51 protein-coding genes and 1 other annotated feature (1 of these 52 cut by a window edge) are annotated in these 57,671 nt (G+C 35.8%); of the genes, 44 read left to right on the top strand and 7 right to left on the bottom strand.

The genetic code is table 11. The features are described from left to right. On the top strand, positions 1–1,200 hold the 3' portion of the coding sequence (locus C231_RS0101585; protein WP_018658910.1) for a phospho-sugar mutase. It extends 501 nt beyond the left edge of the window; only the last 1,200 of its 1,701 coding nucleotides appear in the window; its start codon lies beyond the left edge, outside the window; the stop codon is at positions 1,198–1,200. Between the two features lie 63 nt (positions 1,201–1,263). On the opposite strand, the gene C231_RS0101580 is transcribed toward C231_RS0101585, so the two are convergent. Both C231_RS0101580 and C231_RS0101575 read right to left on the bottom strand, forming a co-directional pair. Then, entirely contained in the window at positions 1,264–2,628 is a 1,365-nt protein-coding gene (locus C231_RS0101580) for a tripartite tricarboxylate transporter permease (protein WP_018658909.1), read from the bottom strand. After that, positions 2,625–2,894 carry a hypothetical protein gene (locus C231_RS0101575; RefSeq protein ID WP_018658908.1) on the bottom strand — a complete coding sequence of 90 codons (270 nt, stop codon included), beginning with the start codon at positions 2,892–2,894 and terminating at the stop codon, positions 2,625–2,627. The genes C231_RS0101580 and C231_RS0101575 overlap by 4 nt, the downstream gene beginning before the upstream one ends. A gap of 357 nt (positions 2,895–3,251) precedes the next feature. Between C231_RS0101575 and C231_RS0101570 the strand changes: the two genes are divergently transcribed. From C231_RS0101570 to rnjA, 4 genes are all read left to right on the top strand, one after another. Then, a complete protein-coding gene (locus C231_RS0101570; RefSeq protein WP_018658907.1) occupies positions 3,252–4,052 on the top strand; it encodes a hypothetical protein in 801 nt (266 codons plus the stop codon). 9 nt (positions 4,053–4,061) lie between these two features. Next, positions 4,062–9,191, top strand: a complete 5,130-nt coding sequence (locus C231_RS08150; protein WP_018658906.1) for a S8 family serine peptidase — start codon at positions 4,062–4,064, stop codon at positions 9,189–9,191. Positions 9,192–9,485: 294 nt separating this feature from the next. Beyond that, on the top strand, positions 9,486–9,920 hold the full coding sequence (locus tag C231_RS0101560; RefSeq protein WP_018658905.1) for a MarR family winged helix-turn-helix transcriptional regulator: 435 nt from the start codon (positions 9,486–9,488) through the stop codon (positions 9,918–9,920). Between the two features lie 291 nt (positions 9,921–10,211). Continuing rightward, positions 10,212–11,891, top strand: a complete 1,680-nt coding sequence (gene rnjA / locus C231_RS0101555) for a ribonuclease J1 (RefSeq protein ID WP_018658904.1) — start codon at positions 10,212–10,214, stop codon at positions 11,889–11,891. Between the two features lie 46 nt (positions 11,892–11,937). Here rnjA and def read toward each other — a convergent pair whose 3' ends face one another. Next, positions 11,938–12,489, bottom strand: coding sequence for a peptide deformylase (gene def, locus C231_RS0101550; RefSeq protein WP_018658903.1), 552 nt, complete (start codon positions 12,487–12,489; stop codon positions 11,938–11,940). A 166-nt stretch (positions 12,490–12,655) separates the two neighbouring features. Here def and C231_RS0101545 point away from each other — a divergent pair, with 166 nt between their 5' ends. The 16 genes from C231_RS0101545 (at position 12,656) to cls (ending at position 29,817) form a co-directional block, all read left to right on the top strand. Further along, positions 12,656–13,471 carry an inositol monophosphatase family protein gene (locus C231_RS0101545; RefSeq protein WP_018658902.1) on the top strand — a complete coding sequence of 272 codons (816 nt, stop codon included), beginning with the start codon at positions 12,656–12,658 and terminating at the stop codon, positions 13,469–13,471. A 15-nt stretch (positions 13,472–13,486) separates the two neighbouring features. Then, positions 13,487–13,816: a DUF2129 domain-containing protein gene (locus tag C231_RS0101540; protein ID WP_018658901.1), complete on the top strand. Its 330-nt coding sequence runs from the start codon at positions 13,487–13,489 to the stop codon at positions 13,814–13,816. Between the two features lie 15 nt (positions 13,817–13,831). Further along, positions 13,832–14,383 carry a 16S rRNA (guanine(966)-N(2))-methyltransferase RsmD gene (gene rsmD / locus C231_RS0101535; RefSeq protein ID WP_018658900.1) on the top strand — a complete coding sequence of 184 codons (552 nt, stop codon included), beginning with the start codon at positions 13,832–13,834 and terminating at the stop codon, positions 14,381–14,383. Continuing rightward, entirely contained in the window at positions 14,380–14,865 is a 486-nt protein-coding gene (coaD, locus tag C231_RS0101530; protein WP_018658899.1) for a pantetheine-phosphate adenylyltransferase, read from the top strand. Before rsmD ends, coaD begins: the two co-directional genes overlap by 4 nt. 15 nt (positions 14,866–14,880) lie before the next feature. Further along, a complete protein-coding gene (locus tag C231_RS0101525) occupies positions 14,881–15,915 on the top strand; it encodes a SepM family pheromone-processing serine protease (RefSeq protein WP_018658898.1) in 1,035 nt (344 codons plus the stop codon). Positions 15,916–16,000: 85 nt separating this feature from the next. Further along, positions 16,001–16,672, top strand: coding sequence for a helix-hairpin-helix domain-containing protein (locus C231_RS0101520; RefSeq protein WP_018658897.1), 672 nt, complete (start codon positions 16,001–16,003; stop codon positions 16,670–16,672). Between the two features lie 61 nt (positions 16,673–16,733). Beyond that, entirely contained in the window at positions 16,734–17,228 is a 495-nt protein-coding gene (locus C231_RS0101515) for a ComE operon protein 2 (RefSeq protein ID WP_018658896.1), read from the top strand. Further along, complete coding sequence (locus tag C231_RS0101510; RefSeq protein WP_018658895.1) at positions 17,228–19,516, top strand: DNA internalization-related competence protein ComEC/Rec2; 2,289 nt, start codon at positions 17,228–17,230, stop codon at positions 19,514–19,516. The genes C231_RS0101515 and C231_RS0101510 overlap by 1 nt, the downstream gene beginning before the upstream one ends. A 14-nt stretch (positions 19,517–19,530) precedes the next feature. Further along, positions 19,531–20,574: a DNA polymerase III subunit delta gene (gene holA, locus C231_RS07550; RefSeq protein ID WP_018658894.1), complete on the top strand. Its 1,044-nt coding sequence runs from the start codon at positions 19,531–19,533 to the stop codon at positions 20,572–20,574. A 97-nt stretch (positions 20,575–20,671) separates the two neighbouring features. Continuing rightward, positions 20,672–20,920 carry a 30S ribosomal protein S20 gene (gene rpsT, locus C231_RS0101500; protein WP_018658893.1) on the top strand — a complete coding sequence of 83 codons (249 nt, stop codon included), beginning with the start codon at positions 20,672–20,674 and terminating at the stop codon, positions 20,918–20,920. Positions 20,921–21,015: 95 nt separating this feature from the next. After that, positions 21,016–21,702 carry a DUF554 domain-containing protein gene (locus C231_RS0101495; protein ID WP_018658892.1) on the top strand — a complete coding sequence of 229 codons (687 nt, stop codon included), beginning with the start codon at positions 21,016–21,018 and terminating at the stop codon, positions 21,700–21,702. 96 nt (positions 21,703–21,798) lie between these two features. Continuing rightward, positions 21,799–23,781 (top strand): excinuclease ABC subunit UvrB, encoded by a 1,983-nt coding sequence (gene uvrB, locus C231_RS0101490; RefSeq protein WP_018658891.1) that lies wholly within the window; start codon positions 21,799–21,801, stop codon positions 23,779–23,781. Positions 23,782–23,922: 141 nt separating this feature from the next. Then, positions 23,923–24,192: a 30S ribosomal protein S15 gene (gene rpsO, locus C231_RS0101485; protein WP_018658890.1), complete on the top strand. Its 270-nt coding sequence runs from the start codon at positions 23,923–23,925 to the stop codon at positions 24,190–24,192. A 174-nt stretch (positions 24,193–24,366) separates the two neighbouring features. Continuing rightward, positions 24,367–26,481 (top strand): polyribonucleotide nucleotidyltransferase, encoded by a 2,115-nt coding sequence (pnp, locus tag C231_RS0101480; protein ID WP_018658889.1) that lies wholly within the window; start codon positions 24,367–24,369, stop codon positions 26,479–26,481. Positions 26,482–26,611: 130 nt separating this feature from the next. Beyond that, positions 26,612–28,291: a ribonuclease J gene (locus C231_RS0101475; RefSeq protein ID WP_018658888.1), complete on the top strand. Its 1,680-nt coding sequence runs from the start codon at positions 26,612–26,614 to the stop codon at positions 28,289–28,291. A 65-nt stretch (positions 28,292–28,356) separates the two neighbouring features. Beyond that, positions 28,357–29,817, top strand: a complete 1,461-nt coding sequence (gene cls, locus C231_RS0101470) for a cardiolipin synthase (protein WP_018658887.1) — start codon at positions 28,357–28,359, stop codon at positions 29,815–29,817. Positions 29,818–29,853: 36 nt separating this feature from the next. Here cls and C231_RS0101465 read toward each other — a convergent pair whose 3' ends face one another. Continuing rightward, positions 29,854–30,168, bottom strand: a complete 315-nt coding sequence (locus C231_RS0101465; protein ID WP_018658886.1) for a hypothetical protein — start codon at positions 30,166–30,168, stop codon at positions 29,854–29,856. A 144-nt stretch (positions 30,169–30,312) separates the two neighbouring features. On the opposite strand from C231_RS0101465, the gene gmk reads away from it, so the two are divergent. From gmk to C231_RS0101380, 17 genes are all read left to right on the top strand, one after another. Next, the gene (gene gmk / locus C231_RS0101460) at positions 30,313–30,930 is read left to right on the top strand and encodes a guanylate kinase (protein WP_018658885.1); all 618 of its coding nucleotides are present in this window, start codon (positions 30,313–30,315) and stop codon (positions 30,928–30,930) included. Further along, a complete protein-coding gene (rpoZ, locus tag C231_RS0101455; protein ID WP_018658884.1) occupies positions 30,930–31,145 on the top strand; it encodes a DNA-directed RNA polymerase subunit omega in 216 nt (71 codons plus the stop codon). The genes gmk and rpoZ overlap by 1 nt, the downstream gene beginning before the upstream one ends. A gap of 135 nt (positions 31,146–31,280) precedes the next feature. Continuing rightward, positions 31,281–32,486 (top strand): bifunctional phosphopantothenoylcysteine decarboxylase/phosphopantothenate--cysteine ligase CoaBC, encoded by a 1,206-nt coding sequence (coaBC, locus tag C231_RS0101450; protein WP_018658883.1) that lies wholly within the window; start codon positions 31,281–31,283, stop codon positions 32,484–32,486. A gap of 12 nt (positions 32,487–32,498) precedes the next feature. Continuing rightward, a complete protein-coding gene (gene priA / locus C231_RS0101445; protein ID WP_018658882.1) occupies positions 32,499–34,907 on the top strand; it encodes a primosomal protein N' in 2,409 nt (802 codons plus the stop codon). Between the two features lie 12 nt (positions 34,908–34,919). Beyond that, the gene (fmt, locus tag C231_RS0101440) at positions 34,920–35,858 is read left to right on the top strand and encodes a methionyl-tRNA formyltransferase (protein ID WP_018658881.1); all 939 of its coding nucleotides are present in this window, start codon (positions 34,920–34,922) and stop codon (positions 35,856–35,858) included. Further along, positions 35,851–37,209, top strand: coding sequence for a 16S rRNA (cytosine(967)-C(5))-methyltransferase RsmB (gene rsmB, locus C231_RS0101435; RefSeq protein ID WP_018658880.1), 1,359 nt, complete (start codon positions 35,851–35,853; stop codon positions 37,207–37,209). Before fmt ends, rsmB begins: the two co-directional genes overlap by 8 nt. 19 nt (positions 37,210–37,228) lie before the next feature. Then, positions 37,229–37,975: a Stp1/IreP family PP2C-type Ser/Thr phosphatase gene (locus C231_RS0101430; protein WP_018658879.1), complete on the top strand. Its 747-nt coding sequence runs from the start codon at positions 37,229–37,231 to the stop codon at positions 37,973–37,975. Further along, positions 37,972–39,876: a Stk1 family PASTA domain-containing Ser/Thr kinase gene (gene pknB, locus C231_RS0101425; RefSeq protein WP_018658878.1), complete on the top strand. Its 1,905-nt coding sequence runs from the start codon at positions 37,972–37,974 to the stop codon at positions 39,874–39,876. Before C231_RS0101430 ends, pknB begins: the two co-directional genes overlap by 4 nt. Positions 39,877–39,892: 16 nt before the next feature. Further along, positions 39,893–40,789, top strand: a complete 897-nt coding sequence (gene rsgA / locus C231_RS0101420; protein ID WP_018658877.1) for a ribosome small subunit-dependent GTPase A — start codon at positions 39,893–39,895, stop codon at positions 40,787–40,789. Between the two features lie 13 nt (positions 40,790–40,802). Further along, positions 40,803–41,456, top strand: coding sequence for a ribulose-phosphate 3-epimerase (gene rpe / locus C231_RS0101415; RefSeq protein ID WP_018658876.1), 654 nt, complete (start codon positions 40,803–40,805; stop codon positions 41,454–41,456). A gap of 3 nt (positions 41,457–41,459) precedes the next feature. Then, positions 41,460–42,113, top strand: coding sequence for a thiamine diphosphokinase (locus C231_RS0101410; RefSeq protein ID WP_018658875.1), 654 nt, complete (start codon positions 41,460–41,462; stop codon positions 42,111–42,113). A 119-nt stretch (positions 42,114–42,232) separates the two neighbouring features. Beyond that, positions 42,233–42,421, top strand: coding sequence for a 50S ribosomal protein L28 (gene rpmB, locus C231_RS0101405; protein WP_018658874.1), 189 nt, complete (start codon positions 42,233–42,235; stop codon positions 42,419–42,421). Positions 42,422–42,543: 122 nt separating this feature from the next. Beyond that, positions 42,544–42,618 (top strand) — a sequence feature (ribosomal protein L21 leader region). 39 nt (positions 42,619–42,657) lie between these two features. After that, positions 42,658–42,966, top strand: a complete 309-nt coding sequence (gene rplU / locus C231_RS0101400) for a 50S ribosomal protein L21 (RefSeq protein WP_018658873.1) — start codon at positions 42,658–42,660, stop codon at positions 42,964–42,966. Between the two features lie 15 nt (positions 42,967–42,981). Further along, the gene (locus C231_RS0101395) at positions 42,982–43,347 is read left to right on the top strand and encodes a ribosomal-processing cysteine protease Prp (RefSeq protein ID WP_018658872.1); all 366 of its coding nucleotides are present in this window, start codon (positions 42,982–42,984) and stop codon (positions 43,345–43,347) included. A gap of 16 nt (positions 43,348–43,363) precedes the next feature. After that, on the top strand, positions 43,364–43,654 hold the full coding sequence (gene rpmA, locus C231_RS0101390) for a 50S ribosomal protein L27 (protein WP_018658871.1): 291 nt from the start codon (positions 43,364–43,366) through the stop codon (positions 43,652–43,654). Positions 43,655–43,770: 116 nt separating this feature from the next. Beyond that, positions 43,771–44,763, top strand: coding sequence for a class I SAM-dependent methyltransferase (locus C231_RS0101385; protein WP_018658870.1), 993 nt, complete (start codon positions 43,771–43,773; stop codon positions 44,761–44,763). A gap of 18 nt (positions 44,764–44,781) precedes the next feature. Beyond that, positions 44,782–45,981: an acetate/propionate family kinase gene (locus C231_RS0101380; RefSeq protein WP_018658869.1), complete on the top strand. Its 1,200-nt coding sequence runs from the start codon at positions 44,782–44,784 to the stop codon at positions 45,979–45,981. Between the two features lie 258 nt (positions 45,982–46,239). On the opposite strand, the gene yidC is transcribed toward C231_RS0101380, so the two are convergent. Further along, positions 46,240–47,190 (bottom strand): membrane protein insertase YidC, encoded by a 951-nt coding sequence (gene yidC, locus C231_RS07545; protein WP_018658868.1) that lies wholly within the window; start codon positions 47,188–47,190, stop codon positions 46,240–46,242. A gap of 69 nt (positions 47,191–47,259) precedes the next feature. Further along, positions 47,260–47,631: an acylphosphatase gene (locus C231_RS0101370; protein ID WP_018658867.1), complete on the bottom strand. Its 372-nt coding sequence runs from the start codon at positions 47,629–47,631 to the stop codon at positions 47,260–47,262. Positions 47,632–47,770: 139 nt separating this feature from the next. Between C231_RS0101370 and C231_RS0101365 the strand changes: the two genes are divergently transcribed. From C231_RS0101365 to C231_RS0101345, 5 genes are all read left to right on the top strand, one after another. Further along, the gene (locus C231_RS0101365) at positions 47,771–50,065 is read left to right on the top strand and encodes an FtsK/SpoIIIE family DNA translocase (RefSeq protein WP_018658866.1); all 2,295 of its coding nucleotides are present in this window, start codon (positions 47,771–47,773) and stop codon (positions 50,063–50,065) included. 236 nt (positions 50,066–50,301) lie between these two features. After that, positions 50,302–51,360: a BMP family lipoprotein gene (locus tag C231_RS0101360; RefSeq protein WP_018658865.1), complete on the top strand. Its 1,059-nt coding sequence runs from the start codon at positions 50,302–50,304 to the stop codon at positions 51,358–51,360. A gap of 127 nt (positions 51,361–51,487) precedes the next feature. Beyond that, the gene (locus C231_RS0101355) at positions 51,488–53,068 is read left to right on the top strand and encodes an ABC transporter ATP-binding protein (RefSeq protein ID WP_026314286.1); all 1,581 of its coding nucleotides are present in this window, start codon (positions 51,488–51,490) and stop codon (positions 53,066–53,068) included. Further along, entirely contained in the window at positions 53,055–54,113 is a 1,059-nt protein-coding gene (locus tag C231_RS0101350) for an ABC transporter permease (RefSeq protein WP_018658863.1), read from the top strand. The genes C231_RS0101355 and C231_RS0101350 overlap by 14 nt, the downstream gene beginning before the upstream one ends. An 11-nt stretch (positions 54,114–54,124) precedes the next feature. Continuing rightward, the gene (locus C231_RS0101345; protein WP_018658862.1) at positions 54,125–55,081 is read left to right on the top strand and encodes an ABC transporter permease; all 957 of its coding nucleotides are present in this window, start codon (positions 54,125–54,127) and stop codon (positions 55,079–55,081) included. Positions 55,082–55,153: 72 nt separating this feature from the next. Here C231_RS0101345 and mnmM read toward each other — a convergent pair whose 3' ends face one another. Next, positions 55,154–55,717 (bottom strand): tRNA 5-(aminomethyl)-2-thiouridylate-methyltransferase MnmM, encoded by a 564-nt coding sequence (gene mnmM / locus C231_RS0101340; protein WP_018658861.1) that lies wholly within the window; start codon positions 55,715–55,717, stop codon positions 55,154–55,156. 274 nt (positions 55,718–55,991) lie between these two features. On the opposite strand from mnmM, the gene C231_RS08765 reads away from it, so the two are divergent. After that, positions 55,992–57,671, top strand: a 1,680-nt coding sequence (locus tag C231_RS08765; protein ID WP_018658860.1) for a glucosaminidase domain-containing protein, incomplete at its 3' end; no start/stop codon positions are given.

The raw sequence follows: 57,671 nt of genomic DNA, 5'->3' as shown, positions 1-57,671 counted from the left end.
GATCGATTAGCTTCATATATTGACAAAATTGATAGTCCATTTGATGTAGAAGTTGCTGATAAAGAAACATTAATTGAACAAGGTGTGCTGAAACTTTTAGGCGAAGAAACAATTCAAGCATACTTAAAAGAAGTTGAGAAAGTAACTGTCAACCGCGATGTCTTGAAAGAAGCAAGTGACAAAATTCAATTTGTCTATTCAGGAATGCATGGTACAGGTACACGCCTTGTGAAGCGAGTATTCGAGCAGCTAGAATCTCCAAAAGTCGCATATGTAACCGAACAATGCGTGGAAGATCCAGATTTTTCAACGGTTGAATCGCCAAACCCAGAAACAGAACCAGCATTTGACTTGAGTAAGAAATTAGCTGAAGAAGTAAATGCGGACGTCTTATTCGCGACTGATCCGGACTCTGACCGCTTGGGTGTCTGCGTACGCATGGGTAAAGGAAAATATCATCTATTATCTGGAAATCAGACCGCAAGTTTGATGTTAGACTATCTTGTCAATCATTGTCCACTTCCTAATAACCCAGCATTAATTCGTTCAATCGTATCCAGTCATCTACCAGATAAAATTGTCAAGCCACATGGTGTTGATGTTTTTGAAGTGTTAACAGGATTTAAATTTGTCGGTAATCAAATTAAAGAATTTGAAGCGACACATTCACATGAAATGATTTTAGGCTATGAAGAAGCGATTGGTTACCTAATCAAACCATTTGTACGTGATAAAGATGGCTTCCAAGCATTGACATTAATGACAGAAGTCGCAAGTTACCATTTCTTGCAAGGACGTAATTTAATGGAAGCACTTGAGTTAATTTATAAAACACATGGATATTTCAGCGAAAATACTATTTCTGTACAATATCCAGGACTTGAAGGAAAAGAAAAAATGGCAGCGATCATGGATCGTGTCCGCAAAACTGATCTTGATGAAATTGCAGGATATCCAGTAAAAAGACGTGAAGATTTCCTCACTTTACAAAGTGTCGAAGATGGTGTTGTTACACCGCTTAATTACACTTCTTCAAATGTTTTACGTTACTTATTTGCAGATGAGAGTTTCATTGCGCTTCGTCCAAGTGGTACTGAGCCAAAAATTAAATTGTATATGAGTGCTGTGGGAGAAACGAGAGCAAAAGCGGACGAAAAATTAAAAGCATTTGAGCATGTGATGTTACAAATGATTAAATAAACAAATTAAAAAAGCTGTGAGAGCAATGCTCTCACAGCTTTTTTTCATTGTAAGTAATGACAATTATTGACTAATAAGACTAAGCTGCTGAACAATCCATGGGGCAGCATATAATGTCATAAATTGTATACCATAATTTACACCCATTTCATTCAATGAGCCACAGATGATTCCAATTAATAATACGCCAAAGATGTTAATCCATCCAGCATCCATATAAGCTAAAAGTACAACAAATGCCACAAATAATCCTAATACTGCTTCATGTGGAATTTTTTTTAGGACAAATTTTGAAATACTTTCCGCAAAGCGATTAATAATAAAATAACTGATGAATGCCGCAACTGCAACACCGATAAAAATGGCAATCATTTTTTGATTCGTTGAAAGTACATGATAGATATTATGATCTACCGAAAAAATAGGTGGTGCATTAAATAAAGCACTACCTGGTCCAATTGAAGCGGGGGAGAGTGGGATCCCTAATGCTAGAATTGGAATAATAAGTCCTGATAAATAAGTGGCTTGAGCAAGAGCACTCATAACAGTGATAGTAGTCAACGCTTGTTCATCGCGTTCTTTAATGCGGCTGGCTACTAAATCACCAAAAAGAATAATTAATCCCACTGGACTAAGCACAAATAAAAAATTGACAAGAAAGGCTGGAATAGCAGCAGCAAGACCTTCTTTTTTAGTGATAATTTTAAAAGGGCTCATTGTTCTCGCAAGGGAGGGATCTGTTGAAATTTTAATTTCATTTCTTTGGTGCGTGAGTTTTTTTGCTTTAATGATTGGATTGAGCAAGGATAGGAGTGATACAATGAGCGGTCCACTTGTAATCCCTAAGAAAAATGATGTTGTAATATTCACGCCTTCTGCTACGACACCTGTTCCCCAATATAAATGGCGTAATCCCATAAATAAAAGAGCGAGGGGCAAGATACTAAGAAGTGCTAATATTTTATTTTTCCCTATAAGTGCTAAAAAGATTGCACCACCGACAAAAAGAAGTGGTGCATAGGGCTGAATGACAGAAGCAAAAGGAATTAATAAATTAGCTAAAATCATTGAAGCTGGAAAAGCAATACAAATTCCTAATAGTGAACCGACGGCCATTTTTTTAACGGTAAGTGCCGAAAGTCCTTTATTTTTTAGATGGATAGCGTGAGGAATCATCGGACTGGACAAGACCCCACCAGGTAGTCCTACGAGTGCAGTGGGCATTAAGTTCGTTAATTTCAAATTCACAACGGCTGCCATAAAAAATGTCAGCACAATCATAGGATGAGCGCCAGTCATAATAAGTGCGAGCGAAATAGGCATCAAAACAGCAGTCTCATCTGTTCCAGGTATAAAGCCGATAATCGTATAAATAACAACGGCTACAACGGCAGCTAAAATCATCTGAATTATTAAGGTTGTCGTCATTTATTCTCCTCCTGATAATGAATGGAGTTTGAAGAATCTTGCTGTTGTGTAAGAATTCTTTTGGGTTTAATCCAAACGGTCGCCAGCAAAAATCCCACCAAAGCTCCACCTAGTCCAAAAAATAATTGAAGCGATGTCTGATTGTCAGGCGCTAAAAAATAACCACCCATAGTAGTGGTAACTGTAAGAACAATTGCTTTTATTAGATCATTAATTTCGACCATATCGCCCCATATTTCAACAAGCGATGATTTATTTGAATTCATATGATTCCCTCCTATTAAGGTATTAAAAGTCTACATATGATAGATTTTTCTATTTTATCGAAGATTTCTTAAAAAATATTAAAACTTTCAAAAATAATCCTAAAGACTTCTGCTCAATAAGTGATTATTCTGCCATAATGATTAAAATCTGTTAATTTTGAATGAGTAGCTGACAACTGAATGAATATTATAGTAAACACTATGCAATTTAGTAACATTAAAAAGTTTAGCGTAAGCGAAATATTATATTAAACTTGCAAAAACTATAGATTTTTCTATTTTGAAAATATATAATAAATTATGTTTCCATTAGTAAATGTCGTTCGATTATAAATAAGTTTAGAAATGAGGAAAATTATGGAATGGCTTAAAAATAAAAAAAGCTGGTTGGTACTTGCATTGCTTTTATTACTGGTGATAAGCATTTCACTCTATTCATATAAAAAGCATCCAGCAAGTGATGAATCACATCAATCTGTGGTCGAAAATAGTGACAATAAAGGCTCACGTGAAGATGGTAGGTCATCACAAGAAATGGATGATAAGGAGACTATTTCTGGAATGCAAAATAGCTCTTCTGGAGAAAGAGCAACTGTAACAGAAGATTCTGATCAAGATGGAAATAGCCATTCGCTCAATCTATCCCATTCAAAAACAATGATCGAAATAGAAAAACAAAAGACTTCAGATGAAAAAGATAAAAAAACAAAGTCGAAAAAGAAAAATACGGAACATAATACAAAAACACCAGGAAAAATATCTGAACATTCCAATATGCCAGATAAAGATCCTCACCACGATACAAATAAACCTGACAAAAAACCTGATCTGACAGAAGCTGAAAAACAAAAATTAAAAGAAAAAGAACTCGAGGGTGTGTCATCAGATTTTGTATTATTTCATTCTTCCACTAATCGTCTTGGGCATTTAAATGTTAAGAATGCCTCTGATTTGCCAAGCAAGGCACTTATTGGACTGAAACGAAATGGAGAATCGACGGAAGAAGCGGTTGAAATAGAGTATAGTGGCCAAGACTTTGAAGAAATGAAAAAAGGAAAGCAAGGCAACTATGGTCTAATTGTGACAACTAAGAATAAAGTAGTCATTAATGGCCATGATTATGGCATTGTGAAATTATTTGTTGTGGTTCATCAATAAGGAGGCTTTATGAATAAAAAACGATTGCTTGCAACAGTGTTGGCATCTTCTTTGATACTGTCTGCAACAGGTATGAGTACATTAACATTTGCAGTGGCTGATGCCATTCATTCAAATGAACAAGTTGAAAAAAATATCTCTGAAAAAGATGTCACAATTCCTGAAGCAAAAGAAAAAATGGCACCAGATTTTTTGGAAGCATCTGAAAAAAGTCAGCGTGTCATTGTGGAATTGTCGGAAGATTCGGTACTTGATAAGGCAGTATCGTCTGGAAAACTTTATGATGAATTGGAAAAAGAAGAAATAAATGAAACTAAGGCCGCTGTTTCAAAAGAACAAGCGGAGATGTTAGAAACAATTAAAGCATCTCAGGATATTTCTGCCGATTTACGTGATGTGACATCATATGATACATCGGTCAATGCTATTTCTTTCAATGTAAAACAAAAAGATATTGAAAAAATAGAAAAATTGCAAGATGTTAAAAATGTTTATTTATCTCAAGAATTTGAGCGCCCTGTTTTTGAAGAACCCGCTGCTTTAAATACGGAAGCACTTGCTATTGCAACAGGAAATAATCAATACAAAGGTGAAGGAACAGTTGTTGCAGTTATTGACTCTGGGATTGACTATACACATGAAGCGCTGAAATTGGATGAGGGAACTCCTAAAAAATTAGATAAGGAAAAAATTACTGAATTGTCTAAACAATACCAATTAAAAGGGAATTGGTTAAATGAGAAGGTCCCATATGGCTATAATTATTTTGATCATAGTCCCCATCTATTTGACCGCTATGGCATGATGCATGGGATGCATGTGTCAGGAATTGTCGGATCTAACAATGAGATCGTAACAGGTGTCGCCTCAAAAGCACAAATTTTGTCCATGAAAGTTTTTTCAGATGATGTAAAATATCCAACGACCTTTACAGATGTCTGGTTAAAAGCGTTAGACGATGCGATCCGTCTGGGTGCTGATGTGGTTAATATGAGTTTGGGAGCGCCAGCTGGTTTTTCCTATGGGGAACAATATCATCCTGAAAAAGAAATATTTGAAAAAGCTCGCAAAGCGGGAATTGTAATTGCAGTTGCTGCTGGAAATGAAGGAAATATCATGGAAGGGTATGCCAACCTTAAATATGCCTATCAAGGTAATTATGATACAGGGGTTATTGCCAACCCTGCGTTGAATGAAGCTTCCTTTGCTGTAGCTGCAATGGAAAGTGAAGCTAGACATATTTATACTGTTGACTTTGGTGTTCCACGTTTGAATGCAACGGATGCTGAAAAACTTTCTAGAGAAGTGTCTATTTATTTGCCAAGACATATAAAAGATAAAAATCTTAAACAAATTGATGGACCTGTTTATTTTTATAATAAAAATGAAACGCTAGAAAATGAAGGAAAAGATCCAGCAAAAATGGCAGATGCCAATGTATTTATTGAATCTGAAGATGACTTTTATTCTGCAACATTTAAAAAAGAGTTAGAATATATTGCAGCGGCACATCCTAAATCAATTGTCATTTATAATAATCAAGCATATGGCGATGACATTAAAGGGCGTTTGTCTCCTAGTGGTAAAGTGAGTGAATATCCTGTAATTCGTATGAAACGTTCAACGTTCCAAGCGTTGAAAAAATTGAGCAGAAAACGATTAGATGCTTCATTTAAAGTGAATTTAGAAACTGAAAAAGTTGCCAATGCAAAACAAGGACAAGTCAACATATTCTCTTCATGGGGCCCAACACCGGATTTACGTATTAAGCCAGAAATTACATCAGCTGGTGGAAATGTCTATTCACTTGCTGAAAATAATCAATATCAAAACATGAGTGGAACTTCAATGGCTTCTCCACAAGTGGCAGGAGCTTCCGCTGTTATTAAGCAATATTTAAATGAGAATTCAATCAATTATCAGTCCTATGGTTTTGAGAATGTGGCCGATTTTATTAAGAATATTTTGATGAATGCTGCCAATCCTATTGAAAAAGATGGCACATATGATTTTGTCAGAAGACAAGGTGCAGGTGCACTTGATTTAGAAAAAGCACTGAATATGGATGTTATAGCGACTATTACAGGTGGTAACGATACGATTGAAGATGGAAAGTTAGAACTCAAACAAATCAACGAAAAAGTTTTCACCTTCAAATTAAAATTACAAAATTTTGGTAAACAGACAAAAACTTATATTATCAAACCGTATGGTATATATGAAGAAATTAATGGCGATGGTAATCGTACTGGTGAGCCGAAAGCAGCACGCTTTACTCCAAACGTTGAATTGTTAACACCTATCACCATTGCACCAAATGAAACTTTTGAAAAAGAATATACGCTTGATTTCTCCAATGCAGCTAAACCAGAGCGAAATGATTATTTGGAAGGCTTTATTACGTTGGAAGATCAAGATGACCATTCAAAAGAAGATGTATCTTTGCCATTCTTAGCTTTTTATGGTGACTGGACCAGTCAAAAAGCGCTAGATGCCTTTGTCTTGCCAGAGATTGGTCAAGAAAAAAGAACGCCACAATTTTATACGAGTATCAATTGTGAAAATCAATTGGATCAGCGTTCATCAGCATTTGTGACACGTTATATGATTCCATTACCAATTATTAATAACACAATCTATTTCTCTCCTGATGCAACATATGAGAATGAAATTGCTGCAAAATTTGCCCTACTTCGAAATATGGAAAGTATTGAATATTCTATCTTGGATGGAGACACAAAAGAAGAATTGCGCACGATTGGAAAATCTTATAATGTTCGCAAATTAAATCGCTTAGCATATAAAAAACCTTATATGACACTCCGTCAATCGATTTGGGACGGAAAAATCCATTATCAAAAAGCGCAGGAAGATAAAGATTATATTTATCAAATGAAAGTGAAATTGAATAATAATGGTGTTGGTGGATCGGGTGAGCAAATATATCAATATCCTGTAAAAGTGGATAGCAGTGCACCAGAATTCATTGACCCTGTAAAAATCACTGATCTTAAAGATGAAGATGATGCAGCAAAAGGAAAAGATTATAAGAAAATAACATTTTCAGCGATTGATAAAGGGACAGGCATTCAACATATTTATCTTCAATCCATAAAATATGTTGATATTATTTCAGATAAACAGCTAGAACCCCCTGTTTCTAAAAAAGATGAAGATGACAAAGAAAAAGATAAAAATAAGGATGAATTTATAGAAAATCCTATCGATGATATCATTGATCATTCTGCAAGCCATGAAATTTCTACAAATGCACAAGCACCAGAAGAAAAAGAGAGCGCAACAGAAAATGTAACAGGAAGTCAAAAAATTCGTCTGAAAAAATATTTGAAACATATTAAAATTACACTTCTAGATTCAAAAGCTGGGCTACCCGCAGATGCACCACAAATTGAAGATGGAAAATTAGTGCTGGACGTCAAGGATGTCCCAGACAATCCAGTGGAAAGTGGAGAAATATTTGTCTACCGTAATGGTTTCAGAAATAAAGAGTTAAAGGTAGAGATGCCATTTTTAGCAACATCTGAAAGTCTGGAAGTAACGGTCTTGGATTATTTGAGTTTTAGTCGCTATCAAGCTGCTGATACGGGAGCAAAGGTAGAATTTAATACGTTGAATTTCATCAATTATAAAAACCAAATTCAAAAAAATAATGCAACTGTTAAAGTAAATGATGAAGAAATAACAAAAGCCATTGTAGGCATTTTAGGCAATAAAGCAAAAGTTGAAATTAAAATGCCAGATGATACAAAACACCTAGATTCTTTATACTTGAAAAATGGTAAAGACATTATTCATCTGATTTACAATGATTCATATGATGGTAATAATATTGAAAAATATCATGTGAAATATGATGAAGAAAATAAAGTGTTCAGTTTCATTATTGATCCATTAGTGAAAAATTATGAAATCATCACAACCTTTAAGCCAGGCAAAATGCCGAAATTTGATGCAGAAGAAAGCCATCAACTTCATCTATCAAAAGAATTAGCAGGACTATTTAGAAAAGTTCGCTTGGAAAATAAAACAGTTGAAGATCCTGAAAATATTACTATTACGCAAGGTTCAAAATATTTAATGTTCTTTATCAATAAAGAACAAGCAGCAATTAAAGATAAAGAACTAAAAAATGTTTATTTAAAAACCAATGATCGTTATATTCGCTTACCGAAAAAAGAAAGTTTCGACATTGAATACAATTCAAAAATTGGTTATAAATTCACGCCAAACTTTGCACTGGCCATGCGTATTGATTTGGATGCTGATGCAGAATTAATTCTTGAATTCAGCGATCAACCGCTTGATATTCCACAAGATGAAATTGACGAACTTGAAAAACCAGGTCTGGGAACAATACCGATGCTGGATCATTTGGGTGAATTATTAACAAAAGAAAGCGATTATCAAGAAGTTAATAATACTAAAGAAGATTATCCAATTATTATGATTCATCGACCAGATTTATTATCTTTGGCGAAAGAATTCGATATTCCTGAAGATATTGATGAGCAATTCGTGGCCGTTGAAGGATATATTGGTCATGTGAAAGAAGACGATAAGATTAAACAAATCAAAGTGGCACCAATTGATGAAGATGGAAATCCATTAGGTGATGAAATCATCGTTCAAGATAAATTTATTGAACCAATTAAAGATTTCTCCTATACCATCAATGAAATGAATACGTACCATGGCGATGCCTATCGTTTCACAGCACTTGTCGAAGCTAAAACTTTCAATTTGGATATTCGTGTAGAAGTCGAAACTGAAAAAGGATATAAAGCAGCTGTTGTAAGAAGTACATTCTTTGATAATATTTCACCTGAGTTGCAATTTGAGGTGCAAGATCGTGCCTTAGATTCAGACTATGCGAGTGTTATTTTAAAATCAAGTGATAATTCACTGAAAGTTGAACTCTATCATGACGATTCTCTCGTTGAATCGATTGATAAGACACAAATCGCATTGAAAAAACCAGGTGTTACCATTCAAAAACAAGTCGATGTAAAATTACAAGATGGTTTGAATAAATTGAAATTTTCATCTACTGATTTTGCACGCAATACAACTGAAAAAATAGTTTATATTTATAAAGTTCCGCTGATACCACATCCTTAATTACTCAAAAAAATATCATAAATGAAAACCCTCTAAAGTTGAGTAAAACTTTAGAGGGTTTTTGAATTCACATAAAACAATTTAAACCTACCTAAAAATAAAAAATAGTATATAATATAAGTATATCCCTATTTAAAAGAAATAGTGAAGCAAAAAATAATATTTAAAGCATGATGATTTAAAGACGGTTACTTTATATTTTATTCATTTTTGAATTTAAAATAATGCATAAGATTGAAATATAAACCAAAATCATCAACAGATTGCAAGTAAAGTGTATAAGGAGTTGTAGAAATGAATTTTATTTGCCACATTAATATATTGTACAGATTCGGGAAAAATTTGTTGGACGATATGCTGAAAGATCAACAGCTCGATATGCAGCAGTTGATTACCATCCTAGTCGTTCATGATGTTCCTGGTATATTTCAAAGTCAGCTGAATCATTACTTATCCATGGATAAGGGAAATCTTTCAAAATTTTTGAAAAAATTAGAAGACAAAAAAATACTACGTCGTGCAAAAAGTGGCGATAAATTCGGACATAATGAATGCTATTTGACTGAAATTGGCGAAAAATTAGTACCCACACTTAAAGAAACTTTAAAAGATTGGGAGATGCTTTGTACACGTAACATTTCCCCTGAACATTTAGCATTATTTGGATGTGTTAGTCAGAAAGTGTCTGATAATTTAACACAAAAGACAAATCAGAAGTTGTCTGATTAGTAGGAAAGGAATTACAATGCGGAATATAGGGCGCGTTGTGATGGACGTTATATGAGTTACCAGTTGATATATGTGGCAGCTTAATTGGCCGCAAATCAATATATTAATAGATAAAAATATAAAACCTCTATCCTTTTGATAGAGGTTTTTAGTTTGGATAACTGCACTGCGCTTTTCTATACATAATGTGGGAATCATGTTAAAATGTGAGAGTACATGGGAGTCGTATAAAAAATTAGAAATGTTGTGGTTGTAGACATGAGTGCCACATCAACGATAAAGGAGAATGATATGAAACCGAATATTAAAAACAATGAGGTGGCCGTCTTTGCATTAGGCGGCCTAGATGAAATTGGCAAGAATATGTATGCTGTTCAATTTCAAGATGAATTAATTATTATTGATGCGGGAATTATGTTCCCAGAAGATTATTTACTAGGAATTGATTATGTGATTCCTAACTATTCATACTTGGTAGAAAACCAGGAGAAAATTAAAGGATTATTTATTACGCATAATCACGAGGATCACATTGGTGGAATTCCTTATTTATTAAAAGAGGTAAATGTTCCAATCTATGCGAATGAAATTTCAATCGAAATGATAAAAAGCAAACTGCGTGAGCATCGTCTATTAAAAACGACAAAGCTACATGTAGTAAAAGAAGATACCATCGTGAAATTCAGAAAATTATCGATTGAATTTTTCCGAACGACTCACTCTGTTGCGGATGCTTTTGGAATTTGTGTCAAGACGCCATATGGCAATATTGTACAAACTGGCGACTTTAAATTTGACTTTACACCCGTTGGAAAGCCAGCAAACCTACAAAAAATGGCTCGAATTGGTGAAGAAGGAGTGTTGCTTCTTTTATCTGATAGCACAAATGCGGAAGTGCCTGGATTTACGCAGTCGGAAAAAGTAGTCGGTGAGTCTATTAATAATTTGGTTGGCAATATTAAAGGACGCATTATCTTTGCTTCCTTTGCTTCGAACTTATCGCGCGTACAACAAGCGATTCAGGCCGCTAAAAATGCGGGACGAAAAATTGCAGTGTTTGGGCGCAGTATGGTAAATGCCATTGAAGTTGCTCAAAAATTAGGCTATATTGATAAAAAAGATAGTGACATTTTCATCAATCCGAATCATTTAGATCGTTATAAAGCAGAGGAATTGATGATGCTCTGTACAGGTTCTCAAGGCGAGCCGATGGCGGCATTAAGTCGAATCGCTAATGGCACGCACCGCCAAATTTCAATTCAGCCTGGCGATACTGTAATCTTTTCAAGTTCACCCATTCCTGGAAATACGACAAGTGTAAATCGTTTAATCAACCAGTTGATGGAAGCGGGAGCAGAAGTGATTCATGGCTCGGTGAATAATATTCACACTTCGGGTCATGGGGCACAAGAAGAGATGAAATTAATGTTGCGCTTGATGAAGCCGAATTATTTTATGCCAATTCATGGAGAATATCGAATGCTAAAAATTCATGCCGAATTAGCAGAAAAAACTGGTGTGAAAAAAGATCATATCTTTGTCTTGGATAATGGTAAAATTATTGCCTTTGACGGACAAGGTGCACGTTTTGCTGGCGAATTTGATGCGGATGATGTCTATGTGGACGGATCGGGAATTGGTGACATTGGCAATATCGTTTTAAAAGATCGTAAAATACTATCAGATAGTGGTCTGGTTACGATTGTAGCAACCATTGATCCGAAGAATAGAAAATTATTAGCAGGACCAGATATCATCTCACGTGGATTCGTTTATATGAGAGAGTCTGAAGACCTGATTAAAGAAGCACAAAAAGTTGCCTATGAAAGCATCCAACACTCATTTAGCTATAAACAAGTGAATGAATATAAAATGCGCAGCGATTTGATTGAAGATTTACGCAACTTTTTCTTTGAAGAAACAGAACGGCGCCCAATGATATTACCCGTTGTACTAACCGCAGAAGAATAAAAAATAAAGGTGAAAAGCTTCAGTGCTTTTCACCTTTTTGATTAAGTTAGATAAGCTCCATATTATCAGTCACCGTAAATGGATTGTCTGCATTAATATGATCATAGAATAAAATACCATTGATATGGTCAATCTCATGTTGAATAACGATCGCTTCGTAGTCTTTAAATTTTTCAAGATGTTTTGTTCCATTAAGATCGTAATATTCAACGGTAATTCGTTTGGGACGTGGAACATATCCTTCAACTACTCGATCCACGGACAAACAACCTTCACCTGTTTTTAAGGCAACTAATTTTGCGGAATGACGCGTGATTTTAGGATTAATCATAACCATTGACAATGATTTTTCTTCCTCTTCATCAGGGACATGGAGCGCAATCATACGTTTTGAAATATCAAGTTGCGGTGCTGCAAGCCCTACACCCGCCCGTAAGTTATACTTTTCAGCAATTTCTTCATCTTGACTATTAATTAGAAATTCAATCATATCTTTTGCTAATTTTTGATATGTTTCATCTAAAGGAAAAGACAAAGGCTCTGCTTGCGCGGTAAGCGTTGGATTACCTTCACGAATTATATCTTTCATTAGTATCAAATTTTCTCGCCTCCTTATTTAAGATTATATTAATATCTTAACACTTCATAAATAATTTAAAAGAATAAATTCTTATTTTTTGTGAAAATATAAAATCAAAAGGTTTACTGTTAAAAGTATACAAAATCATTTATAATGAATAGAAATATAAAAGAGGAGGGGTCCTGTGAATACTCTGATAAGAAAACGTCATGAAGCGATTTTAACATGGTTAGATGTAGCAGCCGAAAAAATAAAAAAGGCATTGCATGATGAATTAGAAGTCGAACAAAAGACAAACCCCAGCGATCTTGTAACAAATGTTGATAAAGACATTGAACAATTTTTAATTAATCAAATTAAAATGACTTTTCCTAAAAGTCAAATTTTGGGAGAAGAAGGATATGGCGACCGAACGATTGATTTAAATCATGGAACGGTCTGGATTATTGATCCTATTGATGGCACGCTAAATTTCGTTAAACAAAAAGAAAATTTTGCAATTATGATTGCGGTCTATGATGAAGGACAGGCAATACAAAGCTATATATACAATGTAATGAACTCAGAGTTGGTCTATGCAATTAAAGGAGAAGGTGCTTATTGCAATAACCAACTAATTAAAACTCCTGATAATTTAGATATGCATGAAGGGTTGTATGCATCAAGTAGTATTTTTTATATTGGTTCCGAACCATTAAATGAATTCCATCATAATCTTTCAAAACTAGCGCTTGGAGTGCGCTTAAAAGGCTCTGCAGGTCTTGAAGCAATTGAATTAGCGAAAGGAAATACCGTAGGCTATACAGCACATACTTTAATGCCTTGGGATGTGGCAGCTGGGAAATTAATAATTGAGGAAGTTGGATGTGTAATTACAACTTTTGCTGGAGATGAGCCATCATTGAATGGCAAAGAATCCATTATCATGGGCACACCAAAAGCCCATCGAACTTTGCTTAGCACTTTGGAACAGTTACATATGAATCATAATATTTGTTAGTAAAGGATGGTTAGATTGAGCGAACTTTTATATGAGGATTTCAATGATCGTATTGGAATAATCGTTGATATAAAAAACAAAAAATTTGTAAGTCGATTAAAAAAATATGGAGATATTCACTATATTTCTAAACACATGAATTATGCAGTCATCTATGTAAATAAAGAAGATGCTGATGCCAAAGTTGCTCAAATTGAGAAGGAAAAATTTGTGCGAAAAGCGACAATCAGCCCTAAAGGAAGTCTTGCTTTGGAATATGATGGCTTATTGGAAGAGATGCAACGAGAAATTGATGCGAAAAAAAGTGCAGAAGAAAAAGAAACATCTTCGAAGCTATTTCTTTAGTTATAAGGAGAAAATATGCGAGTAATTGCCGGAAATTATAAAGGACTACCATTAAAAAGCTTGCCGAACAATCACACTCGCCCTACAGGAGATAAAGTAAAAGAATCTTTGTTTCAGATGTTAGGGCCTTTTTTCCCAGGGGGATTGATGCTTGATTTATATGGTGGAAGTGGCTCAATCGCGATTGAAGCAATTTCCAGAGGGATGAAACATGCAGTCATTGTTGAAAATTATCCGTCTGCACAAAAAATCATAGAAGAAAATATAAAAAAAACAGGAAGTGCTGATAATTTTACATTGCTTAAGATGGATGCCAAGATGGCGATATATCAGCTTGATGATATTTTTGACCTTATTTTTTTGGATCCGCCCTATGCACAGCAAGACATCTTAGCGGATATGGCAGCTCTTGCAACACATCACTTGGTTGGAAAAGGACGCTTGGTTGTCTGTGAAACAGTGCAATCAGTTGAGTTACCAAATGTTATCCATTCTTTCAAAAAAATTACCAAAAAAAACTATGGTGTTACAGCACTGCATTTTTATCGAAATGAGGAAAAAGAATGAAAAAAGCAATCTATGTTGGAAGTTTCGACCCTTTCACATATGGGCACTTAAATATTCTGAAAAGAGCAGTCTCATTATTTGATGAAATTATTATTGCCATTGGCACAAATCCTTCCAAACAGTCTCTATTCAGGGCGGATGAAAAATATGATATAATCTTGAAAATCATACAACAAGAAGACTTAAATAACGTGAAAGTCATCCAATATGAAGATGAATTGACAGCGCATTTAGTTGAACGATTAGGTGTTCAATATTTAATTCGCGGATTGCGCTCAACGAAAGATTTCGAATATGAGATGGATATGGCTGCAGTGAATCGCGCATTGAATTCATCATTGGAGTCTATATTTTTAATGAGTGATAGTCGCTATCGTTCATTAAGTTCTTCCGTTGTAAAAGAAATTGCAAAATTTAACGGAGATATTTCTTCTTTTGTGCCAGAAATTGTAGCACAGGCAATGAAAAAGAAATATTCATAAGAAAGTAGTGAATAAATGGAAATAAAACGAGCAAAACGGTGGCTAAAATGGGTGTTGGCAGCAGTAGGAGTTGTTATTTTGGGGTTTTATCCTTTGCCTTATTATATTGAACAACCTGGAAGTTTGTTTGCTTTAGATGAAATGGTTGAAATTAAAGGAATAGAGTCGAATCCTAATTTTACGATGACGACCATTGAAATAGTGCAAGCTAGTGCTTTCACAGCAGTAGGATCATTCTTATCTCCTTTTGAAGATTTACTATCGGAGAATGAACTTTTTGATGGGGCAGAAGATTTTGATTCTTATGATTTTATTCAATTTTTATATATCCAAAATGCTGCAGATACTGCCACGAGAGTAGCTTATGAAGCAGCGGGTGCTAAATATGACATCAATTATAATGGCTCATATATTTTTGAAGTTGCGGAAGAGTCTGATTTTTATCAAACATTGAAACCGGGTGATTTAGTGACGGCTATCAATGACCATACGATAGAAAATAGCGAAGCTTTCACAACATTTATTCAACAACTAGATGAAAAGACTCCTCTTGAAATTACTTATACTCGAAACGATAAAACCTTTGTTGCCAAAGGGAAGCTAACGGAAATGGATGGAAATTTTCTTGTGGGAGTATCACTAATTGATGCTGTCGATCTTCAAACGGATCCCAAAATTGCGATTGATTTTGGCGATGTAGGTGGTCCTTCTGGTGGTTTGATGTATACATTATATATTTATAATCTTCTCACGGGAAAAAATTTAGACCATGGATATAAAATTGCAGGTACAGGTACTATTTCGCTGGATGGTACGGTCGGAGCAATCGGCGGCGCAGGGAAGAAAGTCGTTGCAGCAAGTGAAGCAGGCAGTGATATTTTCTTTGTGCCTCGGGATGAGATATCAAAAGAAGTTCAGGAAAAATATCCCGACCTCATCTCGAACTATGATGAAGCAAAAGCAGCTGCTGAAAAAATAAAAACATCTATGAAAATTGTACCAGTTGATACATTTGAAGAAGCTGTTGCCTATTTAGAAAATTTAAAATAATAAATTATTTAAAAAACTTCGAAATTTTTCGAAGTTTTTTTATTATTTTGACAATATAAAGATAGAAGAAATAGGAGGTGGGCATGTGTATGATTTATATGAAAAGTGGGAGCAACTAAAGCATTGGCCGCTAAAAAATAAACTAATTGTAGGAGGAATGATTGGACTGATCATTCTTTTCATAGGTGGGGGATTTATGCGAAATCATCTAGAAAATAAAAGAAAGCAAGAAGTACTATTACAAATGGAACAGCTGGAGACTGAAAACGAAAAAGAAATAACCCCCGACAGTGTAAAAACAAAAGAAAGTGAATCGATTTTTATTGATATTAAAGGGGCAATTAAAAATCCTGGAGTCTATGAAATGAAAACTACTGATCGTATGCTTGATGCACTTGACGTTGCGGGAGGATTACTTGCCGATGCTGATCAAGAGCAGATTAATCAAGCACAAAAGCTTCAAGATGAGATGGTGATTTATATCCCTAAAAAAGGGGAAGAAATTCCAGAGTATATCAAACAGTCGGCACATCCTGCTTCTGAGAATGAATCTTCAGAAAAGAAGCAAGTTAATATTAATATAGCAGATGCACAAGAGTTGATGCAGCTTTCTGGTATAGGTGAGGCAAAGGCACATAATATTATCCAATATCGTGAAGAGCATGGTAGCTTTAAAACCATTGAAGATATCAAAAATGTTTCGGGAATTGGTGAACGCATTTTTGAGCAATTGAAAGACAAAATTTGTGTTAATTAATTGTCTTGAAATGAAAAAAGAGAAAATTTTACGTATACTATAAAAAATAGGAGGTGGCGTGATGGAACGCATGAACTGGGACGAATATTTTATGGCTCAAAGTGTATTATTAGCGACACGTAGTACATGCGAACGACTATCAGTGGGAGCCGTATTAGTTCGTGATAAACGAGTGATTGCCGGAGGATATAATGGATCAGTGAGTGGAGATGTTCATTGTATAGATGATGGCTGTTATGTTGTTAATGGTCACTGCTTACGAACGATTCATGCAGAGATGAATGCGTTACTTCAATGTGCAAAATTCGGAATTCGCGCAGAGGGTGCAGAAATTTATGTAACACATTTTCCATGCTTGGACTGTACAAAAGCAATGATTCAAGCAGGCATCACTAAAATTCACTACTTGAATAATTATCGTAATGATGACTATGCAATGGAATTGTTGAAGAAAAGCAATGTACAAGTTCAAAAAGTCAAGTTATCTCCAGCAATTTTTCAAGAAGTGGCAGAAGAAATGATCACGATTCAAAAAACAAAGCGGTGCAATGACTGATGTTGGAGAGTGCAATTTATATTGCGCTCTTTTGTTTTTTATTAGTATGCAGTGTGGTAAGCTCTTACCCTATCTTTTTTCTCTTTTTATTATGTTTATGGACGATTCGCTTATGGAAGATAAATGTTCCCGGATTGCTGTCAACTCTTGCTGTTGTTGCTTTAATTTTTGGCGCTAGATTGTGGCATTTTACTTCATATACTAGCCAATTTACAGGGAATGAAACGCAGTGGGTAGGTACTGTAGAAATGGACACATTAAAAATAGATGGCGATTTTTTAAAAGCTACTATTTTAGATGAAAGTGGTGAAAAGCTGTTAGTCTTTTATTATCTTAAATCAAAAGATGAGAAAATAGCGTGGCAACAGCTAAAAACAAAACCTACAGTACAAATGGCTGGAACAATGGAACGTCCTCAAAATGGTGGCAATTTTTTTAGCTTTGATTATGTACGCTATTTGAACCAGAAACATATTTTTTGGCAAGCACATGCGGATCAACTACAAATTGTGGGGGAGTCTTTTGATTTATGGACTTTTTTGCGGTACAAAGTCAAAAAGCACATACAAAAATTTCCAGCAGTACTCCAAAATTATTTAAGTGCATTTATTTTGGGAGAATATGAATTTGAACAGGACATATTATTTGCTTATAAAACACTTGGTATGATGCATTTATTAAGCGTTTCGGGTCTTCATTTTAGTTTCTGCCAAAAAGCTATCAAGCGCATTTTATTACGACTGTCATTGACACATGAGACAGTTGACAATGTATTAATAGGCTTCTTTATTGGGTATGGTTTTTTAACATGTTGGACAACCAGTGTATTTCGGGCAGGGTGCCAATTTTTATTTAAAACCATTGGCAAAAAGACAAATACCTCTCTGACCACTTTAGATGCGTGGGCACTTACATTTATTTTGTTTTTATTTTTATTTCCATATCGCATTTATTCAGTTGGCTTTCAACTAAGTTTTTCACTGAGTTTTGTATTGATTATCGCTGGTCGAGTACAATGGTTGAAGAAATTGCCACTGTATCAGCAGACAATTGTGGCAACCATTTGTTGCGGTATTTGTAGTATCCCCATTTTAAGTTATCACTTTTTTGAATTTTCATATTTTACATTAATTGCAAGTTTTATATTTGTACCCTTTTTTTCTTGGATACTTTTCCCATTATTAATTCTTTTATTTTTAACGAGTTTTGTTGTGCCCTTAAGTTATCATCCTTTGTTCTACTTTTTGAAATATGTTATTGCGATGTACAACAAATTACTAGTATCAGTGAGTACATGGAATCTTTTTACTATTGTAACAGGTCGCTTGCCATTCATTTTTTATTGTATGCTCGCTTTATTGGTGGTGTATTATTTTTTCTGTTTGGAGAAACGCAGATTTCCTCATGGTGTAACATTAATACTTTTTGTCTTTTTACTTTTATTTCATCGGTGGAATCCCATAGGAATTGTAGGAATGATTGATGTGGGGCAAGGGGACTCATTATTCATTAAAGAACCTTTTCAGCGCTCTGTTGTGTTAATTGATACAGGTGGGCGTATAGCTTTTCCGAAGGAACCATGGCAAATAAGAAAGCATCAGGCGGCATTAAGCGATAAGACGGTTATTCCCGCATTAAAAGCACAAGGTATCAAAAGGATTGATCATATTTTATTGACGCATCCTGATATTGATCATGTGGGAGAATTGGACAATATTGCAAATCATTTTAGTCTTAAAATGATTTATACAACGCATTCATCGCTACAACATGAACATTTTTATCGCACGCTACGCAATATTAAATTTGAGACACTCCATTTTATGCATGTAGGTAAAAAGTTAATGCTAGGCGAGACAGACTTACTTGTAGTTCATCCAGATGAAGCATTTGTTGCTGAAGATGCAAATGAGAATTCTATTGTGCTTTATGGAACAATTGGTGGCAAAAATTGGTTGTTAACAGGAGATGCTGGAATTGAAAGTGAAAAAAGATGGCTGTCTACTTATCCTCATTTAATTGTTGATATTTTAAAAGTGGGGCATCATGGTAGCAAATATTCAACGTCTGATGCACTACTTACACAAGCTAATCCCAAAGTTGCATTTATATCAGTTGGATCAAACAACCACTATCAGCATCCAACAGCAGAAGTGCTTGAGAAATTAAATGAACGGGATATTGTAATTTATCGGACAGATGAACAAGGAGCAGTTTATTTTTATTATTTAAAAGTCCCATTTGCAAATGAAAGCTGGAACCAGATAAAATACAAGGTGTCAGAATAAAGGATGATATTAAAATGAAAGATTTCCAACAGATACTTCAAGAAATTAATAATAAAAAAGTAGCGCCTCTTTATCTGGTGCAAGGCAGTGAAGCGTATTTTATTCGTCAATTTGAAAAAGCGATCATTAAAAATTGTCTAGCGCCAGAAGATATCGCAATGAACTTTGTACAGATTGATTTAACTGAGCAAACATTGGATGATTTCTTATTTGAAGCGACAAGTTATCCATTTTTGGGTGAGCGAAAAGTTATCTTTGTACGCGAGCCTAGATTTCTAACGGGACAAAAGGGTCAAGTGATCGACCAAATGTTACAAGAGAAATTCATAGATTATTTAAAAGATCCTGCATCATTCACTGTGGCTATATTTTTTGCACCTTATGAAAAGTTGGATAGACGAAAGAAATTAACAAAGCAATTGCTTAAAATGTGTCAATTAGTGGATGTAACCTCCCCTAAACCGCATGAAGCGGAAAAGTATTTTGCACAATATTTGGAAAATAGTGGCTACCGCATGGAAGATAAGGCATGGCATTTATTTATGCAACTGACAGCGGGAAATCTATCAAAAATGATTCATGAATTGAATAAGATAAGTGTCTATCAAGCACAAACAGAAGTGATTACATTAGAGACAGTGGAGCAGTTAGTGCCTAAGAACTTAGAATATAATGTATTTGAATTAAATCGTCTAGTGATGGCGGGCGACATTCAAAATGCTTTACAATTCTATCAAGAGTTACTAATGAAAAAAGAAGATCCAATAAAAATTATTGCACTTTTAATTAGCGAATTTCGTTTGTTACTTCAAGTAAAAATTTTGCAAGAGCAACATTCAGGACAGCGACAAATCAGCGATCAGCTAGGAATTCATTGGTATCGTATAAAATTAGCACTTGAAAAATGTTCACATTTTTCTCTTGAGCAACTAGCGGACGCGCTGGAATCGTTGATAGATGTAGATTATCAGATAAAAACAGGCCAAATGGATGCCACAACCAGTTTTGATTTCTTTGTGTTAAGCTTTTGTGAACGGACTCAAATGATATCAAATTGAAGTTATAATGGTATTGCAATTTAAAAAGTAATTTTGTATAATTTAAAAATGAGTGATTCATCAATTGGTGGATCAATAGTTTAAAGGAGTGTAAAAAATGGCAAACTCACCACAAGCAATTAAACGCGTTCGTCAAATTGATGCGCGCCGTGACCGTCAAAGAGGTCAAGAAACTGCTGTTCGTACAGCTGTCAAAAAAGCAAAATTAGCAGTAGCCGAAGGTTCAGAAAATGCTGAAGAATTAGTGAAAAATGCAGCACGTCTTTTGGATAAAGCGGTCAGCAAAGATCTTATTCACAAAAATAAAGCAGCACGTATGAAATCTCGTCTGCAATCAAATCTATAATCGAATAAAAAAGCCATTCGTTATGATCGTCTGGCTTTTTTGATGAGAAGAAATGAAAGCGTAATCTTTTTTAATTTTTTGAGACGAGGTGGAAGATGGCGGCTGTTATAAATGCAGTGGTGATTGCTTTTTGCAGTTTCATTGGTATGCGATTAAAACAAGGAATTCCAAAACAAGTCAATGAAAGAATAATGGAAGCGATTGGCTTGGCAATCATTGCAATTGGAATTGCAGGAGCAGTTCGTGGTGAAGATACAATAGTATTCATACTATCTGTTGTTATGGGGACTTTTGTGGGTGAGACGATTGATATTGATGCTCATGTAAAAAAAGGGATTATAACGATACAGAGTAGAGTGCACCGATTAAGCCAAGATGAAACATTTATTCAAGGATTTATTAGTGGAACATTATTCTTTTGTGTAGGTTCTATGGCAATATTTGGCGCATTAGAGAGTGGTCTGACAGGGAATAATACTACTTTATATATTAAAGCTTTAATTGATGGAATTACTGCCGTACTTTTGGCCTCTTCATTTGGTATTGGAGTGGCAGCTTCTAGCTTACCCGTTCTAGCATTGGAAGGTGGTATCATCTTACTTTCAGGATTACTATCACCACTGCTTGGCAATCATGTTATTTTAGAAATCGTGAGCGTCGGGTCTACTTTATTAATTGGGCTCGGACTGAATATGTTGAAAATTACAGATTTGAAAATTTTGAATTTTACCCCTTCATTATTTATGCCGATGATTATCTATCCAATTATATCTTTATTTTAAGAGTTGAGCTTATTGCAATAGTGCAGTAAGCTTTTTTTAATTGTGAGGATAAAGTACAATAGAATGCAAAGAAACTTAAAAGGGGGAGTTGTGTGCATGAAGGATCAACAATTTAAAATAGTTTCAAAATATAAGCCAGCAGGAGACCAACCAGAAGCCATTGAAAAAATCGTTGCTGGTGTCAAGGCAGGAATGAAAGAACAAGTGCTTTTAGGTGCGACGGGAACTGGTAAGACATTTACAATGTCTAATGTGATCGAAAAAGTACAAAAACCGACCCTTATTATTGCTCATAATAAAACATTAGCGGGACAATTATATTCTGAATTTAAGAGTTTTTTTCCTGACAATGCGGTTGAATATTTTGTCAGTTATTATGATTACTATCAGCCTGAAGCATATGTCCCCTCAACAGATACTTTTATTGAAAAGGATGCTAGCATCAATGATGAAATTGATAAATTACGCCACTCTGCAACAAGTGCTTTAGTAGAACGACGAGATGTTATTGTGGTTGCTTCGGTTTCATGTATTTATGGTTTGGTAAATCCGCTCGACTATGAAAAACATGTTTTGTCTTTGCGCGAGGGAATGGAGATAAGTCGCGATGCTTTGCTCAAAAAATTAGTCGACATGCAATTTGAACGGAATGATATTGATTTTCAGCGGGGACGCTTCCGTGTTCGTGGAGATAGTGTTGAAATTTTTCTTCCATCGCGAGAATCCGATACTATTCGTGTTGAATTTTTTGGCGATGAGATTGATCGCATTCGAGAGATTGATGTAATAACTGGTGAAATAAAATCTGATCTAAGTCATGTTGCAATTTTCCCAGCAACGCACTTTGTATCGACTCAGGAACAGACGCGCAACGCTATCGATAATATTCGCAAAGAGTTAGAGGAACGACTACGCATTCTCCGTCAAGAAAATAAATTACTTGAAGCCCAGCGCCTAGAACAACGCACCAACTATGATTTAGAGATGTTACTAGAAATGGGATATGTTTCGGGTATTGAAAATTATTCACGTCATATTGATGGGCGTGGCCCCGGCGAACCGCCATATACTTTGCTTGATTTCTTCCCAAAAGATTCTTTATTTATTATTGATGAGTCGCATATGACTATGCCGCAAATTCGTGGGATGCATAATGGCGACCGTTCAAGAAAAGAAATGTTGGTAGAACATGGTTTTCGTCTTCCGAGTGCCTTGGATAATCGACCTTTGCGATTGGATGAATTTGAAGCACATGTTCCACAAATTATTTATACTTCAGCGACACCTGGCGATTATGAAATGGAACGTGCTGAACAAGTTGTTGAACAAGTGATCCGACCGACTGGTTTGTTGGATCCAGAAATTGAAGTACGACCAATTGAAGGACAAATTGATGACCTACTAGCAGAAATTCAAAAAAGAATCGATAAAAATGAACGGGTGTTTATTACAACATTAACGAAGAAGATGGCAGAAGATTTAACGAGCTATTTTAAAGAAATTGGGATCAAGGTGCGCTATTTGCATAGTGATGTTAAAACATTAGAGCGTACAGAGATTATTCGCGATTTACGACTGGGAGAATTTGATGTATTAATTGGTATCAACCTTTTGCGCGAAGGATTAGATGTTCCTGAAGTTTCTTTAGTTGCAATCTTAGATGCTGATAAGGAAGGGTTCTTACGCGGCGAGCGTGCACTCATTCAGACCATTGGACGTGCCGCCCGCAATGCAAGTGGTAAAGTATTGATGTATGCGGATCATATTACTGATTCGATGCGCACAGCGATTGATGAAACAAAACGCCGCCGCGAAATTCAAAATGCTTACAATGAAGCACATGGTATTATTCCAAAAACCATCCAAAAAGATGTTCGCGACTTAATTTCTATTTCATCTATTGTAGAAGATATGGATGAAGATTTATCGATTACTAATATCAAAAAATTGACACAAGCTGAGCGAAGAGAGTTAATTGAAACGCTTGAGCTTGAAATGAAACATGCTGCGAAGAACTTAGAATTTGAAAAAGCAGCATCGTTACGTGATGCACTATTAGAAGTCCAAAGTTTAAAATAAAATAAGCGGGAAATACTTGATTTTTCTCTTGTTTTCCTATAATGTATCAGTTGTGCATTGCACACCTTATTCGGGGATTTTCGCGAACCCAACGAATTTCTCGGTATAAGGATTAAAATAGAAAGAGAAAGGGTGAATACCATGTCATTAGCACATGAAGTAAAAGAACAAATCGTTAAAGAATATGCACGTCACGAAGGAGATACTGGTTCTCCTGAAGTACAAATTGCATTATTAACGCATGAAATTAATAGCTTAAACGAGCATATGAAATCTCATAAAAAAGATTATCATTCTCAACGTGGACTTATGAAAAAAATTGGTCACCGTCGTAATTTGCTTGCTTACTTACGCAACAAAGATATCGCTCGTTATCGTGACTTAATTCAAAAATTAGGACTTCGTCGTTAATCAGCGAAGTTTAAGAGGTATGCGAGGTTCGATTGAATCTCGCATATTTTATAGTAAATAAAAATGTAAACTGAGGTGAGCTACTAACCAATTGTGAGCTTTTTAGTTTTATCCATGAAAAGTTGACACTTGATTAGTAGTCCGCCTTTAAAAAAAGCAAAGAAGGAGCAAAACATGTCAGAAAAACAAGTTTTTGAAACGGAATTTGCTGGTCGCAAACTTTCTGTAGAAGTAGGACAACTAGCAAAACAAGCCACAAAATCTGCGCTCATTCGTTATGGCGAGACAGCAGTTTTAACAACCGTTGTGGCAGGCGATGAACCAAGTACATTACCATTTTTCCCATTGACGGTGAACTATGAAGAAAAAATGTATGCCGTTGGAAAAATTCCAGGGGGTTTCATTAAACGAGAAGGAAGACCAAGTGAGCATGCGACACTGACTGCACGCTTAATTGACCGACCAATTCGTCCAATGTTTCCTGAAGGATTTAAAAATGATATTCAACTAGTGAACACTGTCTTATCGGTAAATCCAGATCATACACCTGAGATGTCGGCGCTACTTGGCTCAAGTTTAGTATTATGTGCTTCAAAATTGCCATTTAATGGCCCCGTTGCTGGTGTAAATGTAGCACGACTTGATGGCGAATTGATCGTTAACCCAACAGAAGAACAGACGGATAATGCAGACTTATTCTTAACTGTTGCTGGCTCAAAACAAGCTATAAATATGGTAGAAAGTGCAGCAAAAGAAGTATCAGAAGCAGATGTCTTGGAAGCTTTATTATTTGCACATGAGCAGATTAAAGTGTTGTGCGAATTTCAAGAATCTATTGTAGAAGTGATCGGCGATGAAAAAATTGAAGTGGAATTAGTTCTTCCAGATGAAGCACTTGCAGCTGAAATTAAAGCCGCTTTCAATGACCGAATGAAGGCAGTTGTTCAAAATCCTGATAAATTAGAACGTGCTGAAGAAACGCAAGCACTTAAAGATGAAATTCATGCACAATATGAAGAAAGATATGCAGAAGAATTGGAAGCAGAAGCTTTAGAAAAATTATTGAGCGATGTCAATATTGTGGCGGATAATTTGGAAAAAGAAGAAGTACGCAGACTCATTACTGAGGAAAAAATTCGTCCAGATGGTAGACATATTGATGAAGTCCGCTCCCTTAATTCTGAAGTCGGTTTATTACCACGTGTGCATGGTTCAGGATTATTCACAAGAGGACAGACACAAGTGCTAAGTGCTGCTACTTTAGCACCTTTGAATGAGCATCAAGTCATTGATGGTTTAAGCAGTGAGGACAAAAAACGTTTCATTCACCATTATAATTTTCCACCATTTTCTGTGGGCGAAAGTGGCCCAATGCGTGGACCAGGAAGACGTGAAATCGGTCATGGTGCATTAGGTGAAAAAGCATTAGAAGCAGTGATCCCATCTGCTGAAGATTTCCCTTATACTATTCGCGTCGTATCAGAAGTTCTAGAATCGAATGGATCAAGCTCACAAGCGAGTATTTGTGCAGGATCACTTGCGCTAATGGATGCAGGAATTCCTATTAAAGCACCTGTTGGTGGTATCGCAATGGGACTTATTATGGATGGCGATCACTATACAATTTTAACAGACATCCAAGGCCTTGAAGACCATCTAGGAGATATGGACTTTAAAGTAGCTGGAACCCGACAAGGAATTACAGCACTGCAAATGGATATCAAAATTGAAGGCATTACACCTGAAATTCTAGAAGAAGCTTTGGCAGCAGCACATGTTGCACGTATGCATATTTTAGATAATATGGAAGCAACAATTGCTGAGCCACGACCAGAATTAAGTCCATATGCACCAAAAATTGAAAGTATTCAAATTAAACCTGATCAAATTAAAGTAGTCATCGGTAAAGGTGGCGAGACCATCAATGGAATTATTGATGAGACCGGAGTAAAAATTGATATTGATGATGAAGGAAATGTTTCAATTTATGGAGAAGATCAGGCAATGATTGACCGAGCGATTGCAATCATTGAAGAATTAACAGAAGAAGTTGAAGTTGGAAAAGTTTATGACGGAATTGTTCGCCGCATTGAAAACTTCGGAGCTTTTGTAGAAATCATAAAAGGAACGGACGGTCTGGTTCATGTTTCAGAACTTTCAGATAAGTTTGTAAAAAATGTTAGCGATGTTGTAAATGTAGGCGATCATTTAAAAGTCAAAGTAACTGAAATTGATAAATTAGGTCGTGTAAACTTGTCACATCGCGCGGTTATGGAAGAAGAAAATTAAGCAATTAAAACTGATTGTGAAAAACACAATCAGTTTTTTAGTTGCTTTCTAATTAAAAATAAAAGTTGCGTGTGCTATACTATTAAAAACAAATACGAGAAAGAGATTAGAAAGTAAGAAGGTGTATTTTTTGAGTAAAATAAAAATTATCCCACTGGGGGGCGTTCGCGAAAATGCGAAAAATATGTATGTCATAGAAATTGATGATGCCATTTTCGTCCTCGACTGTGGGTTATTATATCCCGAAGAAATGTTTGGGATCGATGCGGTCATTCCAGATTTTACATATTTAGAAGAGAATCAAGATAAAATCGCAGGAGTCTTTTTATCCCATGGACATGAGGACTCGATTGGCGCTTTGCCTTATTTTTTAGAAAGATTTGAAGTGCCTGTATTTGGATCGGAATTGACCATCGCCTTGGCGAAAATGTATGTCGAAGAAGCAAAATTAGATTATGAATTTGACGATTACCATGTTGTAGATGAGGAAATGGAAATAGACTTTGGAACAGCAACTATTCGCTTTTTTCGAGTCACACATACCATTCCTGACTCCATGGGTATCGCTGTAAAAACAGATGCTGGACATATTGTTTATACTGGAAACTTTAAATTTGATAATTCAGCAAGCGGGGACTATACAACCGATTATGCAGAAATTGTTCAAATTGGAAAAGAAGGAGTTCTTGCACTTTTAAGCGACTCATTAGGAGCGGCCAGCTTAGAAGAGAACGTTTCAGATGTAAGAGTCCAAGAAGAAGTATTTAATACATTTAAAAATACTGAAAATCGTTTGATTGTTGCGGCAGTAGCAAGCAACATGTTGCGTATTCAACAAGTGATAAATGCGGCAAGTCATTTTGGACGCAAGATATTTATTGCCGGCAAACGAATGGAATCTATTTTAGCTATTGCACTTAAGTTGAATAAATTAACAGTGCCAGATAAAGATTTGTTTGTTCCAATGTCAGAAATTAATAAATATAAAGACAATCAGATTGTGATCTTAGAAACAGGGTCTTTAGGAGAGCCACTGGATACTTTACGAAAAATGTCTGAAGGACGACATCCTCAGATTACGATAAAAGAAGGAGATTTAGTTTATATTGTAACAAGTCCTTCGACAGCTATGGAAATTTATGCAGCGGAAGCGCGAAACTCCATTTATCGTGCTGGCGGAACGGTCAAAGCCTTATCCAGTCAAGTTAAAGCGAGTGGACATGGCACGCCGAAAGATTTACAGTTAATGATCAACCTCTTGAAACCTAAATATTTAATTCCAGTGCAAGGACAATATCGCATGCTCGTTGCTCATTCCGATCTAGCTCATTTAACAGGAATGCGCTACGAAAATATATTTATTGTAAGCAATGGTGAAGTTTTAATTTATGAAAATGGGAAAATGATGCGTGCAGGAGAAGTTTCTGCTACAGATACTTTAATTGATGGGATTGGCGTTGGTGATATTGGGAATGTTGTGTTACGTGATCGACGTCTATTATCCGAGGACGGAATATTTGTCGCAGTGCTGACGATTGACCGTAAAAAGAAAAAAATCATTGCCGGACCACATATTGTGACACGTGGATTTGTTTTTGTTAGAGAAAGTCAATCATTACTTGATGAAGCGAGTGGAATTGTGACCAAAATCATGAATAAACAACTCGAAAAAAATGACTTTGAATGGGGAGAATTAAAAGCAGAGATTCGCAAAGAATTATTAGCCTATCTCTCACAAAAAACAGGTCGTCGTCCAATTGTTCTTCCAGTGATTATGGAAATTAATCAAAAGCGTTGGTATGACAAATAAAAAATGGCAGGGCAAATAGACATTTATTTGTCCTGCCTTATGATTTATGAGAGTGAGAGAGTCTTATGTCAAGTGGTTTAACATCTATTATTAATGCATTTATTTTATTGAACGTTATTTTTGCCGTAATAACGGTTTTTCGGGACCGCAAGCGTGATATTACGGCTGTTTGGGCATGGCTTTTAGTTTTGATTTTACTTCCAGGTATAGGTTTTGTGATTTATGCTTTTTTCGGTAGAAAATTATCGAAAAAAGAAATTGAACAACTAAAAGCACAAGAACAGGCGGGTTTGACCCCTTATATTGCAGAACACCAAGAGCTTGTCAATAATCAAAAAGAGCGGTTGGAGAATGAAAGCTATTTTACTAATATTCAAGTTTCACAAGCTCGCTTATTTTTGAATATGAGTAATGTTCCAGTAAGTGCTGAAAATCATGTTACATTGATTACTGATGGAAAAGATAAGTTCAAGCGCCTGTTAGAAGATATACGGCAAGCAACAGATCATATTCACATTTGTTATTATATTTTTAAGTTTGACATGATTGGTTCAGAGATTATTGATGCTCTTCGTCAAAAAGCAGAAGAAGGTGTAGAAGTTCGCTTGTTAGTAGATCCCGTAAGTGGTCGATATTTGCGCGGACGAATGGTTCAGGAATTAAGAACATTAGGAATTGATGTGGCATGGTCTTTTGGTCAGCGACTTTCTATTTTGAATTTCCGACTTAACTATCGTAACCATCGTAAGATAGTCATTATTGATGGGAAAATTGCCTATACAGGGGGATTCAATGTTGGCGATGAATATCTAGGAAAAGTTAAAAAATTTGGTTATTGGCGCGATACGCATTTGAAAATTCAAGGAAATGCTGTTCCCTACATTCAATCACGCTTTTTCATGGATTGGAATGCTTCTGCGCCCCAAAGTTTGCTTACTTATGACAAAAAATATTTTCCAACACCTGAAAAGATAGGCGACACGAGCTTACAAGTCATTTCAAGTGGACCAGATTCTGATCGAGAAGATATAAAAGTAGGGTATCTAAATATGATTAGTTCAGCAAAAGAATATATTATGATCCAAACGCCATATTTTATACCCGATGATGCATTAATGGAAGCAATAAGAATCGCAATTTTTTCGGGTGTTAAAGTAAAATTGATGATTCCTTGCAAGCCAGATCATCCATTTGTCTATACTGCAACATTAAGTTATGTTGAGAATCTTGTGGAATTGGGTGCTGAAGTTTACTTATATGAAAATGGCTTTATTCATGCAAAAACAATTGTAATTGATGATAAGATTGTATCGGTGGGAACGGCTAATTTTGATATTCGCAGTTTTAAATTGAATTTTGAAATGAATGTATTTATGTATGATGAACAATTAGCTCAAGAACAGGCTGCTCTTTTTAGCCAAGACATTGAAAAATCTTCGCAACTGACGCTAGAAGATATTAATCAATGGTCTGGATGGTATGTTTTTAAGCAGCAATTCAGTCGTCTATTATCACCAATTCTATAAAAATAAAAAAGCATCTGCAATCAAGCAGATGCTTTTTTATGAAGCGATGCGAATATGTCGCAAAGCAGAAGGATATATAAGATGGATGAGATTATCATTTGAAGAAGTAACAATAATTTGTCCAGTTTGTGGCACTAATTGAAGAATTCCTTTTATTTCTTCAATGGTGCTTGTTTTTTCTACTTCAATTTGGAGAATGACTTCCTTATGTTTTCTTGCAGCTTGTGCGACAAAGTGTTCTAATTGTTTAAGTGGCATTTGCGGATAGATCGTTTTTTGCTCATATAATTTCAATGTGGATATCTTGATACGCTCTAACAATTCTTTTGGTTGACGCGATAATTTTTCCATAACTTTCACCCCGAACATATGTTTTCATAAAAATTATACCAAACATTTGTTCTATCGTCAACATTTTAATGAATTTCTTGTTTTAAATTTTTGCTCATCTATGTTAACATAAGTAGAAAGATATCTATCGAAGGAGATAAGTAGATGAGTGATAGAGGTTTGTTGATTGTTCTATCTGGCCCGTCCGGTGTGGGTAAGGGAACAGTTCGTAAGCATTTATTTGAACATTATAATAATGATTTTGTGTTCTCAATCTCTATGACCACTCGTCAATTGCGGCGGGGGGAACAAGAAGGTGTTGATTATTTTTATCGTTCACGCGAAGAATTTGAACGCTACATCCAAGAAGAAAAACTTTTAGAATATGCAGAATATGTGAACAATTATTATGGAACGCCTATTGATTATGTGGAAAAGACGTTAGCTGACGGTTGCGATGTTTTTCTTGAAATTGAAGTACAAGGTGCTATGAAAGTAAAGGAAAAGATGCCGGAAGCGATTTTTATTTTTTTAGCTCCACCTGATTTAAAAGAGTTAAAATCACGAATTGAAAGTCGCGGTACGGATGATGCGAAAACCATTGAACGTCGTTTGCAAAAAGCAACAGAAGAATTAAAATTAATTCGCTACTACGATTATGTCGTAAAAAATGATGACGTTGATCAAGCGGCACAAAAAATTCGCAGTATTATCGAAAGTGAACATTTAAAAGTAGAAAGTAATTTACATTATTATACGAAGATGATAGAGGAGTTGTCATAATGCTTTTATACCCATCGCTCGATAAATTATTAGAAAAAATAGATTCTAAATATTCATTGATTATTTTAGCAAGCAAGCGTGCGCACTCAATTGATGCATTAGAGAGAAGCCCTAAAGTGAATAAAGAGGATTTAAAATTTAAATATAAATCCGTTTCAAATGTTGGTAAAGCATTAGAAGAAGTTGCCGCGGGCGATTTAACAATTAAAGAATAAATAGACGAGGTTTTTAGAGTTATTCTAGAAACCTCTTTTTATTTTGTAATATAGAGACTACTACAATATTGAATAAGACAGAATTTATTATTTTTGTTAGAATATAAGGTAATCAGATGAGAAGGAGGAGTGGGAATGGTATTAAAAGATAAAAACATCGCACTATATGTTACAGGTGGTGTAGCAATTTATAAGACGCTTGATCTATTGCGAACTTTTATCAAAAAAGGGGCACATGTTCGCGTAGCGATGACTCCTGCTGCACGTGCATTCATTTCACCATTATTATTTGAAAAATTATCAAAACATCGCGTCTACACTGATTTATTTTCCGATGAAGACCCTGAACGAGTAGATCATATTGAGATTGCCGATTGGTCAGATCTAGCTGTTGTCGCTCCTGCCACAGCGAATACTATCGCAAAAATGAGTGTGGGAATTGCTGATAATATTGTAACATCAGCATTATTAGCATCAACATGTCCTATTTTTGTTATTCCAGCAATGAATGAAAATATGTATAACAATCCTGCAACCCAAAGAAATTGTGATATATTGAGGCGTGATGGATTTTATGTGATGGAACCAGATGCTGGTTTTTTAGCAGAAGGTTATGAAGGCAAAGGACGTTTCCCAGTTCAAGATAGAATAATTGAAGAGTTGGAGCAATTTATCTTAAAAAACACCTCGGATTTACCACTTCAAGGTAAAAAAATCATAGTGACGGCTGGAGGAACTAGGGAAGCAATTGATCCTGTAAGATTCATTTCTAATCGTTCATCAGGAAAAATGGGGCATGCACTTGCAGAAGCTGCCTTTTTTGCGGGAGCTGAGGTAGTACTAGTAACTGCAAGTCCTTTAGGTGTTCATCGTGGAATTCAAATGATTCATGTCGAGTCAGCGCAAGAAATGGCAAAATATGTTAATCATTTATTTAGTGAAGCTGATGGACTGATTATGGCGGCGGCAGTTAGTGATTATCGCGTAGCAAAAGTGGCCGATCATAAGCTAAAAAAACAAGAAAAGCTAACATTAGAATTACAAAAAAATCCTGATATATTAAAAGAATTGGGGCAACAAAAACAAGATCAATTATTAATTGGTTTTGCTGCGGAAACGGAAAATTTACTTGAATATGCAAATCAAAAACTTATTAGCAAAAACTTAGATGCCATTGTTGCAAATTATGTCGCAATATCTTCTCAAGGTTTTGATGTAGATGACAATAGCGGCTATATTATTTCGACAGATGGTTCAATGATTGAAATTCCTAAAATGAGTAAAAAAGAAATGGCAGAAGAAATTATTCATTATGTGATTGATCAATTAACTAAAAAATAAAGGCGTGAGAATATGAGTCAAATTGCACATGTTATTGTAGATGTTCCCACGATGCAGACGAATCAAGCATATAGTTATGCTGTCCCGGAAAATTTGCAAAATATCGTTGCAATTGGTGGACGCGTTATCGTGCCTTTTGGGCATCGAAAAGTTCAAGGCTTTATTATTGAGCTTTCTGATGAAATTTTAATGGATACATCGCTGAAAACAATCGAGAGTGTGATGGATCCCGAACCAGTGCTGACAGAAGAGCTTGTTCAATTAGGTCGTCAAATGGCCACAGATACTTACAGTTTTTTGATTAGCTGTTATCTTACAATGTTGCCAGCAAGTTTGCGTGCACATTACAAAAAATGGATTATTCCAACAACACATGATTTAAAACAGTTACCCGAAATTTTTAATGAATATGGCAGAATTTCTTGGGAACAAGTAGAACAACAACACTTGGAGCAACAAATACTAAAATTAAAAGAGAACCAATATGTTCGTTTTGAATATGAGGTAACAGATTCTATAACCAAAAAAACGGCAGACTATTTTGAACTTATAATGGATGCGCATCAATTGAAACAAGAACAAAAAAAGCTTACCAAAAGAGCTTTTCGTCAACAGCAGTTGCTTGAAATTTTATTAAAAAAAGAAAAAGGAGAGCAGTTGTCAGTTAATGACTTGAGGGATCAAGAAGGAATATCACGCCATGTGATTGAAGCGGCAGTAGCTAAAGGATGGGGCATAATTGAAACGGTCGAAGTTTTGCGCGATCCATACCAGCACAAGAAAATTGAGCCTTCTTCTCCTTTGAATTTGAATAATGAACAAAAAAAAGCATATGACCGCATTATAAAGGCGATGGATAAAAATTGCGCAGACACTTTTTTATTAGAAGGTGTTACGGGCAGTGGCAAAACGGAAATTTATTTACAAGCAATTGCCCAAGCACTGGATGCTGGGAAAGGGGCCTTAATGCTGGTTCCTGAGATTGCTTTGACGCCACAGATGGCTTATCGTTTTAAGAGTCGTTTCGGTGACCAAATTGCAGTCATGCATAGTGCCTTATCTGAAGGTGAGAAATATGATGAATGGCGCAGAATAAAGACAGGGAAAGCACGTGTAGTTGTAGGTGCACGGTCAAGTGTCTTTGCTCCTTTAAAAAATATTGGACTTATTGTTATGGATGAAGAACATGAAGGCACCTATAAACAAGAAGAACACCCTCGCTATCATACGCGCGATGTCGCACTGTGGCGGGCAGCTTACCACCATTGTCCAGTAATTTTAGGAAGTGCAACACCGAGTCTAGAATCGAGAGCACGTGCATCAAAAGGAGTTTTTAAACACTTATTGCTTACAAAACGTGCAACAAATATGCCCTTGCCAAAAGTAGAAATTGTCGATATGCGTGAAGAAATGAAAGAAGGCAATTTCACTATTTTTTCAAGAGCGTTGGCACAACAGCTAAATCGAACGCTTGCAAATAATGAGCAAGCCGTTCTCTTCCTTAATCGCAGAGGTTATGCCAATTTTGTAATGTGTCGTGATTGTGGTGATATGATGCAATGTCCAAATTGCGATATTTCTCTTACACATCATCTTCATGATAATAAATTAAAATGTCATTATTGTGGATTTGAAATGCCTCTTCCAACGCAATGTCCGCATTGTGGAGGGCATCATATTGGCTATTTTGGCACTGGTACGCAAAAAGTAGAACAACAATTGCAGCAATTTTTACCGCATGCTAAAATTTTGCGAATGGATGTAGATACAACGCGAAAAAAAGGTGCACATGACGACTTGCTAGAAAAATTTGGTAATCATGAAGCGGATATTTTGCTAGGTACACAAATGATTGCAAAAGGGCTAGATTTTCCTAATGTTACATTTGTTGGGGTATTAAATGCGGATACGGCATTGGGGATTCCAGATTTTCGTTCTGCCGAAAAAACATTTCAGCTATTGATGCAAGTCAGCGGAAGGGCAGGACGCGGTAAGATTCCAGGTTCAGTTGTTATTCAAACTTATAATCCTGATCATTATGCAATACAATTAGCAAAAGAACAAAATTACGAACAATTTTATTTGCATGAAATGCACTTTAGACACTTAGGACATTATAGTCCTTATTATTTCATGGCAAAGATTGAAGTATCGCATAAAGAAGAAGCAGTTACAGCTAAAAAAGCCCAAGAACTTGCGGAATACTTAAGAAAACAGTTAAGTCAGCAATCGATTATCTTAGGACCTAGTCCACGTTCAATTGCCAGAGTTAATAATCTTTATTATTTCCAAGTGATTATTAAATATAAAGCAGAACCTAAATTAAAAGAAGCATTGCTTCATATTTTAGAAAGTTCGCAAAAAGAGTATGCAAAAGGGTTGCGCGTGATGATTGATAACCATCCATTGAATTTTATGTAGAGGAGTAAATTGATGAAAAAAATTGTTTTTATGGGGACCCCGACTTTTTCAGTTCCAATCTTAAAAGCTCTGATTGAATCGCCAGATTTAGAAGTTGTTGCAGTTGTAACACAGCCAGATCGGAAAGTAGGACGTAAACAACAAATAGTTGAAAGTCCAGTCAAATGTCTGGCAAAAGCGCATGAGATTGCTATATTTCAGCCCGAACGCATTCGAAAATCTTCAGCGGTAGAGGCAATTATTTCGTTACAACCAGATCTCATTGTAACAGCAGCATATGGGCAAATTGTTCCTGTTAAACTCTTAGAGGCACCAACCTTTGGGGCAATAAATGTTCACGCCTCCTTACTGCCGAAATATCGTGGAGCTGCCCCCATTCACTATGCAGTAAAAAATGGTGACCCAAAAACAGGCGTAACCATTATGTATATGGTAAAGGAAATGGATGCAGGGAATATGATCGCTCAAGCGGAGATTCCGATTACTGAGGACGATGATACAGGAACACTTTTTGAAAAATTAAGTATTTTAGGGCGCGATACATTAATGGAAGCTTTGCCAACCATTTTTGAAAAAACGAATGCCTCTGTTCCACAAAATGAATCTGAAGTGAGCTTTTCTCCAAGTATCACGAAAGAACAAGAACGCATTCGCTGGTCCGCTACCGCTAGGGAGATCCATCATCTTATTCGTGCACTTCGCCCGCGACCTGGCGCATATGCACTCTTACATGGCGAAAGATTTAAATTTTGGGATAGTTATATTATTGATGAGAAGACGGATAAGCCAAGTGGCACGATCATAAAAAGAGATTCTAAAGAATTATGGGTAGCTGCTGCAGAAGGGACAATACTCTCTCTTTTAAAAGTTCAACCTGCTGGAAAAAGACAGATGTTAGTTGCAGAATATTTAGCAGGGGCTCCTATTAAGGTGGGCGAAAGATTTGAATAAGAAAGAAAGAATAAAAAGTGCTCGCTATGTGGCAGTTGATATATTAGAAGCCATTGATATAGAAAAAGCTTATAGCAATTTGTTGTTAAATGCTAAAATAAAAAATAAACAAGTCAATGAAAAAGATAGTGGATTATTAACAGAATTAGTTTATGGCACCTTACAACATCAATTGATGCTTGATTTTATTATGGATCATTTTATAAAAAAGCCTCAGAAACTTGAGGGATGGGTAAAGCAACTATTTCGAATATCTTTTTATCAATTAGAATATCTTCAAAATATTCCATCGCATGCAGTTGTCAGTGAAGCTGTTGAGATTGCAAAAATTCGAGGTCATCAAGGAATCAGTCGTTTAGTAAATGGCGTCTTACGCAATTTTTTGCGGCAGGGCACACCCGATGCTTCAAAAATTAAAAATGAAGATGAAAGATTATCGATTCAATATAATTTGCCTATAGGGTTAGTAAAGACGCTCATTTCTGAAATTGGCATGAATGAATTTATAAAATTGACAAAATCATTGAATAAACCAGCAAAAATGAGTATTCGTGTCAACCAAAAATTTATAACACGTGAAGAAGCCATTAGACAATTGCAAATCGAAAATTATCATGCTGCTTTGAGTCAGATCGCTCCTTCTGGAATTATAGGGCATAGTGGATTGCCTATTCATACACATTTATTTGAAGATGGGAAAATTACTATTCAAGATGAAAGCTCAATGTTGGTAGCTGAAGTGCTAGACTTAAAAAAACATCATCATGTATTAGATGCTTGTGCAGCACCTGGCGGGAAAACGACACATATTGCTCAATTTTTGTCTAAAGAAAATGGTGGATGTGTTACCGCAGTAGATATTCATCCCCATAAAGTGAAATTAATAAAAGAAAATGCCTTGCGGATGCATGTTCAAGATGTAGTGCATGAATGTGTTGCTGATAGCACAGAGCTTTCAAAACGATTTGGCGATGAAGGGTTTGATCGTGTCCTAGTTGATGCACCTTGTTCTGGATTAGGATTAATTCGCCGAAAACCAGAAATTCGCTACCATGTAACAAGTGATATTATTGAAAGCTTACATCAACAACAATTAAATATTTTACATAGTGCTGCGAAGATGGTTAAATTGGAAGGTGTTCTGGTATACTCAACATGTACCATATTAACAAAAGAAAATGAAATGACAGTAAATGATTTTTTGAAAGAGCATCCTAATTTTGAAAAAGTAGAAATTAATAATGCGAATGTGAAGCACCTGCAAACAGCACTAGGACAAATAAAATTATATCCACACGACTTTGGAACAGACGGGTTTTTCATTCAAAAATTCAAAAAAATAAGTGACTAAGGATTGTGAGGTGAGTCTCTTGCAATATGCAACAGCTACTCATGTGGGAAAGAGAAAAAATAATCAAGACTATGCCCAAGCTTCTTATAATGAAAAAGGCTACCTAGCAGCTTTCTTATGCGATGGTCTAGGGGGTCATCAAGGGGGCGATGTCGCCAGTGCAATGGCTGTCTCTCAATTAGGGCATCATTGGCAAAATGTTTCATTTGATTCTTGTGCTGATCCCCATTTAAAAGAATGGATTCAAACAGTGATCAATCAAGAAAATGATCGAATTTTAGAAGCGGCAGACCAGTATAATGATTTAAAAGGAATGGGAACGACAATTGTTGCAGCATTCTTTTTAAAAGATTGCGTGCTTATTATTAATGTGGGCGATAGTCGAGCTTATATTTATAAAGATGATCAGATGCATCAAGTGACAACAGATCACTCCTTAATTGAAGAACTTGAACAAACAGGTGAAATTACGCATGATGAAGCCAAAAATTTGGTTAATCAACATATGTTGACACGCTCTCTTGGAGCAAATGAAGAAATTAAAGTGGATTTTTATCCGCTTGAGTATCATGCATTTCATTATGTTCTATTATGTTCAGATGGATTATCGAATTTCGTTACAACCAATGAAATGAAACAGATTTTATGCCTTGAGGATCATTCAAATGATGAAAAAGTACAAAAACTTATCCAACGTGCCCTCCATAATGACGGTTCAGATAATATTACGGTAAGTCTGATAGAACAGGGGGGGGGCGACAGATGATTCATCGTCGAATTAGTGGTCGTTATGAGCTTATTAAAAAAATCGGCTCTGGCGGAATGGCGAATGTGTACTTAGCTCGCGATTTAATTTTGGAGCGCGATGTGGCAATCAAATTATTGGCATTTGATTTTACCGATGACGAAGAAAGTTTGCGCCGTTTTCGCCGAGAAGCACTTTCAACGACCGAACTGACTCATCCAAATATTGTAAGTATCTATGATGTAGGCGAAGGTGAGTATCCATACATTGTGATGGAGTTTGTGGATGGTATGGATTTAAATGAATATATTAAGAAAAATCGCCCGATACCTCCCGAAAAAGCTTTGAATATTATGGATCAAATTTTAAATGGGATGAGTTATGCTCATAGCAGTGGGATTATTCACCGTGATTTAAAACCGCATAATGTCTTAGTTGATAAAGAAGGTCATGTGAAGATTACGGACTTTGGGATTGCGGTTGCACTTTCGCAAAATTCAATTACTCAAACGAACTCTCTGCTCGGTTCTGTACACTATTTATCACCAGAGCAAGCAAGAGGACATATTGCAACAAAACAGTCGGACATTTATTCTTTAGGTATTTTGCTTTATGAGATGTTAGCAGGAAAAGTTCCTTTCGATGGAGAATCTGCTGTATCCATTGCTTTAAAACATTTTCAAAATGAAATTCCTTCCTTGAGAGCACTCGATCCTTCAATTCCTCAAGCACTTGAAAATGTTGTATTAAAAGCCACAACAAAAGATGCCACACAACGCTATCAATCTATTGATGAGATGCGCCAAGATCTTGCGACATCTTTGGATTTTGAACGCGCTAATGAACCAAAATTCCAAGCACGAGATATCAATGAAGATGTAACACGCGTCATGGCTCCTTTAACAGAAGATCAATTGAAAGAAGCGAAAATTTTTAACCAGAAAAATAAAAATAAAGAAGCAACAAAAAAACAAAAAAACTTTTTGAAACGCTACTGGTGGGCATTCATTTTGTTACTAGGTATTTTAGGACTTGCAGTGATGTTTTTACGTCGCCCAGGAGAGATTGCTGTTCCTAATTTGCAAAATATGACATATGAAGAAGCAGTAGAAGAATTAAAACGATTAGACCTTGAACCCGGCAAAACAATTGAAGAAACATCTGAGAAAATTGAAGATGGAAAAATTATTCGCACCGATCCTAAAGCAGGAACTACCGTAAGAAAATCGCAACATATCAATTTGTATATTAGTAAATATCCTGAATTGAAAAACTATATTGGGCAAAATTATGAAGAAGTGCGTGCAGAACTTACGGATTTAAATATTAAAGTGAAGACAAAAGAATCCCCAAGCAATGAATATGAAGTCGGTAAAATAATGGCACAAAGTATTGACCCAGGTAAAAAAGTGCGTCCTGGAAAAGATGTTGTGCAATTTACGATTAGTAGTGGTCCTGAAAGTAAGGAATTCACATTAAAAGATTTGAAGAGTTATACAAAAGATTATGTTGAAAAATATGCTAATGAAAATGGCATTAATGTCACATTTGAACAGACGCATTCAAATGATGTTTCAGAAGGACAAGTTGTTTCGCATTCACCTGAGGCAGGTAGCGCAATGCATCCAGGATCACATTTGACAGTTTATCTATCTTCTGGCAAAAAAGAAAAAGCGGTTGATAGCTTTTCTACAACTGTCAATATACCCTTTAAAAAACCAAGTGATTCCAATGAAGTGAGCAACCATATAGAAGTTTTCATTCAAGATGCTGATCATTCAATTAATGAATTAGCGTATGAATTTTATATTCAGGAAAATACCACACACAAAATTAACTTTGAAGTCAAAGAAGGGGAAAGCGCCCGTTACCGTATTTTGCGCGATGGGGAATTAATTGAAGAAAGTACAGTGAGTCCATAATAAGGAGTGTGAGCCGTTGCAAAAAGGACGAATTATTAAAGCGATTAGCGGCTTTTATTATATAAAAGATGCACACAACCAGATATATCAAACACGTGCTCGAGGAGTATTTCGCCTTCAAAAGGTGACACCAGTCGTAGGTGACTATGTTGAATTTGAAAGTGATAACCTAGAAGAAGGGACATTGACCAAAGTCTTGCCAAGAAAAAATGAACTTTCACGCCCGCTGATTGCTAATGTCGATGTAGGAGTAATTGTCACATCAGTTGTCGACCCTAAGTTATCAACAGCGTTGCTTGATCGCTTTTTAGTCCATTTAGAGAAAAATCATATTCAGCCCGTTATCTATATTTCGAAGATGGATATCGCAAATGACCATGAGAAAATAGCGGTAAAAGATATAGTTTATGAATATGAGAAAATTGGCTACCATGTCATTGCAGTTGATGAGCCTAGTAAGGAAGAAGCAATCTCAAAAATTAAAAATGCCTTTGCAAAAGATTTTAATCAACATACCATCATGTTCATGGGACAATCAGGTGCAGGGAAGTCCACACTATTAAATTTACTAGACGAAAATTTGAATTTGAAAACAGGTCAGACTTCCCAAGCGCTCGGTAGAGGCAAACATACGACTCGTACTATCGAATTGCTTCCATTGTTAGGTGGAGAATTTGCAGATACTCCAGGATTTAGTACGCTAAATTTTGAAGGAATTGAACAAGTGGAACTAACAGAATATTTCCCCGAGATGCTATGCAGACGGGATATGTGCCGATTTACTGGTTGCTTGCATGACCGAGAACCGAAATGTGCAATTAAATCAGCAGTCGCTCAAAATGAAATTTCCGAATTCCGTTATCAAAATTATTTAAATTTTCTAGATGAAATAAGACAACAAGTAAAATATTAGTAAGGAGTAAACCATGAGAATAATAGCGCCCTCAATTTTGAGTGCTGATTTTTCAAAATTGAAAGAAGAAGTGCAAAATGTAGAGATTGCTGGAGGGGACTGGATCCACTATGACGTGATGGATGGGCATTTTGTTCCTAATTTAACATTTGGTTCTGGCGTCCTTGCGGCAATTCGTCCGCATACGCAATTACCGATTGATGCTCATTTAATGGTTGAATGTCCCGAAAAAATGATTCATTCATTTGCAAAAGCGGGTGCCAACTATATTACAGTTCATGTCGAAAGTACGCCGCATATTTTTAGAGCCATTCAAATGATAAAAGATACAGGCGCTAAAGCAGGTGTTTCTTTAAATCCAGGAACGCCATTTTCCGCAATTGAAGAGTTGCTACCTCTTGTGGATTTAGTTCTAATCATGACTGTCAATCCGGGATTTGGTGGGCAAACATTTATTGATACAATGACTGCCAAAATTCGTAAAGTTGCACAAGCAAAAAGAAAAAATGATTACCATTATTTAATTCAAGTTGATGGTGGGATCAATGAAGAAACAATTACACTATGTGCCAATGCTGGAGCAGAAGTTTTTGTTGCAGGCAGCTATGTATTTAGCACGAAGAATAAAACAGTTTCGCAACAGATTCAATCTCTTAAAGAGGTATAGTAAATGAATATACATCTTGTTTTAGGTGGAGTTCTTTCACCAAATTTTGAATTGAATATGTATTCTTCAGAAGATCAACTCATTGGAGTTGATCGCGGGGCATTTCGTTTGATTTCAGCAGGATATTCCATCGATTTGGCAATTGGCGATTTTGATTCGGTGTGTAAAGAAGAGCTTCAACTTATTCAATCAAGATCAAAGGAAGTTAAAATATTTCCTAGTGAAAAAGATGATACAGATACAGAACTTGCACTTTCTTGGGTTATCGAAAATTATCCGGAACTTCATAACATTTATATGTATGGCTGGAATGGTGGACGCGTGGATCATTTTTTAAGCGTGATGTACTTAGCTTATCAGCCGAAATTCAAAAATTATATCCAAAAAATTCGTTGGGTGGATGATCATAACATTGGACAATTTTATCTTCCGGGTAACCATATGCTACATTTTGATAAACGATTTACTTATTTTTCGATTATTACGCTTACACCAGTGCGAGCTTTGACGATTTCTGGTGCAAAATATAATTTAAAAGCTACGGACCTGGATTATCCACGAGCATTTATCAGTAATGAATTTGTCAGTCGCAATTGTAATATATCATTTGATGAGGGTACCATATTGGTTCTCCAAACACGCGACGGAGTGCATTAAAAAGTAAGAAGCGTAAAATTATTATGTAAAATCACCTTGTAATGTCTATTAAATTATGATATTATTTTTTGGTACTATAAATGGCCTATAAGTTAGGTGATTGAGGAGGAGGATCTACGATGGCTAAAGAATGCTACTTCACAGGAAGAAAAGCTCGTTCAGGAAATAATCGTTCCCACGCACTTAATTCATCAAAACGTACTTTTAAAGCAAACTTACAAAAAGTTCGTGTGATGGTAGATGGTAAACCTAAACGCGTTTGGGTTTCTACTCGTGCTCTTAAATCAGGAAAAGTTGAACGTGTTTAATTAAGAATAATTATTGGAAAGATAGAGTTTTTGAAACTTTATCTTTTTTTATTTTTCGGTCAATAGAAGTTGACAACGAGAGGTTATATTTGCTATTATTCTAGTGTTGTATTTGTGTCGCACCACATCTACAACCGCACATCGGTAAGTTTCAAGTGCCAAATTGGCCACTTGCCTTGGCGAGTCTTAGATTAGCGAATGTGACGATTCGCAAAAAAATAGGAGGTGCAGCAAAGATGTATGCAATTATTCAAACAGGTGGAAAACAATTCACTGTAACTGAAGGACAAGAAATCTTCGTTGAAAAATTAGCGGGTGAAGCAGGCGAAACGATCACTCTAGATGAAGTATTGTTTGTAGGTGGCGATGATGCAAAAGTCGGAGCTCCTTTTGTTGATGGGGCATCTGTCGAAGCAGAAATTGTAAAACATGGTCGCGGCAAAAAAGTTGTAACGTATCGTTATCACCGTCGCAAAGACTCTCATCGTAAACAAGGTCACCGTCAACCGTATACAAAATTGATGATTAAAGCCATCAATGCTTAATGAGTGTGAGTATGAATGATTCACGCCACATTTTTACAAGATAATCAAGGAATTTTTTTAGGCTATACGATCAAAGGACATGCAGGCTCTATAGTGAGTGGACAAAATATTCTATGTGCTGCGATATCATCATTAGTTTTGACTAATGTCAATTATTTAGAAACAATAAAAGCAATTGCTGAAAATGATTGCTTCGCAGATGAAATAGAAGGCGGTATTATTCACTTAGATTTAACACGTCCGATTGACCAAAAATTAGCAGAGTATCGGCAATTATTAGTGGATCAGTTGTTTTTTGGATTGCAAGCAATTGCCGAAGAAAATCCTGATGATGTAAGAATTAATATAAAAATAGACGAATCAAGAAATCCAGAGAGATAGTGGAGGTGCAACGAAGATGTTAAAAATGAATTTACAATTTTTTGCAACGAAAAAAGGTGGAGGTTCATCCTCAAACGGTCGTGATTCACAGTCTAAACGTTTAGGCGCTAAAGCAGGCGACGGACAATGGGTAACTGGTGGATCAATTTTATATCGTCAACGCGGAACAAAAATTCATCCAGGTGAAAATGTAGGTCGCGGTGGAGATGACACTTTATTTGCAAAAATTGATGGAATCGTTCGCTTTGAACGACTCGGTCGTAAACATAAAAAAGTTTCTGTCTACCCTGTTGCGGAAGAAGCTTAATCATTTAATGATAAAAGGCCTTACAGACGTAAGGCCTTTTTTATATTTGTGAAGATTGTGAATTTTCGTTAAAATAAATAATAAAGTATGTATCAAAAAGATTGTGGGGTAATGTTGTGGCAAAAGAGATGGCTTTATTTCATCAATTAGATAAAAGTAGTCAAATGATTCAAAATAAATTAGGGTATAGTTATTTAGAAGCGTTGATTGAATCAATGGAAAATATTATTGGGAAAGGTGATCTTCCTGAAGAATATCACACCCTTGACCAAGAGAGTGTCCAAATACTTCAAAATATATATGCAAAAATTCCTAATGATTTAGAACCAGAGACCATTCGTCGTGGTGTTCAACTTGCAATATTGAAGGCTATTAAGGAAGATGCTATTCAACCTAATTATCAGATGACACCAGATTCAATTGGATTTTTAGTGGCATACTTTATTGAGATTTTTGCACAGGTTAAAGGCCGCATTCATTTAGCAGATTTGGCAGCAGGTAGTGGTAATTTACTTTATACAATTCATCATTACTTGACAATGAAAGATATTTCTGTGGATCTTACAGGCGTTGACAATGATGAATTAATGCTATCTCTGGCTGCGACAAGTGGTGCTTTTCAAAAAACTAAATGTCATCTGCTATTGCAAGATGCATTGCGCCCAATCTATATGAAACCTGCTCATATTATTGTAAGTGATCTGCCCATTGGGTATTATCCTGATGATGAAAATGCGAGTAATTATCAAACATCTTTTGCAAAAGGGCATTCTTATAGCCATTATTTATTAATGGAACAACAGCTGAGTTATCTTGTAGATGAGGGATTTGCTTTTTATATCGTTCCAACATTCGTTTTAAACGATGATACAACAAGTAGTTTATTAAGTGCACTACAGCAGAATAGCTATATTCAAGGAATAATTGAATTGCCATATAATTTGTTTTTGAATGAACGTTCACGAAAATCAATTTTAATTTTGCAAAAACATGGAAAACATGCGAGACAATTAGAGACCTTGGTGACACAGATTCCTGAATTTAAAGAGATTCAACAGATGGAAGAGTTCTTATCACAAATGAAAAATTGGAAAGAAAATAATAAATAATAATTGAAGGAGAATATTATGTCAAAAACTATTGCAATTAATGCTGGCAGTTCAAGTTTGAAATGGAAATTATATCAAATGCCAGAAGAAAAAGTACTTGCTAGTGGTCAAGTGGAAAGAATTGGCCAAGATGATGCAATTTTTTCAATTGAAAAAGGTAGCGGTGAAAAATATCGTGAAATTTTGCCAATTATCGATCATGAAAAAGCAGTTGAAAAAGTATTAGATAATTTAACAGCATTACATATTATTGAAAATTTAGAAGAAATAACAGGTGTAGGGCACCGTATTGTTGCGGGGGGAGAGTTATTTCAGCACTCTGTAGAAGTGGATGATCATGTCATTGATCAGATTGAATCAATTGTTGAATTTGCACCGTTACATAATGGCGCAAATGCTATGGGAATTCGAGCCTTTAAACATATTTTGCCACAAGCAACTAGTGTAGCGGTTTTTGATACAGCTTTTCATCAAACGATGCCAGAAGTCAATTATTTATATAGTATTCCATTTGATTATTATGAAAAATATGGGGCACGAAGATATGGAGCACATGGAACGAGTCACCGTTATGTTTCGTATCGGGCAGCGGAAATTTTAAATAAACCATTAGAAGAATTAAAAATAGTCAGCGCCCATTTAGGAAATGGTTCATCAATTACAGCGATCAAAGAAGGAAAATCTTTTGATACATCAATGGGATTCACGCCACTTGCTGGACTGACTATGGGTACACGTTGTGGTGATATTGATGCCTCACTTGTGGGCTACATTATGAATAAGGAAGGAATTAAAGATATTAATGAAATGGTTCATATCTTAAATTATGAATCAGGATTGCAAGGCCTTTCAGGAATTTCTAACGATATGCGTGATATAGAAGAAGCAGCTGCTTCTGGAAACCATCGTGCTCAAATAGCTCTCGATATTTATGAAGATCGTGTCGTAAAATATATCGGGCAATATGCAACGACCATGGGTGGGCTAGATGTTTTGATATTTACGGCAGGAATTGGCGAGAATGCTACAGTAATGCGTGAGAATATTGTGAACAAGCTCAAATTATTCGGTGCTGAAATTAATAAAGATGCGAATAATGTTCGTGGCAAAGAAACAATTATTTCGACAAAAGATTCAAAAGTCGCGGTATTATTGATTCCGACAGATGAAGAGTTGATGATTGCACGTGATGTTCAGTCCTTTATAGACCAAAAATAAAGATGTTGCATAGATCATAATTTTTATAAAACTTTAGATTTATAAATAAAATAAAGCGCTCTCTAATATTGATGATGGTCAATATTTGGGGGCGCTTATTTGATAAATATTGATTTTGAATGTTCTATGAAAAATTCTTCTAAAAATAAAACACTCCTTTGTTTTAGAACTGTTTTTTAGGGTGAAAATTATAATAAAAAGAGATGTGCATTTAAAATATGCGCATCTCTTAAATTGATTTTTAGGAATGTTGTTGCATTATTTTTTACGATTTCTTCTTTGCATTCCTTCATTGCGACGTTTTCGATTAGATTGTTTCTGTGCAAAAGTTGTCTGCGGAGCAGAATTTTCGACTTTCATTTGTTTAATTCCAGCGGGTATATCAACTGATAAGTCTTTATATTTTTCTTCAACCTCTGCTTTAATTCTTGGACGATAATAGTGATTAATAACGACTTGCTGAGCAATCCCAATAAGTCCACCAATTAGCCAGTAAAGTGCTGATCCTGCAGGCCCTGATAATGAAATAAATAAAAACATAATAGGTGTGGTCAGTGCCATACTATTGTTCATTTTTTGTTGTTCTTTAGAAGTTGGTGGGATAATGAGTTTGGACTGGATAAAATAAATAAGTCCAACAAGTATCGCTAAAATAACACTTCGTTGTCCTAATTGAATGCCTAAAAAAGTAGCATTAGCAATTTCTTGTGAATGATGAACAACATGCAAGATGGCCACAAAAATTGGCATTTGCAAAAATAGTGGTAAGCACCCAGCCAGTTGATTTCCAATTCCAATACCATATTGCTTATAAATTTTTGCCAATTCCAATTGCAACATTTGTTTTTGTTGAGGGTCATTTGTTTCATTTATCAATTTTTGTACTTCATCAGTTAGCGGTTTGACTTTTTCCATCTTTACTTGGGATTCAATCATTGAACGTTGTTGCTTGATGCCCAAAGGGATGATAATAACACGTGTAATAATCGTAAGAACGATGAGTGCTAAAGCATAGCTACCTAAATGTCCCGCTAAAAAATGTAAAAAGCCATTTAATGGAATAACGAGATAATTATAAATCAATTCTGACATCCAGCCACTCGGATTTCCATCTTTATCAAGTCGCATACAGCCTGATAAAAATAAGAGTGCTGTTGGAAGCATGGTATACAATGCAATTTTTTTATTTATTAATTTTTGTTTATTCAATACAGTTTCCATTCCTTTAATTGTTATTTTTAAAATGTTCTTTCATTTTACTATGTTTGATGTCCAGTTTCAATATACTGTTTTAAATGATGAATAGTCTGGAATAGCATTATCATAAGTAACTTCTACTTTTTCAACTTCTGCTGCAGGAGAAGGACCATTAGCCAATCCACGCAAAAACTTTTCGATAGATTTTTGGTCTGCACAAGCTTCAACATAAACCGATCCATCTGGCAAATTCTTAACGATACCATTAACTTTTAGTTGTTCTGCTAATATGACGGTCGTATAGCGAAAACCGACTCCCTGAACTCTACCATAAATCGTTGCTTTTATTTTTAATAGTGGATTCTTTTTTGAATATTCATTTGTAAAAAATATTTTTTTTAATGATTGCGTAGATTCTGTCGCATTTAATAAATCTTGGAAATAATTTTTCAAAGTAATCGCCTCCTAGTCTTATAATAAAGATTATTGAAAAGAACGTCAAAACACAGCATTTATCACTTCAAAAGATGAGAAATATAGATGGGCGTGGTATACTATTAGAGAGTTTGGGATTTGGATAAGGAGATTTGAAATGGCAGCAAAACGAAAAAAACAACGAAATTATCCGATCGAAATTATTGGAATTTTCTTTGTATTTATAAGTGTATTAGCGATTGGTAAATTTGGTATGATGGGTCATGTTTTCGCAAATATTTTACGATTATTTGTTGGGGAAACATATGGAGCCATCGCACTCCTTTTAATTTTTTTAGGAGGATATATTTTACTCAATGGTAGCCACTTTAAATTTAGATCAAAACGTTGGTTCGGTGTCATATTAATTTATTTAGCCATTTTAATTGCTCTTCATTTACAACTTTTTAAACCGATTATGAATAGCGAAGTTAATGTTGTGGCGGCGACATGGCGTTTTTTCTTAAAAGAATTTAAAGGTATTTCAACGAATCAATCGTTAGGTGGCGGTATGATTGGTGCAGGATTTTATTCTTTAAGTTATTTACTTTTTGCTAATATAGGAACATATTTATTGATGGCCTTTTTTTTATTTGTTGGGATTATGAATTTAGGGCAATTTTCATATCAGCATTTCTTCCGCAATATTAATTTTGTTCTGAAGTGGCTGAGTACTCGACTTTGGCAAGGGCTAAAAATCATGGCACGCTGGGCTAGAGAAAATGTCAGTGGAATGATACAACATCAACCGAATGAAGTCTCGCATAATTCAGTGCAAAATGAAGAAGAGTCGAAGGAAAGCATTGAAGAATCCCCATCTTCAAATGATGATATTCATCATGTTGAAATTACAGGAGGAAGCATTTTAACGGCTGAAGAAATGGCGGAAGTAGCCGAATTAGAAATAGAAGATGAAGATGATAGTGAGATTAAAATCATGGACGATTGGGAAGATGAAAATGAAAATTATGTCTTACCAACCACTGATTTATTAGCTGCAACAAAAGCTGTAGATCAATCAGGCGAATATGCAACGATTGAAAAAAATATCAAAATTTTAGAAAAAACATTTGCTAGCTTTGGTGTGGATGCAAAAGTTGTCAAAGCTAATCTTGGCCCAGCAGTGACAAAATATGAGATCCAACCTGCCACAGGTGTTAAAGTAAGTCGGATTGTTAATTTGACAGATGATTTAGCACTTGCGCTGGCAGCAGAAGATATTCGTATGGAAGCGCCAATTCCTGGCAAGTCATTGATTGGGATTGAGGTACCGAACTCCAATGTGAATACCGTTTATTTTAAAGACATTATCGAGGCGGTTTCAGAAGAAACTTCCGAACATCTATTGGAAGTACCTATCGGAAGAGATATAAGTGGTCATGTGGCAACTGCAGATTTAACAAAGATGCCACACTTACTTGTTGCAGGGGCGACCGGTTCGGGAAAATCTGTTGCAATTAATACAATTATTTCTAGTATTTTAATGAAAGCTAAGCCTCATCAAGTGCGAATGATGTTAATTGATCCGAAAAAAGTCGAGCTCAGTGCATATAATGGTATTCCGCATTTATTGACACCAGTCGTTACTCATCCTAAGAAAGCTGCTAGAGCATTGCAAAATGTCGTAGCACAGATGGAAGAACGCTATGAATTGTTTTCAAAAACGGGCACAAAAAATTTAGAAAGTTATAATCAATATTTAAAGAGACTTCGTGCAAAAGGAGAAGAAACACCTCCACTGCTTCCTTATATTGTTGTTATTGTAGATGAGCTAGCAGACTTGATGATGGTCGCTTCAAAAGAAGTAGAAGATGCAATTATTCGATTAGCACAGATGGCACGTGCGGCAGGCATTCATATGATTTTGGCAACGCAACGTCCGAGTGTTGATGTCATTACAGGGCTTATAAAAGCTAATGTTCCATCAAGAATGGCATTTGCCGTTTCTAGTGGAACAGACTCGCGAACCATTTTAGATACAAATGGTGCAGAAAAATTACTTGGAAGAGGAGATATGCTTTTTGAACCGATGGGAGCGAGTCGACCAGAAAGAATTCAAGGTGCTTTTATTTCTGAGGCAGATGTTCAAACGATTACTGATTTCGTGAAGAGTCAACAAGATGCAAGCTATGTGGAACATATGATTCCAAAAGAACCTGAGCAACAAAATGCAGCAGATGAGAAAGATGAATATTTTGAAGAAGCGGTAGCATTGGTTCAATCAATGGAAACGGCAAGTATTTCATTGTTGCAACGTCGCTTCAGAATGGGCTACAATCGTGCAGCACGTTTGATGGATGATTTGGAAGCTCACCATATTGTAGGACCACAAGAAGGACCAAAACCGAGAGAAGTATTAATTGATGAAAATTTTTTAGAAAAAAGAAAAGAAAATCATTCGGAATTAGAATAAATAAAAATAAAATAAATAAATATTTCACAAAGTGAGCAAATTTTGTTCGCTTTTTGTGTTATTAAAAGCGATAGATTGAAACAATGTACGTATATCAATCGCTTACACCTATAATTGTGAAGAAAAGTTTTAGAATAATCCTGAAACTGCTTTCTTTTTTGACGATTGAATGCTATTATAATTATAGCGGAAGGAAAATATCCTGACGTCTATAAAACCATTGGAGGTATATACGGATGAAAAACTGGAAGAGCTTAATGCTTTTAGGTACATCTGCACTAGTTTTAGTAGCTTGTGGCAATAAAGATGCTAACAAAGATGCAGGAAAAGATAATACTGGTGAAGGCGACTTCAAAATTACGATGATCACCGACACTGGTGGGGTAGATGACCGTTCGTTTAACCAATCAAGTTGGGAAGGCGTACAAGAATGGGTAAAAGAAAATAATTTACCTCAGAGTTCAGGAACATATATTCAATCTGATGCTGCTGACCAATATATTCCAAATATACAGCAAGCAGTAAATGATGGTTATGATATCATCTATGCGATTGGTTTCTTGCTAGCAGAACCTTTAGAAGAGGTTGCAAAACAACATCCAGACCAACATTTTGGTATCGTAGATGGCTTTGTCGATCTTCCAAACGTAATTTCTCTAGGATTTAAAGATCATGAATCTTCATTCCTAGCAGGGGTTGCAGCTGCATACACAACAGAAACTAACCATGTTGGCTTTATTGGTGGAGAAAAAGGATTTATCATTGACCGTTTCGAAACTGGCTATAAAGCTGGTGTTGAATGGGCAGCTAAAAAATTAGGAAAAGAAATTAAAATTGATAGTGAATACGCAGAAAGCTTTAAAGATGCTGCAAAAGGTAAACAAATTGCAGCTTCACAATTCTCAAGTGGTGCTGACGTGGTATTCCATGCATCTGGAGCAGTTGGAGATGGCGTATTTAACGAAGCAAAAGACCGCATGCAAGCAGACAGCAGTAAAAAAATCTGGGTTATCGGGGTTGACCGTGATCAAGAAGCTGAAGGTGAATATGAAGGCGGTAACTTGACACTTACTTCTGCATTGAAACAAGTAGGACAAGCCATTAAACTAACCTCTAACGATGTTATGAAAGGTGAATTTAAAGGCGGACAAGTTGTCTATGGATTGAAAGACGACGGTGTTGGTTTAAGCCGCGGACATCTATCAGATGAAGCTTGGAAAGCTGTTGAAGAAGCTAAAAAACTTATCGTTGATGGCGAAATTGAAGTGCCTGAATTTACCTATAGCCAAAATTAATTTCACTTCAATTATTATTTTAAGATAAGTATTCAGGTAGTAATAAGCGCTAGCTAGCCTGAAAGCTAGCGCTTTTTACATATTAATATTTATTCGTACATATATAAATATATAATATGAAGGAGGCATTGTAGTGGAAAACATTGAAAATGTTGTAGAAATGAACAACATTACCAAAATATTTGGAAATTTCACTGCGAATGAAGATATTAATTTTCATGTTCGCAAAGGTGAAATTCATGCGCTCCTTGGAGAAAACGGTGCAGGTAAGTCTACATTAATGAATATGTTAGGCGGTGTATTCGAACCTACTTCTGGCGAGATAAAAGTTCGGGGAGAAAAAGTAGTGATTGATTCTCCGGATAAAGCTGATGAGTTAGGAATCGGAATGGTTCACCAACATTTCATGCTTGTAGATAAATTTACAGTTACAGAAAATATTATGCTCGGACGCGAAGAGCATAACGCTGGATATATTGACACCAAAACGGCTGAAAAAAGAATCGAAGAATTATCGAATCGTTACGGCCTTTCCGTTGATCCAAGAGCAAAAGTTGAAGATATTACGGTAGGAATGCAGCAACGTACAGAAATTTTAAAAGCCTTGTATAAAGGCTCAGAAATTTTAATACTAGATGAGCCTACAGCAGTATTAACTCCTCAAGAAATTGAAGAATTAATGAATATTATTCGTGCGCTGGCTGCAGAAGGACGCTCTATTATCATTATTACGCATAAGTTGGACGAAATTAAGGCGGTAGCTGATCGTTGTACTGTTATTCGTCGCGGTAAAAAGACAGGTACTGTAAATGTTGCAGACACAACGCAACAACAACTTGCTGATATGATGGTTGGACGCGCTGTTAACTTTAATGTTGAGAAGGGTCCATCACATCCAGGCGATGTCATTTTAGATGTGAAAGATTTGGTTGTGGAAGATCATAGAGGTTTAAATGCTGTTGATGGTACTAGTTTACAAATTCGTAGCGGAGAAATTCTAGGTTTGGCAGGAATTGATGGGAATGGACAAAGTGAATTTGTTCAAGCCTTATCAGGCATGATGCCAGTAAAATCTGGAACAATTCATCTAAAAGGGAAAAATGTTACGAATATGACTCCAAGAGAAATCACTGAAAGCGGTTATGCACATATTCCAGAAGACCGACATTTACATGGACTTATTCTTGATATGTCATTAGAAAAAAATATGGTCTTACAAACTTATTATAAAGAACCATTCAGCAAAAATGGCTTTATGCAAGATAAAGAAATTAAAGATTATGCGCTACGCTTAATTGATGAATTTGATGTTCGTATGAGCTCCGAAGAAAACCCTGCACGTGATCTGTCGGGTGGTAACCAGCAAAAAGCAATCATTGCACGTGAGATTGATCGTGATCCTGATTTACTTGTTGCAGCACAACCGACTCGTGGATTGGACGTTGGAGCGATTGAATTTATTCATAAACGACTTGTAGAACAACGCGATAAAGGAAAAGCAGTTTTATTAATGAGTTTTGAATTGGATGAGATTTTGGATGTTTCTGATCGTATCGCCGTAATGTATGAAGGAAAAATTATGGCCGTTGTAGATGCCAAAGAAACAAATGAAAATGAACTAGGCTTATTAATGGCAGGTTCATCACTTGAAGATACCGATTCAAAAAAATACGAAAGAGAGGAGAAGATGACTGATGAATCAAATTAAATCTAAAAGCTTTCTTGAAACAGCAGCGGTTCCTTTCTTTTCAATATTATTTGGCTTTATATTAGGAGCAATTGTTATGCTAGCTTTTGGCTACAACCCACTTGCGGCTTATGAAGCACTTTTTGTTGGTGTATTTACCAATCGTTATTTCTTTGGTGAAGCACTAGTGCAAGCGACGGTATTAACATTTACTGGGCTAGCATTTGCGGTAGCAAGTCGTGCTGGATTCTTTAATATTGGGGTAGCGGGTCAATTCTTATTTGGATGGCTAGCATCTGTAACATTTGCTTTAGCTTTCCCTAGTATTCCAAGAATTTTAATGGTACCTCTTGTATTAGGTGTAGGGATGATTGCAGGTTCATTTTATGCAGGGATTGCCGGATTTTTACGTGCCTATTTTGGTACAAGTGAAGTGATCGTTACGATTATGTTGAACCATACGATGCTTTTGATTTCTAACTACATGACGAACTTTGTGATTGGTTCCGGTAGTAAGACAGGATTTGTAGGAGACAACACTAGCTTAAGCGTAAAATTTTTAAGCGATTTAACAAACGGCTCCCGACTTAATATCGGCTTCATTCTCGCTATTATTTTCGTTATTTTATACAAAATATTTATGGATCATACAGTTCGAGGATTTGAGTTGCAGGCAGTTGGATTGAATGCAGAAGCAGCACGTTACGCTGGAATGAGCGCTAAACGAAATATTATTGTTTCAATGTTAATTTCTGGCGGAGTTGCAGGCATAGGCGGTGCAATTCAAGGTATTGGAACCTTTAAATATTTATTCACTCAATCCAGTATTCCAAGTCAAGGATTTGATGGTATTGCGGTAGCACTTTTAGGTATGGGTAATCCCTATGGAATTTTTGCATCGAGTTTCTTATTTGGTATATTAAAACAAGGTGCAACATTTATGCCGAGCCAAGCTGGCGTTCCAAACGAATTAGTGGATGTTGTAATTGCCTCTATTATATTCTTTGTTGGTGCAAGCTATATTATCCGCATCTTGATGAAAAAATTTGGGTTCAGTAAGGATTAGGAGGGGAAAAGATGGATGTTGTAACATTATTGCATTTAGTCGTATCAAACACACTTACATATGCAACGCCTCTAATCTTTACTGCGCTAGCCGGTACTTTCTCTGAACGCAGTGGTGTCGTTAATATTGGATTAGAAGGCATCATGGTTATGGGAGCATTTTCAAGTGCTGTTTTTAATATTTTGATGTATCCAACGCTAGGGACAAGTACGCCTTGGATTGGAATGTTATTCGGTGGGCTCGTTGGAATTTTATTTGCAGTGATCCATGCATTGGCGACAATTAATTTCCGCGCGGACCATATTATTTCAGGTACAGTGTTGAACTTAGCTGCGCCTGGATTGGCTGTATTTTTAACGCGTATGATTTTCAACAAAGGAGAAACAGGGCCAATAGCACGTACATTTGGAACGGGTAATATTCCACTACTGCATAAAATACCATTTATCGGACCTATTTTATTCAGTAGCATATTACTTCCTGCTTATGTGGGGATTGCCTTAGCATTGATTAGCTGGTTTGTCTTATTTAAGACAAGATTTGGACTTCGATTACGCTCAGTAGGAGAACATCCAAAAGCTGCAGAATCTGTTGGAATTAATGTATATTTCTACAAATATTCGGGCGTTTTGATTTCTGGATTCCTAGGAGGAATGGGGGGCGCTGTGGTTGCGCAAGCCATTCAAGGAAACTTCGGAAGCGCTACGATTGCTGGTCAAGGATTCATGGCAATGGCAGCAATGATCTTTGGTAAATGGAACCCAGTGGGTGCGATGTGGGCGGCATTATTCTTCGGCTTTTCCCAAAGTTTATCCGCAATGTCATCTGTTATTCCAGCACTTCAAGCGATTCCACCTGTATTTTTACAGATCTTACCATATATTTTAACAATTATTATTTTGGTAGGATTTATTGGTAAATCAGAATCACCGCACGCTTTAGGAGAAACATATATTAAATCTGAGTAATATATGAATAAAATTAAACGTCAACTTTTAAATTCTCTTTTTAGTTGAAAGAGGATAAAAGTTGACGTTTTTTTATTTTTTTTCTATGAGAAGTAGGAAAGGAGGGCAATGCATTTGATTTAAAATTTCGTATTTATAAACTGTAAATTCTTTTTGAGGTAGATGTTGGGCAAATGTTAGTACGGCATCTTTTTCTTCTGCACCGCCAGGATGGCCATGATAGACCATTATCGAAAGTACTCCTTTAGTTCTTAAAAGGGCAGTGCATTGTTCTAGGGCTGAAAGAGTCGTTTCTGGAAGGGTAATGATACTTTTGTCACCTTTTGGTAGATAACCCAAATTGAACATGCAAACTGCAATTGAATGATTTTCATTGATGATTTTTTTAATATTTTCATGTCCCATATGATGCAAAGTTGTTTGCTGTGCTAGTCCTGTTAGAAGTAATTTTTTTCCCGTTTCTTCAATGGCTTGTGCTTGTATATCAAATCCATCAACTTTTCCATCTTTACCTACTAATTGTGCTAAAAAGACGGTGTCATTTCCATTTCCGACAGTTGCATCAATGACATGGTCGCCAGGGCGTATATATTCTTTTAAAATGTCATGATTAAAATGTAACGGTTTTTGTAACATTGTATCTCCTCCTGTAACATTTGAAAATATGATTTTTAAAATGAAATGATTAAAGTGTTCGGTATTTTTAGATGCATTTTACAAGTTATTGTGTTTAATATAAAAAAGGCTACTAAAAACGTTTGCTCTGTTCGGTTTATTTCATGTTACGGCAATCTAACATTTAATGAAAACTACTGAAAACACTATTGTAAAGCGGTTTAAAACTTGTATAATAGCAGTACAAATAAATGGATAAATGTCATTCATATCATACCAGAAAAGAGGAATTGCCGTGGACAAATTGAATAAAATGACGAAAGTAGCATATTCATTATCAGCTGGGGTACTGGCAAGTACACTTGCGCTTTCTGCTTTTAACCATCAAGTGCATGCTGAAGAAGCACTGAATAAAGCAGAAATTTTAGAAAAATTAGAAGAATTAGAAGAACATGTATATACTATTGCGGAAGCTGATCATGAGGATGCATCTGCTAATTTTTCTGAAAATGAAGAAATGAAAGCCGTAAAAAAACTCTTAGTTGAAGCTTTAACGAAAGCAATTGGCGAAGATTTTAAAAAGTTGATTGATGTGGAAAAAACCTCAGTTGAAGTATTTGAGCAATTATTTAATTTAGTGACATCATTATTAGAAGAGGAATATCCTGTTGCAATTGATTTTGAAAAAATGACAATTCTTTCACATGAAGACAACAATGAGGAAAAGCTGACAATTGATACAGATGCACAAAAATTACTTAATGACAATGAATTAAAAGAACATGTGGCTATTGATGCTAACTTAAAAGATCAATCTGTGGAAATAGAATCTGTTGAAAATACCCAAGAAAGTGTTACAGAAGTTAGCCATAATGACCACGTTGAAGAAGTAGATGAAGTAGTCGAAGAATCAACTGTTACTCATGTAGATTCATCAAATGAAACAACATCAAAAGAAGAAGTAGTAGTCGATGAATCGCATGATGAGAACATAAAAGAAATAGATCATAAAGAAGAAATCACACAAAAAGATACTAAATCAGAACAAAAAGCAGCCCCTGAAGTGAAAAAAGAAGTTAAAACTGTGGCAGCTGCTAAGTCGGCATCTCCTTTAATGGTTGCACGCACTTCTTCTCGAGCTAGTACCTATGTTGTTCAACCAGGAGATACTTTGAATGCCATCTCTAGAAAGTTCGATGTCTCAGTTGGAACATTAGCTAAATTGAACAATATTCAAAATATTAATATTATTTACGTTGGTCAAGTATTACGATTAAATGGTAGTGTTACACCATCAAATTCATCAACTATTCAAATTACGACACGTGACCAATTTATTTCAACTGTTGGGGAACATGCTCGTCAAGTTGCAAATAAAAATGGTTTATATGCATCGGTCATGGTGGCACAAGCCGCTTTGGAATCTGGATTTGGTCAAAGTACGCTATCTAAAGCACCGAACTATAATTTATTTGGAATTAAAGGAAATTATAATGGCCAATCCGTAACAATGAAAACGAGTGAATGGTCTTCAAGCAATGGCTGGTACCAAGTAAATGCTGATTTTAGAAAATATCCAAGTTATGCTGAATCACTTCAAGATAATGCGAATGTTTTGCGCAATGGCCCCTCATGGGATCCTAATTATTATAAAGGAGCTTGGAGAGAAAATGCGAATAGCTACTTGGACGCTACGCAGTGGTTACAAGGACGATATGCGACAGATCCGTCTTATGCATCAAAATTAAATAATATTATTAGCATGTATAATTTAACGCGATTTGATACCATTTCTGAAAATACAAGTCATACACAAACATCTGACCAAGTTTCAAAACCGTCTACAAAACCAGCGCCACAAGCAAAACCATCTCCAAGTGCACCAAGCACTTCGAGCAATACTTATACCGTTGTTTCAGGTGATACTTTGTCTCAAATTGCACAAAAATTTGGCACAACGGTTGCAGCAATCGCA

The sequence above is a fragment of the Allofustis seminis DSM 15817 genome (assembly GCF_000374325.1).
In the GTDB taxonomy this organism is placed as follows: domain Bacteria; phylum Bacillota; class Bacilli; order Lactobacillales; family Carnobacteriaceae_A; genus Allofustis; species Allofustis seminis.
Note: the sequence above shows the minus strand (reverse complement) of the source record. Positions and strands in the feature narration are given on the sequence as shown.

Coding starts and splice junctions, on each gene's coding strand:
- gmk (WP_018658885.1), top strand. CDS start 30,313: ATGAGTGATAGAGGTTTGTTGATTGTTCTATCTGGCCCGTCCGGTGTG.
- pknB (WP_018658878.1), top strand. CDS start 37,972: ATGATTCATCGTCGAATTAGTGGTCGTTATGAGCTTATTAAAAAAATC.
- C231_RS0101580 (WP_018658909.1), bottom strand. CDS start 2,628: ATGACGACAACCTTAATAATTCAGATGATTTTAGCTGCCGTTGTAGCC.
- rpsO (WP_018658890.1), top strand. CDS start 23,923: ATGTCATTAGCACATGAAGTAAAAGAACAAATCGTTAAAGAATATGCA.
- mnmM (WP_018658861.1), bottom strand. CDS start 55,717: ATGTTACAAAAACCGTTACATTTTAATCATGACATTTTAAAAGAATAT.
- rpmA (WP_018658871.1), top strand. CDS start 43,364: ATGTTAAAAATGAATTTACAATTTTTTGCAACGAAAAAAGGTGGAGGT.
- holA (WP_018658894.1), top strand. CDS start 19,531: ATGAAAGATTTCCAACAGATACTTCAAGAAATTAATAATAAAAAAGTA.
- C231_RS0101350 (WP_018658863.1), top strand. CDS start 53,055: ATGAATCAAATTAAATCTAAAAGCTTTCTTGAAACAGCAGCGGTTCCT.
- C231_RS08150 (WP_018658906.1), top strand. CDS start 4,062: ATGAATAAAAAACGATTGCTTGCAACAGTGTTGGCATCTTCTTTGATA.
- coaBC (WP_018658883.1), top strand. CDS start 31,281: ATGGTATTAAAAGATAAAAACATCGCACTATATGTTACAGGTGGTGTA.
- rpoZ (WP_018658884.1), top strand. CDS start 30,930: ATGCTTTTATACCCATCGCTCGATAAATTATTAGAAAAAATAGATTCT.
- C231_RS0101465 (WP_018658886.1), bottom strand. CDS start 30,168: ATGGAAAAATTATCGCGTCAACCAAAAGAATTGTTAGAGCGTATCAAG.
- pnp (WP_018658889.1), top strand. CDS start 24,367: ATGTCAGAAAAACAAGTTTTTGAAACGGAATTTGCTGGTCGCAAACTT.
- coaD (WP_018658899.1), top strand. CDS start 14,380: ATGAAAAAAGCAATCTATGTTGGAAGTTTCGACCCTTTCACATATGGG.
- C231_RS0101510 (WP_018658895.1), top strand. CDS start 17,228: ATGTTGGAGAGTGCAATTTATATTGCGCTCTTTTGTTTTTTATTAGTA.
- rnjA (WP_018658904.1), top strand. CDS start 10,212: ATGAAACCGAATATTAAAAACAATGAGGTGGCCGTCTTTGCATTAGGC.
- C231_RS0101570 (WP_018658907.1), top strand. CDS start 3,252: ATGGAATGGCTTAAAAATAAAAAAAGCTGGTTGGTACTTGCATTGCTT.
- priA (WP_018658882.1), top strand. CDS start 32,499: ATGAGTCAAATTGCACATGTTATTGTAGATGTTCCCACGATGCAGACG.
- C231_RS0101360 (WP_018658865.1), top strand. CDS start 50,302: ATGAAAAACTGGAAGAGCTTAATGCTTTTAGGTACATCTGCACTAGTT.
- fmt (WP_018658881.1), top strand. CDS start 34,920: ATGAAAAAAATTGTTTTTATGGGGACCCCGACTTTTTCAGTTCCAATC.
- rsmD (WP_018658900.1), top strand. CDS start 13,832: ATGCGAGTAATTGCCGGAAATTATAAAGGACTACCATTAAAAAGCTTG.
- C231_RS0101345 (WP_018658862.1), top strand. CDS start 54,125: ATGGATGTTGTAACATTATTGCATTTAGTCGTATCAAACACACTTACA.
- C231_RS0101560 (WP_018658905.1), top strand. CDS start 9,486: ATGAATTTTATTTGCCACATTAATATATTGTACAGATTCGGGAAAAAT.
- rpe (WP_018658876.1), top strand. CDS start 40,803: ATGAGAATAATAGCGCCCTCAATTTTGAGTGCTGATTTTTCAAAATTG.
- rpmB (WP_018658874.1), top strand. CDS start 42,233: ATGGCTAAAGAATGCTACTTCACAGGAAGAAAAGCTCGTTCAGGAAAT.
- cls (WP_018658887.1), top strand. CDS start 28,357: ATGTCAAGTGGTTTAACATCTATTATTAATGCATTTATTTTATTGAAC.
- C231_RS0101410 (WP_018658875.1), top strand. CDS start 41,460: ATGAATATACATCTTGTTTTAGGTGGAGTTCTTTCACCAAATTTTGAA.
- C231_RS0101395 (WP_018658872.1), top strand. CDS start 42,982: ATGATTCACGCCACATTTTTACAAGATAATCAAGGAATTTTTTTAGGC.
- C231_RS0101575 (WP_018658908.1), bottom strand. CDS start 2,894: ATGAATTCAAATAAATCATCGCTTGTTGAAATATGGGGCGATATGGTC.
- rpsT (WP_018658893.1), top strand. CDS start 20,672: ATGGCAAACTCACCACAAGCAATTAAACGCGTTCGTCAAATTGATGCG.
- rplU (WP_018658873.1), top strand. CDS start 42,658: ATGTATGCAATTATTCAAACAGGTGGAAAACAATTCACTGTAACTGAA.
- C231_RS0101365 (WP_018658866.1), top strand. CDS start 47,771: ATGGCAGCAAAACGAAAAAAACAACGAAATTATCCGATCGAAATTATT.
- C231_RS0101495 (WP_018658892.1), top strand. CDS start 21,016: ATGGCGGCTGTTATAAATGCAGTGGTGATTGCTTTTTGCAGTTTCATT.
- C231_RS0101380 (WP_018658869.1), top strand. CDS start 44,782: ATGTCAAAAACTATTGCAATTAATGCTGGCAGTTCAAGTTTGAAATGG.
- C231_RS0101515 (WP_018658896.1), top strand. CDS start 16,734: ATGGAACGCATGAACTGGGACGAATATTTTATGGCTCAAAGTGTATTA.
- uvrB (WP_018658891.1), top strand. CDS start 21,799: ATGAAGGATCAACAATTTAAAATAGTTTCAAAATATAAGCCAGCAGGA.
- C231_RS0101525 (WP_018658898.1), top strand. CDS start 14,881: ATGGAAATAAAACGAGCAAAACGGTGGCTAAAATGGGTGTTGGCAGCA.